Genomic DNA, 57671 nt, shown 5'->3' with positions numbered 1-57671 from the left:
GCTGCTACAAAAAGCCCGCTAAATCGATAAGCGGGCTTTTTGTCGGGTGTTGGCTGTCAGGCATAACTCCTGAGCGTCTGCGGAGGAATGAACGCTTCCAGCTCATCCTCGACCGCTTCGATAATCCGCTCTACATCGGCGGCGTTCATGACCGTTGCACAAGGAATGCCGGCAATGGCGATCATGGTTTCGCCGCTGGCTCGGTCGAACAGGCGAGCAACCATGCTGCCCGGTGCATCCATGGTCGCTTCGAAACCCATGGGATGAAAATGCCAGCGCATCAGCTGGCAGGCATTTGGAAAAGTGACCTTGCTGAATGAACCTTGATTCATGTGTTGCCCACCTTCTTCATCGAGCGCTTCCTTTAGCTCATGTTAGGAGGGAAGAGCCTTCAATGGCTCAACCGGTGACTGTCTTTAAAAGTAGCACCCGGATGTGAAAATCATGTGGATTTTTTCAGACCGTTCAGCGATTGGTTCAGTTTTTTTTGATGCAGGTCATCAGATACGGGCATCTCGGCCAAGGGCCAGCATTGCCGGGCATCCCATTGGTCATTGAAGCCCGGACAGAACTTCGGCAAGCTCGATTTTTTCTCGTCGAGTCCTCTATGCACGCCGATGATGATGGTCCGTCGCAAACCCAGGCCACGGGCGACACGGTCATGCGTTACCACCTGCGCTGGAAGCACCGCGATCTGGATGGTGTGATGGCGCTTTATCACCCGGACATTCAGTACAACGACTTTTTCCAGAACCGCGTGATGGGGCTGGACGCGTTGCGCGACTACGTGCGCGACAGCATGCCCCGTGATCCGGATGAGGCGCTGGAGCACTCGGACCGTATTCGACTGGATGGCAACACGGCGTTCATTCAATACCGCATCACCCTTCGCGGCGGTGAAGGGCTGGTGTCGTTTCGGACCAGCGAGGCGATCACCGTGCGTGACGGGCTGATCTGGCGGGTCAATGAATACGCCACCCTTGTACATGAACAAACATCCGGCAAAGCCGCCCGCAACCTGCGCCCGGCGGTCAGTCGGCTCGGGTTGTCACCGCGACAGCTGAGTTTCATGGCCGAAGACTTGCAGCAGTATTTCCAGGGGCAGCAGCCGTATCTGGATCCCGAACTCGACCTGCAACGGGTGGCGAAGGAGTGCGGTTACAGCCGCAATCAGATTTCCTACCTGTTGAACCAGGTGCTCGGCCAAAGCTTCTACCGTTACGTCAATCAGGCGCGGTTGCAGCATTTGCTCGCGGCACTGGACAGTGCCACTCCACCACTGCGTATCGATGAGCTGGCCTTTGCCGCAGGCTTCAATTCGCTGTCGGCGTTTTACAGCTGTTTCCGCCAGCACACCGGTCTGTCGCCCAAGGCTTACGCCAAACAAATTTCTTTGCGTGCACGCGCGCAAGACGGCCCCTGAGCCCACGCACTAGGATCGACGCCATCGAAGTATTGAGTGGCGGAGTCTTGCATGGCAGCGTGGCGAACGATCAGTTTGTGGATGGATCAACTCGACGAGCCGATGCTGGCGCGCCCGGCGCTGGAACAGGACCTGGACCTGGACGTCGACGTGGCCATCATTGGCGCCGGGTACACCGGGCTCTGGACGGCGTACTACCTCAAACGCCTGGCGCCGGGACTGAACATCGCCATCGTCGAAGCCCAAACCGCGGGGTTTGGTGCGTCGGGCCGTAACGGCGGCTGGTTGATGGGCAATCTGCTGGGTGAAGACCGTTTGCTCGCCGGACTACCGGCGGAACAACGTCGCGCCTCTTTCGATCTGTTGCACAGCATCCCTGATGAAGTAGAGATCGTCCTCGAACGAGAAGGCATTGACTGCGATTACCGCAAGGGCGGGGCGCTTTACTGTGCGGCGCGTTACCCGGAGCAGGAAGCCAGCCTGCGTGATTATCTGGACGCGCTCTACCGCCAAGGGCTGACCGAGGCCGACTACCGCTGGCTCAACACCGAGCAATTGGCGCAACAGATCAGAATTGCCAAACCTTATGGCGGTATCTATGCACCGCACGTGGCGACCATTCACCCGGCAAAGTTGGTGCGAGGTCTGGCACGGACGGTGGAGCGCATGGGGGTCAAAATTTATGAAAACAGCCCGGTCACCCAGTGGCAGTCGGGCAGTTTGCGTACCGCCCGCGCGCAGGTTCGCAGCCGCTGGATCGTGCCGGCGGTAGAAGGTTACGCAGTCACGTTGCCGCCGCTGGGTCGTTATCAATTGCCCGTGCAGAGTTTACTGGTGGCGACCGAACCGCTGTCCGCCGCGACCTGGGACGACATCGGTCTCAGCCATGGTCAGGCGTTCAGCGAAAGCAGCCGCCAGGTCACCTACGGCCAGCGCACGGCCGACAACCGTCTGGTGTTTGGCGCCCGTGGCGGCTATCAGTTTGCCGGCAAGTTGCGCCATGACTTCGAGCTGAGCGCCAGCGAAGTGCAGTTGCGACGCTACCTGTTCGGTGAACTCTTCCCACAGCTCAAGAACGTGCGAATCACCCACGCCTGGGGCGGCAACCTGGGGATGTCCCGGCGCTTCAAGCCGCACATGCTCTGCGATCAGGCCAGCGGCATCGCCTTGTCGGGCGGTTATGGCGGGGAAGGCGTGGGTGCCAGCAACCTCGGCGGGCGGACGCTGGCCGATCTGATTCTTCAGCGCGATACCGAACTGGTGCGCCAGCCGTGGGTGATTGCTCAGGGCGGTCTCGACGCGCTCAAGGCCTGGGAGCCGGAGCCCTGCCGCTGGCTGGGCTACAACGCAATCATCCGCAGCTTCGTTCACGAAGACCAGACCCTGGCCAATCCGTCCACCGCGCCCTGGCGTCGCAAACTGGCCGGCCGGGTCGCGGGGTTCATGGAAGGTTTCATGCGCTGAACGGCGATGCACTGATGTTGCCAGCCAACAGCCTCGGCATCTGGGACATCCAGGAAACCGTGCGCAAGACCTACGTTTTGATTTTTTGATCTCTGATTGCCTGCCAGTTCTCCAATAAAAAGAAAACAACCCATACAGGAATCGACCCATGATCCGAAAAACACTGACGCTTGCTCCACTTGCGCTCGTCGCGACCCTCAGTCAGGCCGCCGAGACCGTGAAAATCTATAACTGGTCGGACTACATCGCCCCGGACACCACAAAAAACTTCCAGAAAGAAACCGGTATCGCCTTCAGTTACGACGTCTTCGACAGCAACGAAACCCTGGATGGCAAGTTGATGACCGGCACATCCGGGTATGACGTGGTATTCCCGTCCAACCACTTCATGGCCCGACAGATTGAGGGCGGGGCCCTGAAAAAACTCGACAAGAGCCAGCTGCCGAACTGGAAAAACCTCAACCCGGTGTTGCTCAAAACGTTACAAGCCAACGACCCGGGCAACGAGCATGGCTTCCCGTATTTGTGGGGCAGCACCGGCATCGGCTACAACGTGGCCAAGGTCAAGGCGGTGCTGGGCGACAACGCGCCGGTGGATTCCTGGGACCTGATCTTCAAACCCGAGAACATGACAAAACTGCAAAAGTGCGGCGTTGCGATCCTCGACAACGGGCCCGAACTGTTGCCGGCGGCGTTGAATTACCTGGGGCTGCCGCATCACAGCAAGAACCCCGAAGACTATAAAAAGGCCGAAGCGCTGCTGATGAAAGTCCGGCCCTATGTCAGCTATTTCCACTCGTCCAAATACACCAGCGACCTGGCCAACGGCGATATCTGCGTGGCCGTCGGCTTCTCTGGCGACATTCTCCAGGCGGAAAACCGCGCCAAGGAAGCCGGGAATGGTGTGGACATCGGCTATTCGATTCCCAAGGAAGGCGCGGCCATCTGGTTCGACATGGTCGCCATGCCCGCCGACGCCCCGGACGAGAAAGCCGGTTACGCGTTCATGAACTACCTGCTGCGTCCCGACGTCATGGCCGGCATCAGCAACTACGTGCACTACGCCAACGGCAACGAACAGGCCGACCACCTGATCGATCCGGCGATCAAGAACGACACCAAGGTGTATCCGAGCCCGGAAATGATGGGCAAATTGTTTGCCCTTGAGGCGATGCCGTTGAACATTGACCGGGTGCGGACGCGGGTGTGGAACAAGATCAGGACCGGTAGCTGATCGGTCATCTTTTGTAGCCAATGGCGACGGTTGGGTTGACTGCAATGGGTTAGATTCCATGCCTCTTTCAGTCAGTAGGAGGCAATGGAATGCCTGTCTGTTCGAAAGCTGGTCATCTACGCATTGGGCGGTACTCGGAGCCTGGGCGCATCTACTTGTTAACAGCTGTGGTTCACGATCGGCAGCCAATTTTTACCGATTGGCGCTTAGGTAGGCTGGTTGCCCAACAATTACATCAGGCTCAGGAGGAGCATTGGGCAGAGTTTTTGACGTGGGTGGTGATGCCAGATCATATGCACTGTTTGGTAGAACTTCGGGATAAAACACTGGCCGAGCTGATGTGCCGAATCAAATCCCGAAGCAGTCTAGCCGTTAATCAGGCGCTAGGGCGAAGCGGACGTTTGTGGCAGAAGGGCTATCACGATAGAGCGGTTCGGAAAGAGGAGGACGTGAAAGGTCTTGCCCGATATGTCGTTGCCAATCCTGTTCGGGCGGGACTGGTGATACGTGTTCATGATTATCCGCTGTGGGATGCGTGTTGGCTGTGATTATTTACGACTGCTGCGCAGCCGAACGCAGGCTGCGCCAGCTGCTACAAAAGCCGTGGCGTGCGCGGACCCGTAGCAGCTGCCGAAGGCTGCGTTCGGCTGCGCAGCAGTCGTGTCCTTCATAGGGTTGGTACCTCTTTTGGAAACGAACAGGTGTCCGGGGGCAACTGGGGCACCCAGAAGTGACCAGGTCAACATCGCTTGCTTCCAGGATCGCCTTACGTAGCGATGGCAAAAGGCGCGTGCGGTATTACCCGACGCGCCAGTCTGTCATTTGCTGGCGTCCAGCACGACGCGGTAACGCGCCTTGCCACTGCGTAGATGATCAATGGCGTCGTTGATCCGGCTCATGGGAAAGTGTTCGACCTGCGGCAAGATCTGATGCCGGGCGCAGAACTCAAGCATGGTTGCTGTGTTACTGGGCGAGCCAACCGGCGAGGCGGACACACTCTTTTGTTGGGGCAGGAGGTTGAATACGTGCACTGGAATAGCGCCAGGCACGACGCCGACAAAGTGCAGGCGACCCTTGCCGCGCAGCGTGCCGAGCATGGCCGGCCAGTCGAGGTCGGCGTTGGCGGTGACCAAGAGAAAATCCAGGGTGCCGGCAATGGATTTCAGCGCGTTACTGTCGGTAGAGGCGAGCACGTTGTGTGCCCCCAGGCGCCTGGCTTCGTCCTGCTTGTTCAGCGACGAGGTAAAGGCCGTGACTTCGCAACCCCATGCGTTAAGGAAGCGTAGTGCCAGATGACCGAGGCCGCCGATTCCCACGACACCGACCCGGTCAGTGGGCTTGACGTCGAATTCCACGAGCGGGTTGAACACCGTCGAGCCTGCGCAGAACAGCGGTCCGGCCATGGCCGGGTCAAGTCCGTCCGGTATCGCAAGCGCCCAGGCCCAGTGCGAACGCAGGCGATCGGCGAAGCCGCCGTTGCTGCCGACGATGGTGGGTTGGACTGTGTTGCATAGCTGGTGGGAGCCTTCGATACACGAGGAGCAATGCATGCAACTGCCCTTGTACCAACCGATGCCCACCCGTTGCCCCACTTCGAGACCGCGTACCTGTGCGCCCACTCGCACGATACTGCCGACTACTTCGTGGCCTGGGATAAACGGGTAGTGGCTCAGGCCCCATTCGTTATCGATCATCGACTGGTCGGAGTGACAGACGCCGCAATACTCCACGGCGACTTCCACCTCCTCGGCGCCCAATGGACCGGGGTCGTAGCTATAGCGCTCCAGCGGCGCGCCTGCCGATGTTGCGGCCCAGCCGGTAAAAGTTGTGAGTTCGGTACTGTTGCTCATGGGATACCTCCAGATCAGGAGACAGGGACTTTGGCCGTTCGGATGCGGTGGCCTGGCAAGCCAGAGCGTAATCAGTCTAGCAGGCCGCAATCACGAGCATGGTCTGAGGGCGGTGCCGGGATTAACGGGTCGTCGGAGCCCTGTCGTTGTCCACTGCGGCAACTAACTGGACGTTTAATTTGATTGATATCAATACACTGGCACTGATACTAAGAAGTCCAAAAAAAGAGAGCCAATCAACAAAAAAACAACTTACCAATATTTAATATTTAAATATGAAATTGTCTGACAATCCGGCTGAAACCCTGTACTAAGAACAATCTTTCGACAGCACAAGCAATGTTTGCTGGAGTTCTGCGAAACAGTTCAATTTGACGTCAAAAAAAATGTAGACGTTTGATTTCGAATTGTGTCAGTTTTCATACGCCTTCATTGGGCGAGTGATAGGACGATCTCGCCAGAGATTGTCGTATCGGACAAAAACTGTTCCATTGCTAAACAAGGAAGTGTGTTTATGTCGAAAGTAAAAGACAACGCTATTGATCTTGCCGAACAGGCCTTTGCACCATTGGCTGCCGCCAGTTCTGCCTACAACCAGATCGATAGTTTCAGCCATCAGTATGATCGGGGTGGCAATCTCACGGTCAATGGCAAACCCTCCTTCTCCGTCGACCAGGCCGCTACCCAGCTGCTGCGTGACGGCGCTGCTTACCAGGACAAGGACGGCAGTGGCAAAATCGAACTTACCTACACGTTCCTGACCTCGGCCTCGTCGAGCACCATGAACAAGCACGGCATTACCGGGTTCAGCCAGTTCAATACGCAACAGAAAGCCCAGGCCGTGCTCGCCATGCAATCCTGGGCCGACGTGGCCAACGTCACCTTCACCGAGAAGTCCTCCGGTGGTGACGGTCACATGACCTTCGGCAACTACAGCGGTGGTCAGGATGGCGCAGCGGCATTCGCTTATCTGCCTGGCACGGGCGCCGGTTATGACGGTACTTCGTGGTACCTGACCAACAGCAGCTATACGCCGAACAAGACGCCGGACCTGAACAACTACGGCCGTCAGACCCTGACCCACGAAATCGGTCATACCCTGGGGCTGGCCCACCCTGGCGATTACAACGCCGGTGAAGGTGCACCGACCTACAATGACGCGAGTTACGGGCAAGACACCCGCGGTTATAGCGTCATGAGTTACTGGAGTGAAAGCAATACCGATCAGAACTTCAGCAAGGGCGGTGTGGAAGCGTATTCTTCCGGCCCGCTGATGGACGATATCGCGGCCATCCAGAAGCTCTACGGTGCCAACACCACCACCCGTACCGGTGACACCACCTACGGCTTCAACTCCAACGCCGGTCGCGACTTCTTGAGCGCATCTTCCTCGTCGGACAAAGTCGTGTTTTCGGTGTGGGATGCGGGCGGCAAGGACACCCTGGATTTCTCCGGCTTTAGCCAGAACCAGAAGATCAACCTCAATGAAGCCTCGTTCTCCGACGTTGGCGGCCTGGTGGGCAACGTGTCCATCGCCAAAGGCGTCACGATCGAGAACGCGATTGGCGGCTCGGGTAGCGACCTGTTGATCGGTAACAGTGTGTCCAACGAACTGAAGGGCGGTGCCGGCAACGACATCCTCTTCGGCGCGGGCGGTGCAGACAAACTGTGGGGCGGCTCGGGTTCGGACACCTTCGTGTTCGCGGCCAGCAGCGATTCCAGGCCAGGCGCGGTCGACCAGATCCTCGATTTTGTCAGCGGCCTGGACAAGATCGACCTGACCGGCATCACCAAAGGCGCGGGCCTGCATTTCGTGAACTCGTTCACCGGTGCGGCAGGCGATGCAGTGTTGACCACTTCGGGCGGCAACAGCCTGTTGTCGGTGGACTTCTCCGGGCACGGCGTGGCTGATTTCCTGGTCAGCACCGTTGGCCAGGCGGCGTTCTCGGACATCGTGGCCTGATTCAAGGCATAAAGGAGGGCGGCGCTTTACGCGTCGTTCTCTGCCCCGATCCAGAGCAAAACGCCCTATGACCCAGAACGCTTTTACCTGCAAAACAACCGCGTGGCTGTTAGCGACGCTAATGATGTTTCTTGGAGAAGTAGCCATGGCAAGCAGTCTGAAATTAGCCGACCCGTCGGAGCTCGCCGGCAAATGGCAAGCCATTTTGAATACCGCGCAAGACTCGCCCGAGTCCCAGGCGCTGCAGGACAAACCGTCGAATGTCTGCACGATAGAGCTTAAATCGGACCAGACCCTGGGTGAGGGGGCCGATTGCTTCAGTGCCTGGCTGAACAAATCGGCGATGGGCTGGTTCCCGGAGCCGGACGGCATTGCCGTGACCGGGGAAGAAGGCTCAAGAATTGTGTTTTTCAGCCGACAGCATGAGGGGCTTTATAAAAGCACCTTGAAGTCGGGGCTGATTATTACGCTTAAGCGCGCAGCGCAATAAGCGAAAAGCGTCGGACCGATAGCAGTGCTGAATATAAAGACCGTTATTGCAGTTATAAGCAGCAGATCAATAACCGGGACTCTTTAAAGTTTAAAAAGAGTTGTTATTAATCTGTCAGCGATAACCGGCAAGAGAATGTCTCGACCCGCGTGCGGACAGTTAATTGGAACCTTGCCAAGTGAGGCGAGGCTTAATACCTCAGGAAAAACCAATGAAGATGGCGAAGAGCCCGGCCACCGCACCGTTATTCAAGGCACTGGGCGACTATAAGAGCATCTTGATCAGCGTCGGCTGCTTTACCGCATTGATCAACGTTCTGATGTTGGTCCCGTCGATTTATATGCTCCAGGTTTATGACCGGGTGCTGTCGTCGCAAAACGAAACCACACTGGCGATGTTGTCGCTGATGGTGGTCGGGTTCTTCGCCTTCATCGGGTTGCTGGAGACTGTGCGCAGTTTCATCGTCATCCGTATCGGCAGCCAACTGGAACGCCGTTTCAACCTGCGGGTGTATCAGGCTGCTTTCGAGCGCAACCTGTTCAAGGGTGAGGGCAACGCCGGGCAATCCCTGGGCGACTTGACCCATATTCGCCAGTTTGTCACCGGTCCGGCGCTGTTTGCCTTCTTCGATGCGCCATGGTTTCCGGTCTATCTGTTTGTGATTTTCCTGTTTAACGTCTGGCTCGGCGTATTGGCCACCGCAGGGGCGGTGCTGCTGATCGGGCTGGCCTGCCTCAACGAGGCCATGACCAAAAAGCCTTTGGGCGAAGCGGCAGGGTTTTCCCAGAAATCCAGCCAACTGGCCACCAGTCATCTGCATAACGCCGAAACCATTCAAGCCATGGGCATGCTTGGTGCATTGCGCAAGCGCTGGTTCGGGGTGCACTCGCGTTTTCTCGGCCTGCAGAATCAGGCCAGCGATACCGGCGCGGTCATCAGTTCCTTGAGCAAAACCCTGCGCCTGTGCCTGCAATCCCTGGTCTTGGGGTTGGGCGCCTTGCTGGTGATCAAGGGCGACATGACCGCCGGGATGATGATCGCCGGCTCCATTTTGATGGGCCGGGTGCTGAGCCCCATCGATCAGTTGATTGCCGTGTGGAAACAGTGGAGCGGCGCCAAACTCGCGTACCGCCGCCTCGACGCCTTGCTGCAAGCCTTTCCTGCGAGTGACGAGGCCATGGCGCTGCCGGCACCGAAAGGCCAGATCACGTTTGAGCAAGTCAGCGCCGGCCCGCCGGGGCAGCGGGCAGCGACCTTGCACATGGTCAATTTCAACCTCGGCGCCGGCGAAGTGCTGGGCGTGCTCGGGGCTTCCGGCTCCGGTAAATCGACTCTGGCACGGGTGCTGGTCGGCGTCTGGCCGACGCTGGGAGGCACGGTGCGCCTCGACGGCGCGGACATTCATCGCTGGAACCGCGACGACCTCGGCCCTTACATCGGCTATCTGCCCCAGGACATCGAATTGTTCAGTGGCAGCATCGCCGAAAACATCGCCCGATTCCGTGAGGCAGACCCGCAAAAAGTCGTCGAAGCCGCGCAACAGGCTGGCGTCCATGAATTGATTCTGCGCATGCCCCAGGGCTACGACACCGTGCTCGGCGAAGACGGCAGCGGTTTATCCGGTGGCCAGAAGCAACGGGTGGCCCTGGCTCGTGCGTTGTACGGTCATCCGAGCCTGGTGGTACTGGATGAACCGAACTCCAACCTCGATACCGTCGGCGAAGCGGCACTGGCCGGCGCCATCGCACACATGAAGGCCCGGGGCACCAGCGTGATTCTGGTCACCCATCGTTCTTCGGCCCTGGCCCAGGCCGACAAGTTGCTGGTGCTCAACGAAGGTCGCTTGCAAGCCTTCGGCCCAAGCCAGGACGTGCTCAAGGCGCTTGCCGGCAACCCGTCGGCTACCCAGGAACAATCACGTGAAAAAGCCGCGCAGGCACCGGGCGGGCTCAGCATGAGCCGGCAGTATCAGCCCACGACCAGGAATTCGGGTGTATGAGCAGCACACGCATGAACAACGACAGCGAAGCGACGATGGAACACGATTACATTGCCGAACGCCCTGAGCGCGATGCCCGTTTCTTCGCCCGCATGGGTTGGATTCTGGCGATTGTCGGCGCCGGCAGTTTTTTCACTTGGGCGAGCCTCGCGCCACTCGATCAAGGCATCCCGGTGCAGGGCACCGTGGTGGTCTCGGGCAAGCGCAAGGCCGTGCAATCGATGAGCAATGGCGTGATCAGCCAGATTCTGGTGCGTGAAGGCCAAGTGGTGAAACAAGGCCAGCCGCTGTTCCGCCTCGACCAGACTCAGGTCGCGGCCGACGTGCAATCGCTGCAAGCGCAATACCGCATGGCGTGGGCCAGCCTGGCGCGCTGGCAGAGTGAACGGGACAACCTCAAGCAGGTGAATTTCCCCGCTGAACTGAGCAACGATCCCGATCCGCGCCTGGCGCTGGTGCTTGAAGGCCAACGGCAATTGTTCAGCAGCCGCCGCGAAGCGTTTTCCCGTGAGCAAGGCGCTTTGCGCGCGAACATCGAAGGCGCCAGCGCGCAACTGGCCGGCATGCGCCGCGCGCGCACTGACCTGACGGCCCAGGCCAGTTCCCTGCAACAACAGTTGAGCAATCTGCAGCCCTTGGCAGACAACGGTTACATCCCGCGCAACCGCTTGATGGAATACCAGCGTCAGCTGTCGCAAGTGCAGCAACAACTGGCAGAGAACACCGGCGAAAGCGGTCGGGTGGAGCAGGGCATCCTCGAGTCCCGACTGAAGCTGCAACAGCACAGTGAGGAATACCAGAAGGAAGTCCGCAGCCAACTGGCCGACGCGCAGCTCAAAAGCGTGACCCTGGAAGAGCAGCTGACTTCCGCCGGCTTCGACCTGCAACACAGCGAAATCGTCGCCACCGCCGATGGCATTGCGGTCAACCTTGGGGTTCATACCGAAGGCGCGGTAGTACGCCAGGGCGAAAACCTGCTGGAGATTGTCCCGCAAGGCACCAGCCTGGAAGTGGAAGGGCATTTGCCGATCAACTTGATCGACAAGGTCGGCACGCACTTGCCGGTGGACATTCTGTTCACCGCGTTCAACCAGAGCCGCACCCCGCGAGTGCCGGGCGAAGTCAGCCTGATCTCCGCCGACCAAATGGTCGATGAGAAAACCGGTGCGCCGTATTACGTGCTGCGCAGCAGCGTCAGCGATCAGGCGATGGAAAAACTCAACGGCCTGGTGATCAAGCCTGGCATGCCGGCAGAAATGTTCGTGCGCACCGGTGAGCGTTCACTCCTCAACTATCTGTTCAAACCGCTGCTCGACCGGGCAGGCTCCGCGTTGACCGAGGAATAAGGATGTTCGGTTGTATGAATAAGCTTTCCCTGCTCGCAGCGACCCTGGCGTTGCTGACGTGCAACAGCGCAATGGCCATGGGGCCGTTCGACATCTACGAGCAAGCGTTACGCAATGATCCGGTGTTCCTCGGTGCCATCAAGGAGCGCGATGCCGGCCTCGAAAACCGCGACATCGGCCGCGCCGGGCTGTTGCCGAGGCTGGGTTACAACTACAACAAGGGGCGTAACTCCTCCAAGGCCACCAATCTGAATGCCCGCGGTAACAGCCAGAGTGAAGATCGCAACTACAGCAGTTACGGCTCGACCCTGACCCTGCAACAGCCGTTGCTCGATTACGAGGCTTACGCTGCGTATCGCAAAGGCGTGGCGCAATCGCTGTTCGCCGATGAAAACTTCCGTGGCAAGAGCCAGGAACTGCTGGTTCGCGTGCTGGAGAATTACACCAAGGCGCTGTTCGCCCAGGACCAGATCGACATCGCGCGCGCGAAGAAAAAAGCCTTCGAGGAGCAGTTCCAGCAGAACGAGCAGATGTTCCGCCAAGGGGAAGGCACGCGCACCGACATCCTCGAAGCCGAGTCACGTTACGAGCTGGCGACCGCCGAGGAAATCGAGGCGCGGGACGAACAGGATGCGGCTCTGCGGGAACTGGGCGCCCTGGTGGGTGTAGCCGCCATCGACATTGGCGACCTGACGCCGTTGGATCAGAACTTCCAGACCTTCACCCTGCAACCGGCCAACTACGACACCTGGCACGAGATGGCGGTGGCCAATAACCCGAACCTGGCTTCCCAGCGCCAGGCGGTGGAAGTGGCGCGCTATGAAGTCGAACGCAACCGCGCCGGGCACCTGCCGAAAGTCAGCGCCTACGCCTCGATGCGCCAGAACGAATCGGAAAGCGGCAACACCTACAACCAGCGCTACGACACCAACACCATCGGTATTGAAGTCAATGTGCCGCTGTACGCCGGTGGCGGCGTCTCGGCCTCGACCCGGCAGGCCAGCCGCAACATGGAACAGGCTGAGTACGAGCTGGACGGCAAGACCCGGGAAACCTTGATCCAGCTGCGCCGCCAGTTCAGCGCCTGCCTGTCGGGGGTCAACAAGCTGCGCGCTTATCAGAAGGCCCTGACCTCGGCCGAAGCGCTGGTGGTCTCGACCAAACAAAGCATTCTGGGTGGTGAACGGGTCAACCTCGACGCATTGAATGCCGAACAACAACTATTTACCACCCGCCGGGATCTGGCGCAGGCACGCTACGACTATCTGATGGCCTGGACCAAGTTGCATTACTACGCCGGCACCTTGAACGAACAGGACTTGGCCAAGGTGGATGAGGCGTTCGGCCAGGGCGCGAGGGCACAGTAGCCGTTAGAAAACAGTGTGGCGAGGGAGCTTGCTCCCGCTGGGCTGCGAAGCAGACCCAATGGCGGTTGCTGCGCAACCGAACGGGAGCAAGCTCCCTCGCCACAGAATCACAGCAACACCTCGCCCCTGGGACCGGGGCCTAGAACTCAAAAAACGCCAAGAAAGCGAGATTTCATGCACATGGACGTACAGATCAAGCCGATGTCGGTCGGCACGCTGCTGCTCTTGATTTCATCAGCGCCGGGTTCGGCCCTGGCGCAGTACCTGGAAACCGGCACCCTCGGTGACCCGGCCAGTTGGCGTTCGGCGGAGTTCCAGCGCGATTGGGGCCTGGGGCGGATGCAGGCCGATCAAGCCTATGCCGCCGACATCACCGGCAAAGGCGTGAAAATCGGCGCGCTGGATTCCGGTTTCGATTCCAGCCATCCCGAATTCGCCGCCGACCGTTATCACGCCGTGACGGCCAGCGGCAGCTATGTCGATGGCTCGGCGTTCAACGTCGACGGCACGCTTAACGCCAACAACGACTCCCACGGCACCCACGTCATCGGCACCATGGGCGCTTCCCGGGATGGCAGCGGCATGCACGGCGTGGCGTACAACGCACAAATCTACGTCGGCAACACCAACAAGAACGACAGTTTCCTGTTCGGTCCCAACCCCGACCCGCGCTACTTCACAGCTGGACCTGAGCGGCAGCCTCGGTTGGCAGCACAACCTGAGCAACACCGATTCCGAAGAACACCTGGTGTTTGCCAGCGGTGGCGCACCGTTCGCGGTGCAGAGCTCGCCGCTGGTTCGTGATGCGGCGCTGGTGGGCGCCCATGCCAGCCTGGTCTTGAGTCGGGATATTCGGTTGAACCTCGATTACACCGGCCAACTGGCCAGCCGCGAGAAGAGCCATGGAGTAGGGCTGAGTCTCAATTGGCAGTTTTAGTAGCAGGACAAGACACGCCTTTGAAGGCCCAAGGATCTTTGCAACACAACTAAGGACGGTAGCTTGATGGATAACAAGTACAACAAACTTGCCTTGCTCTGTGCACTGGCAACCCTGGGCACCGCACACGCGGCACCCTACGTGGAAAACGGCAGGGTCGGTGACCCGAACAGTTGGCGCAGCGCGGAGTTCAACGCCGACTGGGGGCTGGGGGCGATCAACGCTCAGGAGGCCTATGCGGCCGGTTACACCGGCAAAGGGGTGAAACTGGGGATCTTCGACCAGCCGGTCTACGCCTTGCACCCGGAGTTTTCCGGGGCCAACAAGGTAATAACCCTGGTCACCAGCGGCATCCGCGAGTACACCGACCCATACATTCCGGTCAAAGCCGGGGACGCCTTTCTCTATGACGGTTCGCCTTCAGTAGGTTCCAACGGCAAACTCGGCGCCCACGGCACCCACGTTGGCGGGATCGCCGCGGGCAGTCGCGATGGCGGACCGATGCACGGCGTCGCCTTTGGCGCGCAAATCATCAGCGCTGACAACGGCGACCCAGGCCCGGAAGACGGCATCATCCGTGGCAACGACGGCGCGGTGTACAAGGCCGGTTGGGACGCCCTGATCGCCAGCGGCGCGCGGATCATCAACAACAGCTGGGGCATCGGCATCACCGACCGCTTCGATCTCGGCGGCCGGGACCCGGCGTACCCGCACTTCACCGTGCAGGACGCGCAACTGCAATTCAACGAAATCCAGACCTTGCTCGGGACCAAACCCGGCGGTGCCTACGACGGCGCCATTGCGGCGGCCCGCAGCGGCATCGTCACGATCTTCGCCGCCGGCAACGATTACAACCTCAACAACCCGGACGCCATCGCCGGCCTCGGTTACTTCGTCCCCCAGATCGCGCCGAACTGGATGACCGTCGCCGCGTTGCAGAAGAACCCGGACATCAACAGCCCCGACCTCTACACCATCAGCACCTTCTCGTCGCGCTGCGGCTACACCGCGAGTTTCTGCGTGTCGGCACCGGGCAGCCGCATCTATAGCTCGATCATCAGTGGCACCAATGCCGATAACCTGACCACCGGCTACGCCAACTACAACGGCACCTCGATGGCGGCGCCGCACGTTGCCGGCTCGGTGGCAGTGTTGATGGAACGCTTCCCGTACATGACCGGCGCGCAAGTTGCCAGCGTGCTGCGCACCACCGCCACCGACCTCGGCGCACCCGGCGTCGACGCACTGTACGGCTGGGGCATGATCAACCTGCGCAAAGGCATCGATGGCCCGGCGATGTTCGTCACCGAGCAGGACATTCCCGAGGAGTTCCGCATCAACGGCGCCTACGGCTCCAGCCAGTTTGTCGCGGACTTGCCGGGTATCGGCGCGATCATCGATGCTGGCAAACCCACCGAGCGTGTGTGCAATGACGTGCATTGCGGGCTCGACTATTGGCGTAACGACATTTCCGGCCATGGCGGCCTGACCAAGCAGGGCATCGGCACGCTGGTGCTGACCGGCGCCAACACCTACACCGGCCCGACCCTGGTCAATCAGGGCCGATTGGCGATCAACGGTTCGCTGCTGTCGGCCGTCACCGTCAACAACAGCGGCATCCTTGGCGGTAACGGCAGCATCGCGGCACTGACCGCGAAAAGCGGCGGTACTGTAGCCCCCGGCAATTCCATCGGCACCTTGCAGGTGGCGGGCGACGTGACCTTCGAACCTGGTTCGACCTACGCCGTAGAACTGTCGCCCACCAGCAGCGACCGGATCATCGCCGGCGGCAAGGCGATCATTGACGGCGCAACGGTCAGCCTGTCGCTGGAAAACAGCCCGACGCTGCTGACCACCGGCGAGGCGAAAACCCTGCTCGGCAATCAGTACAACATCCTGCAAGCGGCCGGCGGAATCGAAGGGCGCTTCGGAGCAGTGCTGCCGGATTACCTGTTTATCGGTGGCACCCTCGACTACGCGGCCAACGGCATTCAACTGGCCGTCGAGCGTAATGCGACGTCCTTCACCAGCGTTGGCCAAACCCCGAACCAACGCGCCGTGGCCGCTGCCGCCGAGCAACTGGGCGCAGGCAATCCGCTGTACGAAACCCTGCTGCTGTCGCCGACCGCCGCTGTCGCGCAACAGGCGTTCCAGCAGCTGTCTGGCGAGATTCATCCGGCGATCGGCACGCTGCTGATCAACGACAGCCACTACCTGCGCGATGCCGTCGGCGAACGTTTGCGCGAGCATGATCTGTTCGACGCCGGCGCACCGACCGATGACCGCAGCAATGCCTGGCTCAAAGTGCTCGGCGCCTGGGGCAAGAGCGATGGCGGGCATGACAACGCCAGTTCTAACAGCTCCATTGGCGGGTTGCTGGCCGGTGTCGATGGCTTGATCACTGAAGATACGCGCTTGGGTTTCGTCACTGGTTACAGCGACAGCTCATTGAGCATGGGCGATGGCACGCACTCTTCAGCTTCCGTCGACAGCTATCACTTGGGCGCCTACCTGGGCCATGAGATCGACGCGCTGCGCCTGAGTGTCGGCGGCGCTTACAGCTGGCATCGCATCGACGTCAAACGCGACCTGCAATTCGGTGACGTCAGCGGCAAGCAGAAATCCAAACGCGATGCGACCACCGCGCAACTGTTCACCGAAGCAGCCTATCGCCTGGACCTGCAACCGCTGGCACTGGAGCCGTTCGCCAACCTGGCCTACGTGCATTTGAACAGCGACAGCTTCAGCGAAAAAGGTGATGCCGCCGCACTCAAGGGCGGTGAAAACAACCGCGATGCGGTGCTCTCGACCCTCGGCCTGCGGGCGAGCAAAGCCATTGCGCTGTCCGACCAGCATCAGTTGGAACTGTCCGGCACGCTCGGCTGGCAGCACAACCTGAGCAGCACCCGTTCCGAAGACCACCTGGCCTTCGTCAACGGCAACACCGCGTTCAGCGTGCAAAGCGTGTCGATGGACCGCGATGCCGCGGTGGTCGGCGCCCGTGCCGGACTGGCGCTGGGCCGCGATACCCGTTTGAACCTGGATTACAACGGGCTGCTCGGCTCCCGGGAAAAAGACCACGGTGTGGGCCTGACCCTGGACTGGCAGTTCTGATTTGACGCAAAGGAAGCCACAACATGGGACTGTTTGATTACAAAAATGCCGGCAGTGCGGCCGGCAAGGCGTTGTACTCCGACGCGATCGCGCTGACGCTCTACGCGTACACGCCCACCGGCCAGCCACTGCCAGCGACCGCTTGGGCGCCGATTGGCGCTGCAGCCCTGGGCTATCAGGGCAAGGTGGGGCCTCAAGGCACCTTCTATGGCGAGAAGGACGGTTTCACCAGCGCCGAAGCCGAAATCCTCGGTAAATACGACGGGGCAGGGCAGCTGATCGGCCTCGGCATTGCTTTCCGTGGCACCGGCGGCCTGGGCTACAGCGACACCTTCGGCGACATGAAAAACAACCTGCTGGCCGCGGTCGGACCGGCGGATTACGCGAGCAACTACGCGAAAAACGCCTTCGATACCTTGCTCAAAAGCGTCGCCGCGTTTGCCATCGCCCACGGCCTGAGCGCCAAGGACGTGCTGGTCAGCGGGCACAGTCTCGGTGGGCTGGGGGTCAACAGCCTGGCGGAGTTGAGCGGCAACAACTGGGGTGGTTTCTTCAAGGACGCCAACTACATCGCCTTTGCCTCGCCGACCCAAAGCGCCACCGGCAACAACGTGCTGAACATCGGTTACGAGAACGACCCGGTGTTTCGCGTGCTCGACGGCACCACTTTCAGCAGTGGCTCGCTGGGCAAGCACGACGGTCATCAGGATTCGGCGACCAACAACATCGTCAACTTCAATGACCAGTACGCGTCCACCGCGCAGAACCTGGTGCCGTTCAGCATCCTCAACCCGCTGAACTGGTCGGCCCACGGCTCGTTGGGCTATGCCGACGGTTTGAACCGGGTGATCGACTCGCGCTTCTACGACCTCACCGACAAGGATTCGACACTGATCGTGTCCAACCTGTCGGAGTCGTCCCGAGGCACTACCTGGGTCGAGGACCTGGGCCGCAGCGGCGAGCCCCACACCGGCAGCACGTTCATCATCGGCACCGACAGTAATGACTGGCTCAAGGGCGGCGCCGGCAATGACTTCATCGAAGGTCGAGACGGTAACGACAGGTTCCGCGATGACGGCGGCTACAACCTGCTGCTGGGCGGCAAGGGTAGCAACACCTTCGAGTTGCAGAAGCCGTTGCAGAACTTCAGCTTTGCCAATGACGGCGACGGCACCCTGTATGTGCGCGACGCCTACGGCGGCATCAGCATGACCCGCGACATCGGCGCGCTGGTGAGCAAGGAGTCGGGTTCGTGGTGGGGCAGCAAGGAGGTGACCTACAACGTCACCGCCAATGGCTTGCTCAATGGTACAGAACTGACCCACTACAACCATTCGCTCAACGGCGATGCCTTCAGCAACACGCTGGTGGCCAGCGTCGACGGTGACTGGCTGTTCGGCAATGCCGGCGACGACCTGCTGCGCAGCGATAAAAGCCATGTGACGTTCGTCGGCGGCACGGGCAATGACGTGATGCATGCCTCGGGAGGCGGCAACACCTTTTTGTTCAGCGGCGCCTTCGGTTTCGACGCGATCAATGGCTACCAGGGCAGCGACAAACTGGTGTTTATGGGCGTCCAGGGCGCGGGGCAGGGCTATGACTACACCCAGCACGCTTCACAGGCCGGCAACGACACGGTGCTGAAGATTGGCGATTACGCCGTGACGCTGGTGGGGGTGGGACTGGATAACCTGTCGGCTTCGGGAATTACGTTTGCGTAAAGGCGGCATGCACTAGAGGCTCCGGGGCGCCTCGTGATCGAGGCGTCCTGGCTGTGAGCTATCTCTGACAATTCCAACAAAGAGAGAGGCAATAGCAATGGGTGTGTATGACTACAAGAACTTCGGCGCAGCAGACTCCAAGGCGTTGTTCAGCGACGCCATGGCGATCATGCTGTATTCCTATCACAACCTCGACAACGGTTTCGCCACCGGTTACCAGCAAAACGGTTTCGGCCTGGGCTTGCCGGCCACCCTCGTGACCGCGCTGATCGGCGGCACCGACTCCCAGGGCGTGATTCCCGGCATTCCCTGGAACCCCGATTCGGAAAAGGCCGCGCTCGACGCCGTGCAAAAGGCCGGCTGGACCCCGATCACGGCCACGCAACTGGGCTATGACGGCAAGACCGACGCTCGCGGAACCTTCTTCGGCGAGAAGGCCGGTTACACCAGTGCGCAAGTGGAGATCCTCGGCAAGTACGACGCCCAGGGTCATCTCACGGAAATCGGCATTGCCTTTCGTGGCACCAGCGGCCCAAGGGAAATCCAGATCGGCGATTCCATCGGTGATGTGATCAACGATCTGCTGGCGGCGCTCGGCCCCAAGGATTACGCGAAAAACTACGCGGGCGAAGCCTTCGGCAATTTGCTCGGCAAAGTCGCGGCGTTTGCCCAGGCCAATGGCCTTGCGGGCAAGGACGTGCTGGTCAGCGGCCACAGCCTCGGCGGGTTGGCGGTCAACAGCCTGGCGGACTTGAGCAGCGAAAAATGGTCCGGGTTCTATCAGGATTCCAACTACATCGCCTACGCCTCACCGACCCAAAGCAGCAGCGACAAAGTGCTGAACATCGGTTATGAAAATGACCCGGTGTTCCGCGCCCTCGACGGCTCGTCGTTCAACCTGGCTTCGGTGGGCGTGCACGATGCTCCCAAGGATTCAGCGACCGATAACATCGTCAGCTTCAACGACCATTACGCCTCGACGGCGTGGAATGTGTTGCCGTATTCCATCACCAACATCGCCACCTGGATTTCACACTTGCCCACCGGTTACGGCGACGGCATGACCCGGGTGCTGGAGTCCAAGTTCTACGACCTGACCAGCAAGGACTCGACGATCATCGTCGCCAACCTCTCGGACCCGGCGCGAGCCAACACCTGGGTCCAGGACTTGAACCGCAACGCCGAAACCCACAAAGGCAGCACCTTCATCATCGGCAGCGACGGCAATGACCTGATCCAGGGCGGCAAGGGCAACGACTACATCGAAGGCCGCGACGGTAACGACACCTTCCGCGACAGTGGTGGCTACAACATCCTGTTGGGCGGCAAGGGCAGCAACGTGCTGGACCTGCAGCAGTCGCTGAAGAATTTCGTCTTCGCCAATGACGGTGTCGGCAACCTGTACGTGCGCGACGCCAATGGCGGCATCAGCATCACCCGCGACATCGGTAGCATCGTCACCAAGGAGCCGGGGTTGCTCTGGGGCCTGTTCAAGGATGACGTGACCCACAGCGTCACCGCCAATGGCCTCACCGTCGGCAGCAACCTGACCCAGTACGCCTCGAGCGTGAAGGGCACCACCGGCACCGACACCCTCAAGGCCCATGCAACGGGCGACTGGTTGTTTGGCCTGGACGGCAATGACCACTTGATCGGCAGCGCCGGCAACGATGTGTTTGTCGGCGGGGCGGGTAATGACCTGATCGAGTCGGGCGGCGGGATTGATACTTTCCTGTTCAGCGGCGCGTTTGGCCAGGACCGGGTGGTGGGCTACCAGGCCAACGACAAACTGGTGTTCCTCGGGGTTCAGGGTGTTGCGCCAAACGACGACTTCCGCGCCCATGCCACGGCGGTGGGGCAGGATACGCTGCTGACGTTTGGCAGTGATTCGGTGACCCTGGTGGGTGTCGGGCTGGACAGTTTGTCCAGTAGCGCGATTGTGATCGCCTGAGGGTAATGGGGTGCCGGTAAGGGCCTCTTCGCAAGCAAGCTTCGCTCCAGGGAATGCATTCCAATGCAGGAGCGAGGCTTGCCCGCAAAGAACGATAACGCGGTTGTCTCCGTGACTCACCAACCGCTCCCGGACTCGAATACCTGCATCAACAGGAACTGGCACTAAAGCATCAGCCCTCTCATGCGTTACGCTATAACGCTATAGCTGCATGCCGCCATTGAGTACAGGAGATTTAGTAACGTGAGTAACAGCAAGAGGTACACCTTCGGTCTGGCGCTGGCCTTGTTATCGGCCGCCGCCGCCGCAGAACTGCCTCAGAGCTCGATTCTGACCCGTTACGGGGTCACCTCCGATCAACTGCCGAAACCGCCAGCAACCGAAACCGCCAAGCCCATCGAAGAAAAAAGCCGCTTCCAGCTCCAGCCGGAACAGCCCTGGGTGACGTTGCGCCTGGGCGACGGCAAACAACCAGAGAAGACTGGCAATATCAGCATCGACCGTTCGATGCAGCAGGAACTGGAACGCTGCCAGCGCATGCAGGAACAACTGATCCGGCGTGGCGGGCAATACATTTCCTGCGATAACAGTATTCCGGGCACCCACTAAACCTATTAATGCCGGACAATTAAGCCGTAATGCGATCTGTAGCAGCTGTCGAGCTTGCGAGGCTGCGTTCGGCTGCGAAGCAGTCGTGAATCCGGCTAACGCGGTCTGCCTGATGCACCGCAATGTCTGGTTTTACGACTGCTCTGCAGCCGAACGCAGCCTCGCAAGCTCGACAGCTGCTACGGCGAACGCACAAAGAGTGCGTTGCGGCTGAACTGACCGGCATTAGCCCCTGAGCGCCCGTTACTGCATCGGCGTTCAATAACCCTGCGCGCGATCGATCTCGCCGAGCATCGGCTCACCCCGTTGATGCCGGCGGATGTTCTCCAGCAACACCCCGAACGCGCTTTCCGGCTGGGTCATCGCCGCGATGTGTGGCGTCAGCAGAATCTGCGGGTGGTGCCAGAACGGATGATCTACCGGTGCCGGTTCCTGTTGCAGCACATCAAGGACTGCGCCGCTCAAGTGCCCGCTGTCCAGCGCTTCCAGCAGATCCTCTTCGATCAAATGCCCACCACGGCCCATGTTGATCAGCGCCCCGCCCTTGGGCAGTTGCTCAAACAGGTTGCGATCAAGAATGCCCTGGGTCTGTTCGGTCAGCGGCAACACACACAACAGAATGTCGCACTGGCTGAGGAACGCCGACAGTTGCGCGTTGCCGGCATAGCAATCGACCCCCGGAATGTGATGGGCACTGCGCGCCCAGCCAGACAAGGCAAAGCCCAGCGGTTGCAAGGTCGCCAGAATCTGCTGCGCCTGGGCACCGAGCCCCATGACCCCGACCCGACGTTTGGCCGCCGGTTGCAGCAAGTGCGCCTGCCAGCAGCGGGCCATTTGTTGCTGGCGGTAGCGCAGCATGTCGCGGTGCAGGCTGAGTACGGCAAAAGTCGCGTATTCGCACATGCCACGGGTGATGCCCGGATCCAGCAGACGCACCACCGGCAAGCTCGCCGGCAAGCGACCGAGGTCGAGTTGATCGACGCCGGCGGACAAGGCAAACAGCACTTGCAGATTCGGCAGCACAACGTCGAGATCGTCAGGTGCCTGCCATGCGGCCAGGTATTGAATGTCCTTCGGGTCGCCGATGTCCGGCCAGGCGCGCCATTCGATATCCGGGGCGTGTTCGGCAAACAGCGCTTGCCACTGTTTGCCGCGCACAGGGTCAGCTTTATACAGCAGGGCCATGGGCATTTCCTGAAAGGTGAAGGGGCTGCCCATCATCGCGCAATACCAGCGCAGGATCTGTCGAAAGCAGCGGCTTTAACGGGTTGTGTGATCTTGTATCGACCCGGCATCGGCAGATTCGGCGGGCTGAAGGAATCTGCCGTTTGGCGGGGTGAAAACAGTCGATCCGAATTTCTCAGGGGGCAAGTTCGGCGTAGTTCGTTTCGCGCAAGCCTTAACCTGAACACCATCGCAACCACTTCCCGGTTGCCGGACTCACGATGGGAAATGCCATGAATAGCAAAGTCGACGAAACCCCTCATTTGCTCCGTCAGCGCGATCAATTCGTGCCACGTGGCCTGGTTACCGCGCATCCGTTGGTGATCGATCGGGCCCTGGGTTCAGAATTGTGGGACGTGGACGGCAAGCGCTACCTGGACTTTGTCGGCGGTATCGGTGTGCTTAACATCGGTCACAATCACCCGAAGGTGGTCGCGGCGGTGCAGGCGCAGTTGCAAAAAATCTCCCACGCCTGTTTTCAGGTGGTGGCCTATAAGCCTTATCTCGACCTGGCCCAGCGCCTGTGCGAAATGATCGGCGGCCAGGACGCTTATAAAGCAGCGTTCTTCACCTCCGGCGCCGAAGCGGTGGAAAACGCGGTGAAGATTGCCCGCGCCCACACCAACCGCTCGGCGGTGATCGCCTTTCGTGGTGGGTTCCATGGCCGGACCTTGCTCGGCACCACGCTGACCGGCATGAGCCAGCCGTATAAACAGAACTTCGGGCCGTTCGCGCCGGAGGTTTTCCATACTCCGTATCCGAATGCCTATCGCGGCGTCACCAGCGACATGGCGCTCAAGGCACTGGACGAGTTGTTGGCGACCCAAGTGGCGCCTGAGCGGGTCGCGGCGATCATCATCGAACCGGTGCAGGGCGATGGCGGTTTCCTTGCGGCACCGGCGGAGTTTCTTCAGGCCCTGCGCGCGCTGACTGAAAAGCACGGCATCGTGCTGATCCTCGATGAGATCCAGACCGGTTTCGGGCGTACCGGCAAGTGGTTCGGTTTCCAGCACGCCGGGATTCAGCCGGATCTGGTCACCGTGGCCAAGAGCCTGGCCGGCGGTTTGCCGCTGTCCGGTGTGGTCGGCAAAGCCGAGATCATGGACGCGCCATTGCCAGGCGGCCTCGGCGGTACTTACGGCGGCAACGCGCTGTCGTGCGCGGCGGCGCTGGCGGTGATCGAAGCCTACGAGCAAGAGCAGTTGCTGGCCCGTGGCGAAGCGTTGGGCGAGCGTCTGCGTCAGGGACTGTTGAGCTTGCAGGCCCGTTACCCGCGGATCGGCGACGTGCGCGGCAGCGGCTTCATGCTGGCGATCGAACTGATCAAGGATGACGAGGCACGGACCCCGGACGCCGACCTCAACCAACGACTGATCGACGAAGCCCGGGCCGGTGGCCTGTTGGTAATCAAGTGCGGCGTGCAACGCAACGTGTTGCGTTTCCTCGCGCCACTGGTGACCAGCGAAGCACAGATCGATGAAGCGTTGCAGATTCTCGACGCGGCACTGGCACGAGTCTTGAACTGAGCTCACGCCAGCTCACGGGCGCTGCCACACGGCATCGCCCGTGAGCATTTATGGAGCATGGATTGATGGAATGCATCATCGGAGGCTTTACACACCATGGGGCTGACTGATTATCGAGCGTTGCTGATCGATTGCGATGAGGTGCTGGTGGATCGCGATTCCGGAGTCTGGGCGGCGTTGCAGCCGCTGCTCGACAGCCGTGGCGGTCACCCGGACAAGGCACAGGTGCTGGCCGAATTCAGCGAGGTGGTGCGGGCGCTGTACCCGCGTTTCGGCGAGTTGGGCTTCAGTGGTTTGCTGTGTTTCGCACACCGTCAATTGGCCGAGCGCTGGGCGTTGAAAGCCAGTTGGGAGGAGGGCATGAGCTTCGCCCGGTCCGTCGTCGGCTGGTCGTTGTTCGAGGATGCACCCGGCGCCATGCTGTACTTGCGCAAGTTCTATCGCCTGCTGGTGCATGGCGACCGTGACGCCGAAGATCGCGGCCTGTTGTGCGAACGCCTGGGGATCCTGCCCGACGATTTTATTTCCCTGGCAAGCGACCCATTGCAGGACCATGACTGGCTGGCGGCCAATGACCTTGATGCCAACACCATCCTCCAGGTAACTCGGCCTGGCGCCCGGCAACCGGGGGCGGGGGCGGTCTGCCTGATCTGTCGCGGCCGGGCCAGACAACCGTCGCCGTGCGCGGCGGATTACTGCATCAACAGCATGGCGGATCTGGTGGCTCAGCATCAGCTGTCTTTACGGCGCTGATTTTGCTAGAAGATTGTCTTACAAACGGCAGTCAAGAGGTACGCAATGGAAGGTTTAGTAAAACTGGACCGAATCGACATCAGCATCCTGGTTGAGCTGCAAAAGGACGGGCGCATGACCAACGTCAGCCTGGCCGATGCCGTGGGCCTGTCGGCCAGCCCCTGCCTGCAACGGGTCAAGCGGCTGGAGTCGGCCGGGTATATTTCCAGCTACAAGGCTCACCTGAACCTGGCCAAGATCACCGACTCGGTCACGGTGTTCACCGAGATAACCTTGAGCGACCACAAGCGCGAAGACTTCGCCAAGTTCGAGTCCAATATCCGTCTGGTCGACGAAGTGCTCGAATGCCACCTGATCAGCGGTGGCTACGATTACCTGGTGCGCTTCATGACACGCAGCATCCAGCATTATCAGGAAGTGGTCGAAAGCCTGCTGGACAAGAACATCGGCATCTCCAAGTATTTCAGCTACATCGTCATCAAGTCACCCGTACTGAAGGACGGCGTGCCGCTGCGCAAATTGTTGCGGCACTGAAGCTGACTCCACATCCCCCCCATTCCCTTGCAGCCTGCCGCGCCTTCGAAAGAGGCGCGCGACGGGCTCTGTGTAGCAGCTGCCGAGCAGCGCGAGGTGGCGTTCGGCTGCGTAGCAGTCGTAAACCCTGAATGCACGGTGTACCTGACGGATCGCAGTGACTGATTTTGCGGCTGCTTCGCCGCCGAACGCCGCCTCGCGCTGCTCGACAGCTGCTACGGAGAATTCGGTTTGGGCATGCACCTCAATCGGACATCGGGGCCGCACAACCGCTTCAACACGCTTCATGCTGGCGCAGGCCGTATAAACCGCTGTTTACGCGGCGAAAACAGTCTTCGTTTGCGTTACGGGCGATGAATTCGGAACAAAGCGCAAAATCGCCTGCGTTGTAATGCGTTCAGAGAGAGGGGCAGGTCGTTGCACGGCTTCAGTTCAACACTGTCGCTCTATCGAAAGGAAGGTCAGGTACCCTTGCCGCGGGCGCCGTCGCAGCTGCCGGCATCGGAAGTTGCCAGGCTGAAGAAACAGGGCTGAGCCAGCGGTAGTCCACTGACCAAGACATGAGTGACTGATATGACCCTATCTACAAGCGTGGCAGGGCAGGCGGGAAGTGTTTCCCCTGCGCTGGCCACCAGCGTTGCCAAAACCAACACCCGGATGTTGGCTATCGATGCCTTGCGCGGCTTCGTCATGCTGTTGATGCTCATCGACCATGTGCGCGAAACCTTTCTGCTGCACCGTCAGGTCACCGACCCGATCGATGCGCTGAACGTGACCCCGGACCTGTTTTTCACCCGCCTGCTGAGCACCCTTTGCGCCCCGGTGTTCATCTTCCTCACCGGGTTGTCGGCCTGGCTCTACAGCCAGAAACACACGGCCAGTGAAACCTCGGTGTTTCTGCTCAAGCGCGGGCTGTTCCTGGTGTTTCTGGAGCTCACATTCGTATGCTTTGCCTGGAACGCCGAGTTCCCGCCCAAGACGCTTTGGCTGCAAGTGATCTGGTGCATTGGCATTTGCATGATCGTGCTTGCCGGGTTGCTGCACTTCAAGCGCGGTTGGCTGATCGTGCTCGGGGTGGCCATTGTCGCCGGGCACAACCTGCTCGATGGCGTGACCGTGGGGCCGGAGTCGCCGGTCTTCGTGCCGTGGTCGATCCTGCATCAGCGCGTATTCATCGACATCACCGAGTTCACCCGGGCTCGCACCACGTATCCGGTGTTGCCGTGGATCGGCGTGATTCTGCTGGGCTGGGCCATCGGGCCATGGTTCGGCAAGGACATGGAACCGGCCGAGCGGATTTCCCGCTTGCTCAAGGTTGGCGTCGGCCTGCTGCTGGCGTTCGTATTCATTCGATACCTGAACGTTTACGGCGAGAAACCCTGGGTGCAGACCGGTGATTCGCTGCGCACCTTCATGAGTTTCATGAGCGCGAAGAAGTATCCGCCGTCACTGATGTTCCTGATGCCGACCCTCGGCCTGGGGCTGATTCTTCTGGCGGTGTTCGAGAAGGCCCAGGATCGCTGGTCCACCGCGACCCTGGCGGTCTACGGCGGCGCGCCGATGTTCTTCTACTTGCTGCACCTGTATGTGCTGAAGGCCATGTACCTGGTGGCCGTTGCCATCTGGGGCGCCAATCAGGGCACCTATTACGGCTTCGACAACCTGCCGATGGTCTGGCTGTGGAGCGTGATTCTCGGGGTGCTGCTGTTCTTCCCGACGCGCTGGTTCGCCAACCTCAAGCAGCAGCGTCGCGACATCGCGATTCTCAAATACCTCTGATTCAAAGATCTTGCTGAACTCAGCACAAATACCTGTGGGAGCGGCGGTGCGGCGCTCCCACAGTTCCCTATTTGACGGCATACACCTTGCGCACATACCGCGCACTGCTCCAGGCGCACGGTGCGCCTTGCGGCACGAACACGGTGTCACCGGGGTTGACCGTTACGCTGGTTCCATCCGACGCCTGCAAAGTCACGCTGCCTTCGAGCAGGTGCATCAGCTCGTTGAGTTTGTGCGCTCGGCCATGGCGGGTGTACGGCGTCGAATCCCACACGCCGACGCGCAGATCAGTGGTGTCATCTTCGAAGGCATTGCGCGAGCGGCACTGCGGCGTAGGCCCGATCAGTATCTGCGGTTCCGGTGCCGCCGAAGGGGACAGCATCGCCAGCGGGTCGAGCGCTGTCAGCCCCGGTTTCTGTTCGGCGCTGGGGCTGGTGACGGCGCAGAAGGCCCAGCACGTATCGGGTTGTGCCTGAAACCTGAGCGCTGTGCCGCGACCGATCACCGCGCTGGCACCGATGCCCAGTTCCAGCACCTGTTCCCCGGATTGCAGCACGACGTGCCCCGCATGGACCACGATCACTTCGGTGTGCGGAAAGTGCTCGATATCGACGGTTTTGCTGGTGTGAACAAGGCCCGCCGAGACGCCGTCGGACCCAATGTAGGCGATCTGACGACCGTCCATGAACGGATCGATGGAACTCAAGGGCGCTGCCTTGAAAGACGTAGAAACGCGGCTGCCGTCGGCGCGGGCCAACAGCACAATGGTGGGTTGAGACATGCGGGTGACGCTCCCTGCAAATGGGGGGTAGAAAGTGATGGAAGGCGCTCGCTTCATCGCGCGCCGGAATCAGCCGATGGCTTGGGTGACAAGGGCAAATTGGCGTACGCCGTTGGCCGCTTGCGGCGGTGTACCCCGTGCCATTTGCGCCACGGTGTCGACCTGTTTGAGACCGGCCAGCTCCAGCCACTCGCTCAAACCACTGTCCGCTGGAATGTCGATTCGCACGAAAGCGTCCGGCACTTGGGCCAGCAACACGGCGATCAGGTGTTTGGCCTGTTCAAGATTTTCGGCGATGACCGGGCCGAGGCAACGACCGCGACCAAACGGGCGCAGCAGGGCGAAGGCACGCAACTGACCGTCGCGCTCGATGCCTACCGAATGCTCGGCCACCGCAAACAGCTCCGTGAGCACCGCTTGCCGGTCCAGACCACTGCCGGCGTTGGCCAGTGCCAGTTGAGGAGCCCGATCCGTCGCCTGTAACGGGCGGCATTCCTCACCGTCCGCCAGTGGTTCAAGCGCGGGCACCTGGGCCAGGCCTTGATGCTGCTGAATCCGTCCGAACTCGACAAACCCCTGGCTGGCATAAAGCGGCGCACCGGCGAGGGTCGCATTGAGCATCGGCGTGCGCGACTGGCAGGCCTCCAGTGCGTGCTCCATCAATCGACGGCCGATGCCCTTGCCCTGATAGTCGTCACTGACAATCACCAGGCCGATGGTGGCGAAGTCGCCTTGCCGGCAGGCGAATGCGGTACCGATTAAACGCGGGCCATCGAGCACCACGAAACCTTCGCTGACCCGCTGTAGCATCGCCCAGTCTTCCAGGCGATGAGGCCACTTCAACTCAACAGACAAGGCGTGGGCCGAAGGCAGGTCGGCGGCGGTCATCGGCCGATAAACATAAGTGGAAGGGTGCGAGGCGGACATGGCGAGTCTCCGTTTACAGTGTGCGCAATCAACCGGTTTTCCGGCGCGAGGATGCCTGTATCCCATCTGTGTGAAGGCCTGACAAGGGGGGCGGAAGGATTCGGCAGATTCCTCACATCAAAGGCCTGCAGACCACACTTACTACTTAATTGCCCCATAAGGTCGGCAGCAAATGCTTGGGCTTTTTTTCTACGATGGAGGCCTGAGTAAACGCCTCGCCGTCCCTTTTTGGAGTGCTCCATGGATAGCTTCGATCCTCGCCTTATCGCTGTGCGCAGCGCTCATTTTATTGCCGGAAAATACCGTGACGCTCAACCGGGGCTCGAGGTGGTTCGCCCTTCAGACGGCCAGGCCTATGCCCAGTTGCCGATCGCCGATGCCGACCTAGTGGATGAGGCGGTCAACGATGCCTGGCAGGCGTTTAACCGCAGCGATTGGGCCAGCCGTCCGCCCCGGGAACGGGCACGGGTCATGCGTCGCTGGGCCGATCTGATCGAAGCCGATGTCGCCGTGCTGGCGCCGCTGGAAGCGGTGGGCTCGACCCGTCCGCATAAAGATGTGATCGCCTGGGACATTCCTTATGTCGCCGAGGGCATTCGTTTCTTTGCCGAACTGGCGGACAAGCACGGCGGCCAAGTCGCGGCGACCCAGACCGATCGCCTGGGCATGCAGATCGCTGAACCGTACGGCGTGATCGCCGCCATCGCGCCGTGGAATTTCCCCTTGAGCATGGCTTCGTGGAAAGTCGCGCCGGCGCTGGCTGCCGGCAATGCCGTGGTGCTCAAACCGTCGGAGCTGACGCCGTTTTCCAGCCTGCGCTTTGCCGAACTGGCGGTGCAGGCGGGCATTCCTGCCGGGATTTTCAACGTGGTTCAGGGCGATGGCCGCGTCACTGGCGACGCCTTGTGCCGTCATCCACGGGTGGGCAAGGTAACCTTTACCGGCTCCACGGCGACCGGCTCGAGCATCATGTCCACTTGCGCATTGGTGGGGCCGAAACCGGTAACCCTGGAGCTGGGCGGCAAGAGCCCGCAACTGGTGTTCGCTGACGTGCCGGATATCGCGAAAACCGCACGCACCGTGGCGCTGGCCATCACCGGCAATGCCGGGCAGGTGTGCGTGTCTGGTTCGCGGTTGTTGATCGAGCGCTCGATCATGGAACCGTTCGTTGCGCACTTGCAGGCGTATTTCGAGGAGTTGCGCCCGGGGCCGACCTGGTCGTCCGAGAGCACGCTGTCGCCGATTATTTCCCGGTTGCAGGCCAGTCGCATCGACGGCATCGTCCAGCGTTCGCGCCAGGCCGGGGCCGAAGTGCTGACTGGCGGTGGTTTGTTTGAAGGGCTGGGCGGTGCCTATTACCAGCCGACCTTGCTGGCTGGCCTGGACAATCAGAACCCGGCGATCTGTGAAGAAATCTTCGGCCCGGTGCTGACGGTGCAGGCGTTCGATGACGAACAGCAGGCACTGAGCCTGGCCGCGCACGCCACCTACGGCCTGGCGGCGGGCGTGCACACCGCCGACATCAACCGCGCCCTGCGCCTGGTCCGACGGCTGGAGGCGGGCACGGTGTGGGTCAACCGCTATGGACGCAGCAACGACTACATCCTGCCGACCGGTGGCTACAAACGCTCCGGCATCGGCAAGGACCTGGGTCGCGAAGCCTTCGAAGCCAATCTGCGCTTCAAGAGTGTGCTGATCGATATCGTCCAATAACACGGCCCCCGTAGCAGCTGCCGAGCAGCGCGAGGCGGCGTTCGGCGGCGAAGCCGTCGTAAACCCGATTTGCAAGGTTTTCATGACACACCGCAATAGCTGATTTCACGACGGCTTCGCCGCCGAACGCCGCCTCGCAGGCTCGGCAGCTGCTACACCGGGTAGTCATCAAGAGAAGGTTCAAACCGCACCCAAACGGGCGCTTCCTCAGGGAAGCGCCCGTTTTCGTTCAGCCCGGCGCAGGTTCTGCCGTGAATGGGGGCGTTCGTCAGCCTCGCATAGCCATGAAGGTCCATAAGAGCGCATAAATACGGGGGTTGCCCAAGGCTGGAGCGAGCCGCAAAGTCTGCTGAGGGGGCAGGCTAAAACGGTGGTTTGTATCAAGCAGAGGTCGCTTTTAACGCCATCTGCTGATTTCACGGTGTTGTAATGACGGTGTGCTGCAGCGTTGCATCGCCGCTCCCGAAACGCAGCGAATACCTGTCGCGCCATGACCTCAACGAACTTCAGGACCGCACTCAATGAGCTTTCTACGCCCCAAATTCATTACGTTCGACTGCTACGGTACGCTGACCAATTTCCACATGGGCACGATGACTCGCGAACTGTTCGCCGACCGCGTGGCGCCCGAGCAGATGGATCAGTTCGTCAAGGACTTCTCGGCCTATCGCCTGGACCAGGTCATGGGTGACTGGATGCCGTATGACGAAATCCTCAAGACCTCCCTGGCGCGGGTCTGCAAGCGTTGGGGTGTCGAATACCGTGGCGAAGGCCAGCTGTATTACGACGCCGTGCCGACCTGGGGTCCGCACCCGGACGTGCCGGCCGGTCTGTCGAAAATCGCCGACAAGATCCCCCTGGTGATTTTCTCCAACGCCAGCAACAGCCAGATCATGTCCAACGTCGACAAGCTCGGCGCACCGTTTCACAAAGTCTTCACCGCCGAACAGGCCCAGGCCTACAAGCCGCGCCTGGCCGCGTTCGAGTACATGCTCGACAACCTCAACTGCGGCCCGGAAGACATCTTGCATGTGTCTTCCAGTTTCCGTTACGACCTGATGCCGGCCCACGACATGAAGATCAAGAACAAGGCCTTCGTCGCCCGCGGTCACGAGGTTCCGGGCAATGCGTTCTACGGCTACCAGCAGATCACCGACATCGGTGGACTGGCGGCGCTGGTCGGTCTCTAAGTTGAACGGTAACGGCGCTCTTCACGGAATAAGGGGTTAGACATGGGCAGTGAATCCTACTGGCTCGACACCGCACCGGCTTTCACCGGTGCTCAGCTCGGCGCATTGCCCGGGCAGGTCGACGTGGCCATCGTCGGTGGCGGTTTCACCGGCCTGGCGGCGGCTCGCGCGCTGGCCTTGAAGGGCGCCAGTGTGGTGGTGCTGGAAGCGGGGAGAGTGATCGGCGAAGCCTCCGGGCGCAACGGCGGCCAATGCAACACCGGCGTTGCCCAGGACTATGCCGGGCTGAGTGCCAGCCTCGGTGCCGACAAGGCGCGGGCCTATTACCAGGCCTATGAAAGCGCGGTGCAGAGCGTTGTGTCCCTGGTGGAGCAGGAGCAGATCGCTTGCGACCTCAAGCGCAACGGCAAGCTCAAACTGGCGGCCAAACCGCTGCACTACGAAGGCCTGGCGCGCACCTGCGAATTGATTCGCAAGGAGGTCGATGCCGAGGTCGAGTTGCTGAACGCCGAACAGACCCGCGCCGAAGTGAATTCGGCCCAGTTCCATGGCGGCTTGCTGCAGCGCAACGGTGTGCAGATGCATGTCGGGCGTTTCGGCGTCGGTCTGGCTGAGGCTGCGGCGCGTCACGGCGCGCTGATCTATCAAGGTACGTCGGTGACGGACTGGAAGGCCCAGGCCGGCGGTTATCGGGTCAACACCGCCAAGGGTTCTTTGCACGCCGGGCAAGTATTGCTGGCGACCGGCGCTTGTCAGCACGGTGGCCTGGGCTGGTATCGGCGGCGGATCGTGCCGGTCGGCAGTTTCGTGATCGCCACTGAGGTGCTGCCGCAGTTCCTCATCGATCAGTTGCTGCCCGGTCGGCGTGCCTATGTCACCAGTCGCATGATCGGTAACTACTTTCGCCTGACCCCGGACAACCGCTTGCTGTTCGGCGGACGTGCGCGGTTTGCGATGTCCGACAGCGTGTCCGACGCCAAGAGCGGCAAGGTGCTGCAAGCGGCGATGGTGCAGATGTTCCCGCAGTTGGCCAAGGTGAAAATCGACTACTGCTGGGGCGGGCTGGTGGACATGACCTCCGACCGTTTGCCTCGCGCCGGTCAGCACGGCGGGGTTTATCACTCCATGGGCTACAGCGGCCATGGGGTGCAGATGTCGGTGCACATGGGCCAGGTGATGGCCGAGGTGATGGCCGGCAAAGTCGAGGCCAATCCCTGGCGCGAACTCGACTGGCCGGCGATTCCCGGGCATTTCGGCAAGCCGTGGTTCTTGCCGTTCGTGGGCGCTTACTACCGCCTCCAGGACTATTTGCATTGAGTTGATGTTGTGGCGTCACCGTCGTTTGCGTTTCCAGGACGTTCCGGTCAACCGGAGCACTCGAATCTTCTGATTTTCGACAGGTACAACTGATATGACTGACAACAAGATCGACTCGAAACTGATTTCCGGCCAGGACAGCCTGCGGGTATTCGAAGGCCTCAATCGTGGCATGTCACGCCGCCACGCCTTGCAGATGCTCGGCGTGGCGGGTGTTGCCGCAGCGGGCGCCGGTAGCCTGTTCGGCGCTGCCGGCAAACTGTTCGCCGAAGAAGCGGCAACCCCGGGCAAAGGCAAGCCGGGCGGGCGGATTCGCGTCGCCGGCATGTCCAGTTCCACCGCCGACACCCTGGACCCGGCCAAGGGCGCGCTGTCTACCGACTACGTGCGTCACTTCATGTTCTACAACGGCCTGACCCGTTTCGACAGCCACCTGGTGCCGCAACTGGAACTGGCCGAGCGCATCGACAACACCGATGCGACGCTGTGGATCATCACCCTGCGCAAGGACGTGACCTTCCACAACGGCAAGACCCTGAGCGCCGCCGACGTGGTGTTCTCGCTGTCGCGCCACAAAGACCCGCTGACCGGTTCCAAGGTCATGCCGCTGATGGCGCAGTTCGAAGAGATCAAGGCCACCGGCACCCACGAAGTGCAGATCCGCCTGAGCGCGCCGAACGCCGAGCTGCCGTCGATCCTCGCCGTGTCGCACTTGTTGATCGTTCCCGAAGGCACCACCGACTTCAACCAGGGCATCGGCACCGGGCCGTTCACGGTCAAGGAATTCAAACCGGGCGTACGCTCGATTGCCGCGCGCAACACCGGCTACTGGAAACCGGGCCTGCCGTACCTGGACGAGATCGAATTCATCGCGATTGCCGACGAACCGTCACGGGTCAACGCGCTGCTGTCGGGCGACGTGCACATGATCAACGAGGTCAACCCACGCTCGACCACACGGATCAAGGCCAGCGCCAAACACCGGGTCGTCGATGCGCCGTCGGGCAACTACACCGACCTGATCATCCGTCAGGACCAGATGCCGGGTAAAAGCGCCGAATTCACTCAGGCAATGAAGTATTTGCTGGACCGTGAGCAAGTGAAGTCCGCGGTGTTCCGTGGCTTTGCCGTCGTCGGTAACGACCATCCGATTTCCCCTGGCTCGCGCTACTACAACGCCGACCTGCCGCAGCGGGCCTACGACCCGGAAAAAGCCAAATTCCTGCTGAAGAAGGCCGGCATGGAAAGCATCAGCATGCCGCTGGTGGCATCGCCTGCCGCGACCGGTTCGGTGGACATCGCCGTGCTGTTGCAGCAATCGGCGAAACAGGCCGGGCTCAAGCTCGACGTCAACCGCCTGCCCAGCGACGGCTACTGGTCCAACCACTGGATGAAGCACCCGCTGAGCTTCGGCAACATCAACCCACGGCCGAACGCCGACGTGATGTTCTCGCAGTTCTTCCAGTCCAGCGCGCCATGGAACGAGTCGGGCTGGAAGAACGATCAGTTCGACCAACTGCTGATGCTCGCCCGCGGTGAAACCGACGACGCCAAGCGCAGCAAGATGTACGCCGATATGCAGGCACTGGTGCATGAACACAGTGGCATCGGCGTGCCGGTGTTCATCAGCAACATCGACGGCGTCGACCAGCGCATCAAGGGCTACGGCAGCAACCCCCTCGGCGGTTTCATGGGCTACATGTTCGCCGAACAGGTCTGGCTCGATGCCTGATCGGCCGCACACGGGCGTCAGCGGGGCTATTGCATGAGGGTAGGGCGATGAATAGCAACACACTGTGGTTGATCGGCCGGCGCCTGGGCGCGGCGATCGTGACTTTGTTGATCGTGTCTATGGTCGTGTTTGCGATCACGGCGGTATTGCCGGGGGACGCGGCGCAACAGGCACTCGGGCAATTCGCCACGCCGGAACAGGTGGCGGCCTTGCGCCTGAAACTGGGGCTGGATCAACCCGGTGTGGTGCGTTACCTGCATTGGTTGATGAACCTGCTGAGCGGCGACATGGGGCAATCGGTGTCCAATGCCTTGCCGGTCAGCGAGCTGATGGCCGGGCGGGTGCCCAACACACTGATGCTGGCGGCCGTCACGGCGCTGGTGTCGGTGCCGGTGGCGCTGATCATCGGCATCGGCTCGGCCATGGGCCGGGGCGGGCGCATGGACAGTTTCCTCAGCTTCATCACCCTGGCCCTGGTCGCCGTGCCGGAGTTTCTGGTGGCGACCCTGGCGGTGCTGATCTTTGCGGTGAACCTGGGCTGGCTGTCGGCGCTGTCCTATGCCAGCGACATCACCTCACCTTGGCAATTCATGCGCACCTACGCCTTGCCGGTGATGACCTTGTGCTGCGTGATTGTCGCGCAAATGGCGCGCATGACCCGGGCGGCGGTAATCGATCAACTCGACAGCGCCTATGTGGAAATGGCCCGGCTCAAGGGCGTAAGCCCGGTGCGGATTGTCCTGCGCCATGCCTTGCCCAATGCCATCGGGCCGATTGCCAATGCCATCGCCCTGAGCCTGTCGTACCTGCTGGGCGGGGTGGTGATCGTCGAGACGATCTTCAACTACCCCGGCATCGCCAGCCTGATGGTCGATGCCGTGACCAACCGCGACATGGCGCTGGTTCAGGCCTGCACCATGTTGTTTTGTACGGCGTACCTGGGGTTGGTGCTGATTGCCGACCTGTGCGCGATTCTTTCCAATCCGAGGCTGAGAAACCAATGAACGATCTCATGGCGAAATCGGCGCCTGCCGGACCGGAGCTGGCATTGGGCAAGGTCGCCCATGGGCCGTCGTGGCTCGGCCTGGTCGGGGCGGCGATGTGTGTGATCTGGCTGCTGGTGGCTATCTTCGGTCCGTGGCTGGCGCCGCACCCGGTGGGTGAAGTGGTCTCCGATAATGTGTTCGACAGCCTCAGCGCGGCTTACCCGTTGGGCACCGATTACCTGGGCCGCGACATGCTCAGCCGCATTCTCGTCGGCGCGCGGTTCACCGTGGGCCTGGCGCTGATTTCAGCGGTATTGGCCAGCACGCTGGGGACCGGATGTGCGCTGCTGTCGGTGGTGTCGCCGAAATGGCTGGACGAAGTGATCAGCCGTTTGATGGATGCCTTTATATCCATCCCGAGCAAGATGCTGGCGTTGATCATGGTCTCGGCGTTCGGTTCTTCGGTGCTGTTGCTGATTTGCACCGCTGTGCTGAGCTTCACCCCAGGCGCGTTCCGCATCGCCCGCAGCATGGCGGTGAACATCGAAGCGCTGGAATACGTGCAAGTCGCCCGCACCCGTGGCGAGCGCCGGTTGTACATCGCCTGTGTGGAAATCCTGCCGAACATGCTCAACCCGGTGCTGACCGATCTGGGGCTGCGCTTCGGCTTCATCGTGCTGCTGCTCAGTGGCATGAGCTTCCTTGGCCTCGGTGTGCAACCGCCGGATGCCGACCTCGGTTCGCTGGTGCGCGAGAACATCGGCGGCCTCAATCAGGGCGCGCCAGCCATCGTGATTCCGGCGCTGGCCATCGGCACCCTGACCATCGGCGTGAATCTGTTCATCGACCGATTGTCGTCACGGCGTAGTCGACGTACGGGAGGTCATTGAAATGAGTGATTTGATTCGAGTCGAAGACCTGCGCGTGGTCGCTTGCGGCGAGCGTGGCGAAGTGGAGATCGTCAAAGGCGTGAGCTTCTCCCTGGCCAAAGGTGAAGTGCTGGCGTTGATCGGTGAGTCCGGCTCCGGCAAGACCACCATAGCGCTGGCGTTGCTCGGCTATGCCCGACGCGGTTGTCGATTGGCGTCCGGCGTGGTGCAAGTCGGCGAACACGACATGCTGGCGTTGAGCGAAAGCGAACTGCAAGGCCTGCGCGGCAATCGGGTGTCGTACATTGCCCAGAGCGCCGCCGCTGCGTTCAACCCGGCGAAAAAACTGATCGATCAAGTGGTGGAGGGCGCATTGATTCACGGCCTGGGTAGCCGGGCCGTGCTGGAAGCCAAAGCCATCGAACTGTTCCGCGATCTGGCCTTGCCGGATCCCGATCACATTGGCCAGCGTTACCCGCACCAAGTATCCGGCGGGCAGTTGCAACGGGTAATGGCGGCCATGGCGCTGATCAGCGATCCGCTGCTGGTGGTGCTCGACGAGCCGACCACCGCCCTCGATGTGACGACGCAGATCGACGTGCTGCGCGCCTTTAAGCGCGTGGTCCGCGAGCGTGGCGCGACGGCGGTTTATGTGTCTCATGATTTGGCGGTCGTAGCGCAAATGGCCGATCAGATTGTGGTGCTCAATGGCGGGCAGATTTTCGAGCAGAGCGCCACCGCGCCGTTGCTCAAGGCTCCGGCCCATGAATACACCCGCAGCCTGCTGCTGGCGGCCCGCCCGGACACGACGATCCGCCCACCTTGCGGCATCGCCGAGGAAACACCGCTGCTGACCATCCAAGGGCTGACCGCCGGTTACGGCAACAAGAACCTGCAAGGCATGCCGTCGATTCGCGTGCTGGAAGATATCGACCTGACCGTGCGCCGGGGCCAGGCCATTGGCGTGATCGGTGAGTCGGGTTCCGGCAAGTCGACCCTGGCGCGGGTGGTGGCCGGGTTGCTGACGCCGGCCTTGGGCGGCCTGACCTTCGATGGCCAGCCACTGGGCGGTAGCCTGTCCGAGCGCACCGATGAGCAGTTCCGACGGATTCAGATGGTGTTCCAGAATGCCGACACTGCGCTCAACCCGATGCACAGCGTCAGTACTATTCTGAGCCGTCCGCTGAAAATGTACTTCGGCCTCAAGGGCGCCGCGCTGCGCGAGCGCATCGGCGAACTGCTGGACCTGGTGCGCTTGCCCCGCGCCATGGCCGAACGCCGTCCGAATGAACTCTCCGGCGGGCAAAAACAGCGGGTCAACCTGGCCCGGGCCCTGGCGGCCAAACCGGACCTGATCCTCTGCGACGAGGTGACCTCGGCGCTGGACACCGTGGTCGGCGCGGCGATTCTCGAACTGCTGCGCGACCTGCGTCAGCAACTGGGCGTGTCATATCTGTTCATCAGCCATGACATTTCCACGGTACGCGCGCTGTGCGACGACATTGTGGTGATGTACAGCGGCCACAAGGTTCAGGCCGGCAGCCGGCAGGCGTTTGCCCAGGCACCGTTCCATCCCTACACCGACCTGTTGATCCATTCGGTGCCGGAACTGCGTCAGGGCTGGCTGGAAAACTGCGGCACCACCTGCGGCACGCTGCCGCCGATTGGCGCCAAGGCCAATGTGCCAGAGCTGTGCACCTTTCTCAGTCGCTGCCCGGTGCGGGTCGACGGTCTGTGCAATCGCACCGCGCCGAACCGGCGGATCATCGACGGCGGTAGCGAAATTCTTTGTCATCACGACAGTGCCGAGTTGCTGAAAACACAGCAGGGTTTATCCACCATGAGCCTGGGAGCTTATGCATGAAAGGGCGTTTTGTGAGGCTGGCCGAGCAGGGCCGGCCGACCGTCAAGCTGACGGTGGACGGTTCGCCCATTGAGGCGTTGCAGGGCGACACATTAATGGTCGCGTTGCTGACCCAGGGCTCGGCGCTGCGCCAATCGGAATTCGACTCGGGCCGCCGCGCCGGTTTCTGCCTGATGGGCGCCTGCCAGGATTGCTGGGTCTGGACCCGCAGCGGCGAGCGCCTGCGCGCCTGTTCCAATGAAGTCCGCGAAGGTCTGGACATCGTCACCACACAACCGGAGGCAATATGGCCACTGCACGGCTGAGCGCTCAACGAGTGGTTATTGTCGGCGCCGGGCCGGCCGGCATCCGCTGTGCCGAAACGCTGCTGGCGGCTGGTTTGAAACCGATCCTGATCGATGAGAATCGCCGGGATGGCGGGCAGATCTACCGTCGCCAGCCCGAAGGTTTTACCCGGGACTACGCCACCCTGTATGGCACCGAAGCGGCCAAGGCCAAGAATCTGCACCAGAGTTTCGACCGATTGCGCGGGCAAATCGACTACCGCCCCGACACGCTGGTGTGGAACCTGACGCCAGGGCAATTGTGCTGCGTCAGCCAGGGCAAGCACTCGACGGTGGATTACGATGCGCTGATCCTCTGCACCGGTGCCACCGACCGCTTGATGCCGATCGAAGGCTGGCAGTTGGCAGGCACCTACAGCCTTGGCGGGGCGCAAATCGCGCTCAAGTCCCAGGCGGTTTCCATCGGCCACCGCGTGGTGTTCATGGGCAGCGGGCCGTTGCTGTATCTGGTCGCCAGCCAATACGTCAAAGCAGGCGCGAATGTGGCGGCGGTGCTCGACACTTCGCCCCTCAGCAAGCGTATCGCGGCAGTGCCGAAGCTGATGGCGCGTCCGGGATTGCTGTTCACCGGGATGAAGTTACTGGCGCAGTTGTACCGGGCGAAAATCCCGGTGCATCTGGGGATTTCGCCGCTTCAGGTGCAAGGCGACGCGGCCAGTGGCGTCAGCGGTGTGCGGGTGCGTACCGCGCGCGGTGAGACGTTAACGGTGGATTGTGATGCTGTGGCGTTGGGTTATCACTTGCGCCCGGAAACCCAACTGGCCGATCTGGCCGGTTGTCGCATGCGCTTCGATGAGGCGTCCAGCCAGTGGTGGCTGGCCGTCGATGAAGAGGGCCGCACCTCGGTCAACGGTGTGTATGCCGCCGGGGACGGTTCGAAGATTCGCGGCGCCGATGCCGCCGAGCACGCCGGGCGCCTGGCGGCGATGGCGTTGCTGGAGGATCTGCAGCAACCGGTGAACGCCGGCTTGCGTGACGAACAACGCCACGCGCTGGCGGTGATGGATGAGTTTCGCCTCGGTCTGGCCCAGGCGTTTCCCTGGCCGGCGGATCAAGCCAAAGCCTTGCCGGACTCAGCCATCGTCTGTCGCTGCGAGATGATCAGCGCCGGCGAGTTACGCCGCACCGTCAGTGAGAAGGGGGCCTGTGAAGTCAATCGGGCCAAGGCCTTCAGCCGGGTCGGCATGGGCCGCTGCCAGGGGCGTTATTGCTCCCAGGCCGGGGCCGAAGTGATCGCGGCGGCGGCAGGCGTCAGTGTGCAACAGGTCGGTCGGCAGCGTGGACAGGCACCGGTCAAACCCCTTTCGATGCTCACCGAGGAGGTGTCGCCATGACGCTACACAAAGCCGATGTAGTGATTGTTGGCGGCGGCCTGATGGGCTCGGCGGCGGCGTTTTTCCTGCGCCAGCGCGGGCAGTCGGTGATTCTGCTGGAGCGCGACCAGATTGGTCAGTACGCCAGCGGCGTCAATTTCGGCAACGTCCGGCGGCAGGGGCGCTTCCTCGGTCAACTGGAATTGGCCAACCGTTCCTGGGCGCTGTGGAAACGCTTGCCAGAGCTGATCGACGACGACCTCGAGTTCATCGCCAGCGGGCACATGCGCGTGTGTTACCGCGAGGATGAAATTCCCGAACTGGAAGCCTATGCGGCAGCGCCCGAGGCGGCGCAGCTGGATTTGAAGATCTATCGTGGCGCCGAGCTGCACCAGCGCTTTCCGTTCCTCGGGCCGGACGTGAAGGGCGGTTCCTATGCGCCCCACGATGGCCACGCCAACCCGCGTCTGGCCGCGCCGGCGTTTGCCCGGGCTGCCCGCCGCCTCGGGGCGCGGATCGAGGAACAGACTGAAGTCGCCGAGGTGCAGAAAATTGCCGGCGAGTTCACGGTGACCACCACCGACGGTCGCCAGTTCGGCGCCGAGCGCTTGCTGATCACCGCCGGCGCCTGGGGCCAGAAACTCTCGGCGCAGTTCGGCGAACCGGTGCCGCTGGATACCAACGGCCCACAAATGGCCGTGACCGAACCGGTGCCGTACGCCTTGCCAACGGTGATCGGCGTGTACACCAAGATCCCCGAAGAAGTGATCTACTTCCGCCAGATCCCGCGCGGCAACATCATCATCGGTGGCGGCTACCGCAGCAAACCGGACATGCTCAACCGCCGCGCCTATGTCGAGCCGCGCAGCATTCTCAATCAGATGGACCAGATGCGTCGCCTGCTGCCAGGCGTCGGCAACCTGAACATCATCCGCGTGTGGAGCGGCATTGAAGGCTACTTGCCCGATTCCCTGCCGGTGATGGGCCCCAGCGGCAACGTTGACGGTTTGTATTACGCGTTCGGCTTCTGCGGTCATGGCTTCCAGCTCGGCCCAGGCGTCGGCGACGTCATGGCTGAATTGATCAGCACCGGCAGCACCAGCACTTCGATTGAGCCGTTCTCGATCCGCCGGTTCACCCCTTCAGCCGAGCAACGGACAACTGAACAAAGGAGCAGGGCCTCATGAAACCCCGTGTACTGGATATTCTCAAACGCCTGATGGCCTTCGACACCGTGTCTTCGGAGTCGAACATGGCCCTGATCGAGTACGTACGCGACTTGCTGCTGACCAAGGGCATCGAGTCACTGATCGTCAAGGACGAAACGGGTAAAAAGGCCAACCTGTTCGCCAGCACCGGCCCTAAAGAGTTACCGGGCATTCTGTTGTCCGGCCACACCGACGTAGTACCGGCGGCGGGGCAGGCCTGGACCTTGCCGGCGTTTGAGGCGACGGTGCAGGACGGGCGGATCTACGGGCGCGGCAGTTGCGACATGAAGGGGTTTATCGCGTTGGCCATCGACGCCATGCTCGATGCCGCCGACCATTCGTTGAGCCGACCGCTGCAAATCGCCTTGTCCCATGACGAAGAAACCGGCTGCGTCGGTGTACGACGTTTACTCGACGTGCTGCACCTGGCGCCAGTGCGGCCGTTTTTGTGCCTGATCGGTGAGCCGACCAACATGCAGTTCGTGCTGGGGCACAAGGGCAAGGGGTCTTACCGCACTTATTGCCGTGGCCTGGAAGCGCATTCCTCGTTGGCGCCGCGTTCGGTCAATGCGATTCACGTGGCCTGCGATTTCATCGCGGCTCTGCGTCAGAGCCAGCAGCAACTGCAAGAGCAGGGCGCACAGGATGCCGATTACGACGTGCCTTACAGCACCGTGCACGTCGGGCAGATTGTCGGCGGCAAGGCGCTGAACATCGTGCCGAACCTGTGCACCCTGGATTTCGAGGTACGTAACTTGCCGGCGGACGATCTGGATCAGTTCCTGGAGCAGATGCGCGAGCGTGCAGAAGTGATCGTGCGCGAGGCGAAAAAGCTGTCCAGCGTGGCAGACATCGAGATCGAAACCCTCAACGTCTATCCGGGCCTCGATACCCACCCGAGCGTTGAAGCGGTGCGCTTCCTGAAAAACTTCGCCGCGCCGGACACCGGCACCGCCAAAGTCTCGTTCGGCACCGAGGGCGGGTTGTTCAAGCAGCGTCTGGACGTACCGGTGGTGGTCTGCGGCCCGGGCTCGATCGAACAGGCGCACAAGCCGGACGAGTTCATCGAGATCAGCCAGATGCAGGCTGGGGAGCGGTTTCTGGAGGGATTGCTGGGCTCCCTGAAACTTTGAGATCGTCAAGATCTTTTGATTTCTGCTTGCCGGTAGAGCCTGCCGTCCCACCGCGAATTTCAGCATCCAACACTGCCCATCAAACGCTTTCAGCATCCTTATCCGTGGCACCTCCCTAGACTGGAAATGTCTCGGATCAGGACTCGACCATGCTCAAGAATCGTTTGAAAGACCCCAGCCTTCTGGCAGAACTCGCTTATGTGGACGGGCAGTGGACCGGCGCCGATAACGCCGCGACCCTGGACGTCATCGACCCGGCCACCGGCCAGTTGCTTGCCCGGGTGCCGGCCATGCAGGGCGCAGAAACCCGACGCGCCATCGAAGCCGCCGAGCGGGCCTGGCCCGCGTGGCGCACACGCCCGGCAGCAGAACGGGCGGCGCTGCTGGAGCGCTGGTATCAGGCGATGATCGACAACCTCGACGACCTCGCCTTGATCATGACCTGCGAGCAGGGCAAACCGCTGAACGAAGCCAAGGGTGAAATCCGCTACGGTGCCGGGTTCGTCAAATGGTTCGCCGAAGAGGCCCGCCGGGTCTATGGCGAAACCATACCGGCCCCCAGCGGCGACCGCCGCCTGCTGACCCTCAAGCAACCGGTCGGCGTGTGTGCCGCGATCACCCCGTGGAATTTCCCCAACGCGATGATCACCCGCAAGTGCGCGCCGGCCCTGGCCGCCGGGTGCCCGATCATCGTCAAACCCTCGGACTTGACCCCGCTGTCGGCCCTGGCCCTGGCGGTACTCGCCGAACGCGTCGGCATTCCGGCCGGGGTGTTCAACGTGCTGACCGGCATGCCCGCCGGCATCGGCGAAGAACTGACCGGCAATCCGACGGTGCGCAAGATCTCCTTCACCGGCTCCACTGCGGTCGGTCGGCTGCTGATGCGTCAGAGCGCTGAGCACATCAAGCGCTTGAGCCTGGAACTGGGCGGCAACGCGCCGTTCATTGTGTTCGACGACGCCGACCTGGAGCAGGCGGTAACCGGGATCATGCTCAGCAAATTCCGCAACGCCGGGCAGACCTGCGTCTGCGCCAACCGCATTCTGGTGCAGGATGGCATCTACGAACGTTTCGCCCAGCGACTGGTGGAGGAGGTGGGCAAACTCAAGGTCGGCAATGGCCTGGACGCCGACGTGACCATCGGCCCGCTGATCAACCCGGCGGCGGTGAGCAAGGTCGCCCGGCACATCGACGATGCCCTGAGCCAGGGCGCGCGTTTGCTCTACGGCGGCATTCCTGAAGGCGACAACCAGTTCGTTCAGCCGACCGTCCTTGGCGACACCCACGCCGGCATGCTGCTGGCCAACGAAGAAACCTTCGGCCCGGTGGCGCCGTTGATGCGGTTTACCTCTGAGGCCGAAGCGCTGGCCTTGGCCAATGCCACGCCTTACGGCCTGGGCGCCTACTATTTCACTCAGGATTTGCGCCGTTCCTGGCGGTTCGGCGAGGCGCTGGAGTTCGGCATGGTCGGCCTCAACACCGGGCTCATTTCCATGGAAGTCGCGCCGTTCGGCGGCATCAAGCAGTCTGGGCTGGGCCGTGAAGGCAGCAAGTACGGGCTGGATGAATACCTTGAAGTCAAAGCTTTCCACATCGGCGGGCTGTAATTAACGGACACGGGGGCACGATTGATGAGCAAGACATTCAGAATCGCCGCGATTGCCGGCGATGGCATCGGCAAGGAAGTCCTGCCGGAAGGGTTGCGGGTACTGGAGCAAGCCGCGAAGAAGTGGCAGTTGGAGCTGAGCATCGAAGTGCTCGACTGGGCTCACTGCGATTACTACCTGGAACACGGGAAAATGATGCCCGACGATTGGTTCGACCAGCTCAAGGGGTTCGATGCGATCTACTTTGGCGCCGTCGGCTGGCCGGACAAGGTGCCGGACCACATTTCTTTGTGGGGCTCACTGCTGAAGTTTCGTCGCGACTTCGACCAATACGTGAACATTCGCCCGGTACGTCTGTTTCCCGGCGTGCCGTGCCCGCTGGCCGGGCGCAAACCGGGGGACATCGATTTCGTGGTGATTCGCGAGAACACCGAAGGCGAGTATTCCTCGGTCGGCGGCAAGATGTTCGAAGGCACCGAGCATGAGTTCGTGCTGCAAGAGTCGGTGTTCACCCGACGCGGCGTGGACCGGATTCTCAAGTTCGCCTTCGACCTGGCCCAGACCCGACCGCGCAAACGCCTGACGGCGGCAACCAAGTCCAACGGGATTTCCATCAGCATGCCGTACTGGGACGAACGCACGGCATTGATGGCCGCGCAGTACCCGGACATCACTTGGGACAAACAGCACATCGACATCCTGTGCGCGCGTTTTGTACTGCAACCGGACCGGTTCGATGTAGTGGTGGCGTCGAACCTGTTCGGCGACATTCTGTCCGACCTCGGCCCGGCCTGCGCAGGCACCATCGGCATTGCGCCGTCGGCCAACCTCGATCCCGAGCGGCGTTTTCCATCGCTGTTCGAACCGGTGCACGGCTCGGCCCCGGACATCTACGGGCGCAACATCGCCAACCCGATCGCGATGATCTGGTCCGGTGCGTTGATGCTGGATTTTCTGGGCAATGGCGATGAGCGTTATCGCGCCGCACACGATGGGATTCTGCAGGCGATCGAACGGGTGATTGCAGAAGGGCCAATCACCCCGGACCTGGGCGGGCAGGGCTCGACTCAGGAGGTCGGCAAGGCGATCGCGCAAGCGCTTTAAAGCCAACACCCTGTAGGAGCGAGGCTTGCCCGCGAAGAATGCACCGCGGTTTATCAGGTATTACGCGTCATCGTTCTTCGCGGGCAAGCCTCGCTCCTACAGGGGCGGCCCGCTCAGGGGATCAGTCTTCCTTGCGAATCGTGGCCACGTCATCGGCGCGGACTTTCACTTTCGCCCCGGAAATATCTTCGAATTCGAAGAAGCCATCCTTGCCCTTGGTGTTCGGCATGTCCTTGGTCAAATACTGGGTGCCGTTCTGCAGGGTCACGACCGTTGGCGTCGAGCAACCGGTCAGGGCCAGAAAGGCCGCTGCCGCCAGAGGCAAACCCAGAGTCTTGATATTCATACACACCTCCATCACTCAATAAAAACAGTGCGAACGCCTCGTTCGAGATCAATCCTCACTGTGCTTCTAACGCGGTTGGTGCGATGGAATGGCAGAAAGTTCGATGGTCACCCGAAAATTGTCCGATTGCGTCGCCACTTATCCTTTTCCGTTTGCACCGGGTGGGGCATAGCTGGTATCTGTACGCATAACCAGTATTCGCTTGCCATGGCCCGATTGCCCGTGATTGTAAATCCGCTCGATGATCCGTTCTATTACTTGAACAACTTCATGCAAGTGCTTGATTGGCTTGAGCATCGTTATGCCGATGTACTCAGCCTCGAAGAGCAGGACTTCATCCACGACTTCAATCGACTGCCCCGCGAGTCCCAGGCTTTGCTGGTCAGATTGGTGATGCGCAAGGGCGTGCATTTCAGGGCCGGCAAACTGAGTTACGTCGAAATCGGCGACATCGCCAGCGCCGCCGCGCCGCTCCTGGCCCTGGGCTGGATCGACGAGCAGTTGCCGCTGCCTGTCGAGGAGGTGTTCGAGGTGCTGCTCAAGGCCGAGATTCTCCAGTGTTTTGGCGATGCCATCGATCAACCGAAAGGCAAAAAGAGCGATTGGCTGCCGGCCCTGAGCGAGCAGTTTCCTGAAGAGCAAAGTTTTGCCCAGTGGTGCCCGGCACTGGATGACCGGCTGTTCAGCCTGACCGTCATGGGCCTGTGCGATCGGTTGCGCCTGATGTTCTTCGGCAATCTTTACCAGGACTGGTCGGAATTCGTGCTGGCTGACCTGGGCATCTACACCTACGAAAAAGTCGAGTTTTGCGCCGAGTCCCGAGGCTTGCGCAGCCGCGAAGACGTCGACGCCTGCCTGTTCCTGCACAGCTGTCAGCAGCATTTCGAGGCCGGTGAAGAGGTGGCGACGGTTGTCGAGCAGATCAATGGGCTGGAACTCGCCAATCCCTGGCTGCAAAGACGTCGGGCCAAGCTGCTGTTCCAGATCGCTCAGCACTGCGAACGCATGGCGGATTTTTCCACCGCCCTGGGCCTCTACCGCGATTGCGCCTACCCCGGCGCACGCCTGCGGCTGATTCGCGTGCTGGAGCGCTGTGGTGAATTTCAACTGGCCATGGATTTGGCGAGCCACGCCGAGCAAACCCCGGAAAGCGCCACCGAACATCAGCATTTATTGCGCGTGCTGCCCAGGCTGCGGCGCAAACTGGGCGGGCCGCCGATCAAGCGGCCAGCCCCGCGGCCCATGCAGCGCCTGGACCTGCAATTGCCCAGGCATGACCCGGCATTGTCGGTGGAGTATTACGTTCAGGCGCATCTGGCGGACGAGTCGGCACCGGTGCATTACGTCGAGAACAGCCTGATCAACTCGCTGTTCGGGTTGCTGTGCTGGCCGGCGATCTTCGCCCCGTTGCCGGGGGCGTTTTTTCACCCATTCCAGCGCGGCCCGGTGGACCTGCACAACGAAGACTTTCATGCGCGGCGCGCGGATCTGTTCCAGGCCTGCCTCGCCGAACTCGATGACGGGCGTTACGCCCAGACCATCCGCGAGCGTTACACCGCCAAGTGGGGCGTGCAGTCGCCGTTCGTATTCTGGGGCGCGATGAGCGAGGAACTGCTGGAGCAGGCGCTCGACTGTCTGCCCGCCGAACACCTCAAGCACTGGTTCAATCGACTGCTGCTCGACATCAAGGCCAACCGCGCCGGCATGCCGGACTTGATCCAGTTCTGGCCGCAACACAAAACCTACCGAATGATCGAAGTCAAAGGCCCCGGCGATCGCCTGCAAGACAACCAATTGCGCTGGCTGGAGTTCTGTCACGAGCACCAGATGCCCATCGCCGTTTGCTACGTGCAATGGGTGGAGCAGGGCGCTTGAGCTACAGCATCGCGGTGCGGGCGTTGTGTGAATTCACCGCCAAGGTCGGCGACCTCGACCTGCGTTTCACCCCGTCGCCAACCGCGCTGGAAGGCATTGTCGGCCATCGCACCGTGGCGTCACGACGCAGCGAGGGTTACCAGAACGAGGTCGCACTTGAGGGCCAGTATCGAACCTTGAGCGTGAAAGGCCGGGCGGATGGCTACGATCCGGGGCAAAACTGCCTCGAAGAAGTCAAAACCTACCGGGGCGACCTGAGCAAGCAACCGGCCAACCACCGGCAGTTGCACTGGGCGCAGGCGAAAGTCTATGGCTGGTTGATGTGCCAGAAACTGGATTTGGCGCAGATCGACCTGGCGCTGGTGTACTTCGACATCGTCAGCGAGAAGGAAACCTGTCTGGTCGAGACCTTCAGCGCCGCCGACTTGCAGCTGTTCTTCGAGCACCACTGCGGGTTGTTCCTGCATTGGGCCGAGCAGGAAATGGCCCATCGCGAAGGGCGCAATCTGGCGGCTCGACAGCTGAGCTTTCCCCATGCCGATTTTCGCCCTGGCCAGCGGCATCTGGCCGAATCGGTGTTCAAGGCGGTCAGCACCGGCCGCTGTCTGATGGCCCAGGCGCCGACCGGTATCGGCAAGACCATTGGCACGCTGTTCCCGATGCTCAAGGCCCTGGCGCCGCAGCAACTTGACAAGGTGTTTTTCCTCACGGCGAAAACCCCGGGGCGCAAATTGGCGCTGGACGCGGCTCAGGTCATCCTCGACAGCGCCGATGCACAGCCGTTGCGAGTCCTCGAGATGATCGCCCGGGACAAGGCTTGCGAGCACCCGGACAAGGCCTGTCATGGCGAATCCTGCCCGTTGGCCCAGGGTTTTTATGATCGTCTGCCGGACGCGCGTCAGGCCGCCAGTCAATTGAGCCTGTTGAACCAGAGTGCCTTGCGCGAGGTTGCCCTGCAGCACGAGGTTTGTCCTTATTACTTGAGCCAGGAAATGGGCCGCTGGGCGGACGTGGTGGTCGCTGACTACAACTACTATTTCGACTTCAGCGCGTTGCTGTTCGGGTTGGCCCAGGCCAATAACTGGAACGTCGCGGTGCTGGTGGACGAAGCCCACAACCTGGTGGAGCGCGGCCGTCAAATGTACAGCGCCAGCCTCGACCAGGCGACTTTGAACGGCGTACGAAAAACCGCGCCCGAGTCGTTGAAGAGATCCTTGCAGCGAGTCAATCGTGAATGGAATGCCTTGCACGATCAGCAACTCGGCCCCTATCAGGCCTACGACAAAGCCCCGGAAAAACTGCTTCAGGCCTTGTCCTTGTGCTGCGCAAGCATCGGCGACTACCTGAATGATCATCCTCAGGGCCTGGACAGCGGGTTGCAGAATTTTTACTTCGACATGCTGCAATTCGGCCGCGTGGCTGAACTGTTCGACGAGCATTTCCTGTTCGACATCAGCAAGCGTGACCTCGAGCGCAAGCGCAATCTGTCGCAGCTGTGCCTGCGCAATGTGGTACCCGCCGGTTTCATCCGCCCGCGCCTGACTGCTGCGCGCAGCACGGTGCTGTTTTCCGCGACCCTGAGCCCTCGGCATTACTACGCCGACTTGCTGGGCACTCCGGCGAATACGGTATGGATCGATGTGGAATCGCCATTTCACGCCGATCAGCTGCAAGTGCACATCGTCAGCCAGATATCCACGCGGTTCGTCCACCGTCAGGCCTCCCTTGCGCCCATCGTCGAGCTGATCGCCAAACAGTTCAGCCAGCGTCCGGGCAACTACCTGGCGTTTTTCAGCAGCTTCGACTATTTGCAGCAAGTGGCGCAGTTGCTGGCCGAGCGGTATCCGCAGATCACGCTGTGGTCGCAGTCCCGGGGCATGGGGGAAGCGCAGCGTCAGGACTTTCTCGACCAGTTCACCGCCGACGGGCAGGGCATCGGGTTTGCGGTGCTGGGTGGCGCGTTCGGTGAAGGCATCGATTTGCCCGGCGCCCGCTTGATTGGCGCCTTCATCGCCACCCTGGGGCTGGCGCAACTCAATCCGGTAAACGAACAGCTGAAACAGCGCATGGCGGCGATTTTCGGTGCCGGTTATGACTACACCTACCTGTTTCCAGGTGTGCAGAAAGTGGTGCAGGCGGCAGGAAGGGTGATCCGTACACGGGAGGATCAAGGGGTGGTGATGCTGATCGACGACCGGTTTGGCGAGAGTAAGGTCAAGCAATTACTGCCGCGTTGGTGGTCCGTTGAGCTGACGCATTTTCCTTCTGGCTTGTAGGGGATTTTACCTTGTAAAACAGTGACATATCTTGAAAGACACGCTCATTTGAACAAACAACGAAACACCGCTTTATTCAAAGGGCAGGCAATCACTTTCAAGCGAATCTTTGATAAGGAAATCAAGGTATGTCAGTAGCACCGAATTATGCTTACACGCCAGAACAAGTCACCGCAGCGTTCACTGAAATCACCACCACATTATTCAGCGGCATCACCGCCGAAACACTCCCCAAGATGCTGATTGTCGCGGGGGTACAGGGCTCGGGTAAAACCTATCTTCTGGAAAAAAGCCTTTTGCCCACCAACTGCTATGCCAATTATGTCCGGCTGTACTTGCCCGAATACCGAAAAAAACACCCTCAATACGCAGAAATGATCAAACTCGGTGTCCTGCACGCTTATGAACATACGGAGGCTTTTGTCCGGGATGTGAGCACGAAGATCTTCACCGAGGCGTTTAAAAACAAATACAACATCATCATGGAATGTGCATTCGACAGCATCGATTTCGCGGCTTTCCCACCGACGGCGACGGCTGCCGGCTACCAGTTCGAAACTCACATCGTCGCCTGCAATCAGGAGTTCGCTCATGTATCGAGCATCAAAAGAGCACTGAAAAGCCTGGAAGATCAGGAAATGGAAAGATTTCTCCCGGCATCAAAGCTGGAGGCCAGCATGAGATATGCACAAGCGATCATCCCGGCCTTCGAGACAGCCGCAAAGGCGATCAGCGGCTCGCAAATCATCTTGTACGAACGTGGGTTTGGTGGTTTGAAAGACCGTGTCTTGCGCGCTCAGAGCACCTACACCAAGGCCGCCAACGGAACGATCGATTCGACGACACTCAACACGCATTTTTCGCACGGCGTCTATTCCGGCATCATCGACAAGCATGTCTTCGCGATGACCGACCGGGACGAAATGGTCAAAGAGTGTCATGTGGCGTTGCATAAGTCCCGGACTCATGCCCGCTATGTCCCGAACTTCGTCTACAACGAGCTGTACGCCTATATCGTCAAATACGTGCACCGGTAATTCGTCCCGTCACTGCGACACACCAACGTATTGGTTATTTTTGGACCTTCCACCCGTTTGGTTTGTCGCATACTCCAGAAGAACAACAATAAGGGCAGGGTTCCATGAGCGATGACCGGACCAAGAATGCCATTGAAGAGATGCGCTTTCGGCTGCTGATAGATGCGGTGGTCGATTACGCGATCTACATGATTGACCCCGATGGCATCATTACCAGCTGGAACGCTGGCGCCAAGCGATTCAAAGGGTATGAAGAAGCGGAGATCCTCGGCCAGCACTTCTCGCGTTTTTATACCCCGGAAGATCGCAAGGCCGGCTTGCCTCAGCGCGCCCTTGATACCGCCATTAACGAAGGGCGTTTCGAAGGCGAAGGCTGGCGGGTTCGCAAGGACGGCACGCATTTCTGGTCCCACGTCGTGATCGATCCCATTTTCGATCCGTCGGGCAAGTTGCTGGGTTTTGCCAAGATCACCCGGGATTTGACCGATCGCAAGATGGCCGAGGAAATCCTCAAGCAAAGCGAGCAGCAGTTCCGGCTGCTGGTTCAAAGCGTTACGGACTATGCCATCTACATGCTCGCCCCCGATGGACGCCTGACCAACTGGAATCCGGGGGCGCAGCGCATCAAGGGTTACCGGCCAGAAGAAGTCATCGGTCAACATTTTTCGATTTTCTACACGCCTGAAGACCGTGAAGCCGGCGAACCGCAGCGGACGCTGGACATTGCGACTCGCGAGGGCCGATTCGAAAACAAGGCCTGGCGCGTTCGCAAGGACGGTACGCGCTTTTTCGCGCATGTCGTGGTCGATCCGATCTGGGGCGACACCGGTACATTGCTGGGATTTGCCAAGATCACCCGGGACATCACCGAGGTGACACAAGCCCAGCAGGCGCTTGAACAAACCCGCGAAGCGTTGTTTCAGGCGCAGAAAATGCAGGCCATCGGCCAACTCACCGGGGGCATTGCCCACGATTTCAATAATCTGCTGACCGTTATCCTCGGCAATCTGGAAATCGTGCGCAAACGCGCAGCGGACGATCCGAGAATTACCCGCCTGCTCGACAACGCGACCCAGGGTGCCTTGCGTGGCGTTTCCCTGACCCAGCGCATGCTGGCGTTTGCCCGGCGCCAGGAGCTCAAGACCGAACCGGTCGAGATACCGACGCTGGTGCAGGGAATTACCGGGTTGCTGCGCAGCTCCCTAGGGCCTTCGGTGAGCATAGAAACCCGCTTTGCGCCCGAACTCGAACCTGTGATGGCCGACGTCAATCAGCTCGAACTGGCGGTACTGAATCTAGCGACCAACGCCCGCGATGCAATGCCCGACGGTGGAAAACTGCTCATCAGTGCCCGGATGGAGGAGGTCTCCGATCAGACGAAGTTATCCCTTGCGGCCGGTCGTTACGTCTGCCTGAGTGTCACGGACACGGGGGAGGGCATGGATGACGCTACCCTGTCGTTGGCAATGGATCCGTTCTTCACCACTAAAGGCGTCGGCAAAGGCACAGGACTGGGACTGTCGATGGTTCATGGGTTTACCGAACAACTGGGCGGGCGCTTCATCCTGAAAAGCCAGCAGAATGCCGGCACCACTGCCGAACTCTGGTTACCCGTCGCAGTCGCAGGCTCGACCACCGAACCCGCTACCGAGCAGACCGCTGCGTCGCGGGTGCCCAGTTTGTGTGTGTTGGTCGTTGACGATGACAGCCTGGTGTTGACCAGTACCAGTTTGTTGCTTGAGGACCTTGGCCATCGGGTGATCAGTGCCGCGTCCGGTGCCCAGGCACTGGAGCTGTTCGACAACGGACATGACATTGACCTGGTGATTACGGACATGGTCATGCCCAGAATGAGTGGCGCGCAACTGGGGCAGGCGATCCGGACCTTGAAGCCACACCTGCCGATCATCCTCGCCACCGGTTACGCCGAGCGACTGGAAGGCTTCGCGGCCAGACTGCCGCGCCTGTCCAAGCCTTTTACCCAACTCAACCTGGTGGAAGTCATTGCTCTGGTCATGAAGTGACACCACCGCATTTATTGGATAAGCCAAAGGCCCGCATTCACCGGGCCTCTGCTGGTTACTCAACCACTATCAAGCGGCGAGGTTGGTTGCGCCAAGTTCTTTTTTGTACCGAGCCTTCAGGCTTTCCATCTCTGCGCCCAACTCCTCAAGCGTCGTTTTGCTCAGCAGCTTTTTGGCCTGAGGAAACATTTCCTTTTCCTCTTCTTCAATGTGGTGTTCCAGCAACTCCTTGACCACTTTCACTCGGCCGGCGAATTGCGGAGTAGAGGGATCGGTGGTTTTCAGGTCGGGAAGCACCAGCGAATCGACAGTGCGATGTTCTTCCTTGGCTTCGTAATACATCACATCCTGCTCCTTGCCCCCGGCTTTTTTATACGCCGGGTACAAGACTTCTTCTTCCAGGCGGGTATGGATCGAGATCTCCATTTCCAGTTTGGCCAGTAGCTCGGTGCGTTTTTTCACGCCACGCTCGGTGGATTCGCTCAATTGGCTCAGGATGCCTTTTACGCGTTCATGGTCGGCTTTCAACAGGTCAATGGCGTTCATGGTCGAAACCTCTTGTTTAGTCATGGGTCAAGCGCAAACGGTCTTCCTCCCGTCAGTCGCTCCCATGGTCGGAGCATTTCCCGTGCCTGCTTCTGGATTAAAAAAAAGCCATTTGAAAACAATCGGTTGCGCTGAAGCGGCAGCGCTCATCATCGTGCAGCCTGCATGAATCTGCGTAATTGCTCAGTGCAGGTTGACCGAAGGATTGATTTCGCCGAACGCCAGTAAAACCTATGGCCGATTACGCCGCTCATAACGGGCAAGCATCGGTTGGGTGCTAATGCCATGGACCAGAATGCTGAGCGCCACCACCGACAATGTCAGGTCGGTGCACAACGTCGCCGACGACGGACCGAGGTCATGGTTCAAGGCATGGAACAGATAGTAAAAGCTACCAATGCCGCGAATCCCGAACCAGCCGATCAACAGGCGTTGTCGGCCATCCAGCAAACGCCCCCACGGCATAAGCCATACGCTTAAAGGGCGAATGGCACAAAACAGCACCAACGCAACCACCAGTGCTCGCCAATCCCAGTGGCCGACCAGCACCACGCCCAGCAGGGTCACCAGAAACACTTCCATGGCGCGCTCCACCAGGCCGCCGAAAGCCAGCATGTCGCCCATCATGATGCCGGCCGCCACTTGAGTATCCTGCAGATTCGACACGTCGCCATGGACGGCGGCTTCAGGCTCGACGTTCTGGTGACCAACCACCGGCTGCACCAGATGCTCGGCGGGCATCTGGGTGTCGCCGGTGGATTTGACTTCGGCTTGCCGCAAACCGAGGCCAGCGGCAAATACCGACAGAAAGCCATAGCCATGGATCTGTTCGGCGGCGACGTAAGCCAGGGCGATCAAAGCCAGGGTCAGGTAATCGTTGGGGGAAAGGGTGCTGTCGGCATTGCGGATGCGCATCGACAAGGTCAGACGCCCGATGCCGTGGCCCATCCAGTAACCGATGAGTAAGCCCGCCGGTACGGCCCACAACACGCGTTTCAAGGCCCATTCACCGAGCCAGGCATCGCTGGCACCGTTCTGCTGCACAAACAACAAACCAAGGATCACGAAAGGGAAGGCGATGCCGTCGTTAAGGCCGGCCTCACCGGAGAGCCCGAAACGTACTGCGTCGTCATCCCTGGCGTCGTTGACTTGTACCAGCGAGGCCAGCACCGGATCGGTGGGTGCCAGAATCGCTCCGATCAGCAGCGACGGCCCCCAGGCCAGATCAAATCCATAGTGGAGCAACAGGCAGATGCCAATGATGGTCAAGACCATCACCGGTCCCGCCAGGCCGAACGCCACCCGCCATTGGCGATCCTTGAGCGGCAGGCGCAATTTGAGTCCGCAGACAAACAGCGAAAAGAGCACCGCGACTTCCGTCAGGTGCTCCATCCAGACCGCAGCGTCCTTGATGTCCAGTTTCAGCAAGCCCAGGCCCGCCGGGCCGATCGCCACGCCCAGCGCAAGGCACACCGCCGAGGTGGTCACCGGCATCCAGCGCAGATAGGAAGAGGTCAGCGCCAGGGTCAGCAGCACCGCCCCCAACACCGCCATCCAAACGATGAAACTCATGCCTGGTTCCCGGATACGTGCGGCCGACCGCCGAGGGATGGCTGGCCCAAGGCACTTAACCTTGGGCTCCTAAGGTATCGAGGTGCGTCAATCGTCAGGGTTCATTTTTTTTGCCGGGACAGCATCATGCGAGCAGTGCGGGAGCGAGCAAGCCCCACATTGGATCTTCGTTGCTATCAGGCCTTGCGGCTACGCAATCCATGCTCCATCCGCGCAATTCCTTCTTCCAGCAACGCCCGTGGGCAGCCGAAGTTCAGGCGCACGAATTGCCGGGCGTGATCGCCGAAATCCAGCCCGGCGCTCAGCCCGACTTTGGCCTGTTCGAGGAAGAATTGCTGCGGGTTGTCCAGCCCCAGTGCCGTGCAATCGAGCCACGCCAGATAAGTGCCCTGGGGCACGTTCATGGTCACGCCCGGCAACCGCGTGCGAACGGCCTCCACCAGATAGTCCCGATTGCTTTGCAGGTAGACCATGAGTTCGGTCAGCCATGGGCGGCCTTCGCTGTAGGCGACGCGGGTGGCTTCCAGGCCCAGCGGGTTGACGCTGTCGACCATGCCGCAGCGGGCATGGTTGACGCGATGGAGCAGCGCTGCGTCTTGAATGATCATGAACGCAGTCTTCAGGCCAGCGATGTTGTAGGCCTTGCTCGCCGACATCAAGGTGATGGTGCGCTTGGCGATCTGCGGGCTGAGCGAGGCGGTCGGAATATGCACGCGCCCATCGAAGCACAGCTCGGAATGGATCTCGTCGGAGATGATCCACGCATCCTGTTCCAGGCAGATGTCGGCAACCGCTTGCAGTTCTTCCCGAGGGAAGACCTTGCCCAGCGGGTTATGCGGGTTGCTCAGCAGCAACGCGCCACCGCCTTGCAGAGCCTGGCGCAAGGCATCGAGTGGCGTGGCGTACGTGCCATCGGCCAGCACGTTGAAGTCCAGTTCGACCTTGTTCAGCTGCCAGTGGCCCGGCGCATGGCGCAGTGGTGGGTAGTTGGGCGTCTGCACGACCACGTTCTGTTGCGGTTGAACCAGTGCATGCAGGGCCATGTTGAAGCCTGATTCGATACCCGGCAGGAACACCAGTTCCTGGGGCTGCACACGCCAGGCGTACTTGCTCCACAGGTCGGCGACGATGGCGTCACGCAAGTCATCCTGAGCCACGCTGTAACCGAGCATCGGGTGTTCCAGGCGTTTTTGCAGGGCCTGAATGATCGCCGGCGGCGCGGCGAAGTCCATGTCGGCGACCCACATCGGCAACACGTCGGCCGGGTAACGGCTCCACTTGGTACTGCCGGTGCCATGGCGGTCGAACACCTGATCAAAATCGAAAGTCATGCTCAGTCTCATAAAAGGCAGAGGGGGTAATCCGGCGGCCATGATAAGCGCCAACCTTCACCGCTGGCGAGTTGTGCAACAGAGCATGACCGGCAAGCCGCCGACGGTCGGTTTTCAGACCGCGCAGCACAACATTGTCTAAAGTTCTAATTGGCGGTAGTTCCGTTGCCGTCACCGTGATCGTCCAGAAAAACCCGGCCAACGCACCGGGCTTCCACCTGATCAGGAGTGCACGATGGACCTCAACCGTCGTCAGTTCTTCAAGGTCGCTGGTCTCGGCCTTGCAGGATCCACCCTCGGCGCGCTGGGCATGGCTCCGACGCCAGCCTTCGCCGAACAAGTGCGTCATTTCAAGCTCGCCCATACCCATGAAACCCGCAACACCTGCCCGTACTGCTCGGTCGGCTGCGGCTTGATCATGTACAGCCAGGGCGACAATGCGAAGAATGTCGCCCAGAGCATCATTCACATCGAAGGCGATGCCGACCACCCGGTCAATCGCGGCACCCTTTGCCCCAAAGGCGCAGGCCTGCTCGACTTCATTCACAGCCCCAGCCGTCTGCAATACCCGCAAGTGCGCAAGCCCGGCACCAAGGAGTGGACGCGGATCTCCTGGGATGACGCGCTGGACCGCATCGCCGACCTGATGAAGGCCGACCGTGACGCCAACTTCATCGAGAAGAACGCCCAAGGGCAAACGGTGAATCGCTGGCTGACCACCGGTTTCCTCGCGGCCTCGGCCTCGTCCAACGAAGCGGGTTACATCACCCACAAGGTCATTCGCAGTCTGGGCATGCTGGGGTTCGATAACCAGGCACGTGTCTGACATGGCCCGACGGTGGCAAGTCTTGCCCCGACGTATGGCCGTGGTGCCATGACCAACCACTGGACCGATATCGCCAACGCGAATCTGGTTCTGGTGATGGGCGGCAACGCAGCAGAAGCACACCCTTGCGGTTTCAAATGGGTGACCGAAGCCAAAGCCCACAACAAGGCGCGGCTGATTGTGGTCGACCCGCGCTTCACCCGTACGGCCTCGGTAGCGGACTATTACGCACCGATCCGCACCGGCACCGACATTGCCTTCATGGGCGGGCTGATCAATTACCTGTTGACCGAAGACAAGATCCAGCACGAATACGTGCGGGCCTATACGGACGTGTCGTTCATCGTCAAGGCCGGCTACGGTTTCGAGGACGGCTTGTTCAGCGGTTACGACGCGAGCAAGCGCAGCTACACCGACAAGTCCGGCTGGGGGTATGAGATCGGCGAGGACGGCTTTGCCAAAGTCG

The 57671-nt window shown here is 60.7% G+C and carries 45 protein-coding genes and 2 pseudogenes (1 of these 47 running past the window's edge); 38 read left to right on the top strand and 9 right to left on the bottom strand.

Annotated elements, in window-relative coordinates; translation table 11 throughout:
* Positions 1-56 precede the first annotated feature (56 nt).
* Positions 57-332: a DUF1652 domain-containing protein gene (locus F475_RS05770; RefSeq protein ID WP_018926009.1), complete on the bottom strand. Its 276-nt coding sequence runs from the start codon at positions 330-332 to the stop codon at positions 57-59.
* Positions 333-607: 275 nt separating this feature from the next.
* On the opposite strand from F475_RS05770, the gene F475_RS05765 reads away from it, so the two are divergent.
* From F475_RS05765 to F475_RS05745, 5 genes and pseudogenes are all read left to right on the top strand, one after another.
* Entirely contained in the window at positions 608-1423 is an 816-nt protein-coding gene (locus F475_RS05765) for an AraC family transcriptional regulator (RefSeq protein WP_086944249.1), read from the top strand.
* Positions 1424-1474: 51 nt separating this feature from the next.
* The gene (locus tag F475_RS05760) at positions 1475-2887 is read left to right on the top strand and encodes an FAD-binding oxidoreductase (protein ID WP_111453385.1); all 1413 of its coding nucleotides are present in this window, start codon (positions 1475-1477) and stop codon (positions 2885-2887) included.
* Positions 2888-2889: 2 nt separating this feature from the next.
* A pseudogene (locus tag F475_RS05755) lies at positions 2890-2976 on the top strand (cupin domain-containing protein); the annotation flags it as partial.
* A 59-nt stretch (positions 2977-3035) separates the two neighbouring features.
* Positions 3036-4121, top strand: coding sequence for a polyamine ABC transporter substrate-binding protein (locus tag F475_RS05750; RefSeq protein ID WP_111453384.1), 1086 nt, complete (start codon positions 3036-3038; stop codon positions 4119-4121).
* An 89-nt stretch (positions 4122-4210) separates the two neighbouring features.
* A complete protein-coding gene (locus tag F475_RS05745) occupies positions 4211-4669 on the top strand; it encodes a transposase (RefSeq protein ID WP_105341744.1) in 459 nt (152 codons plus the stop codon).
* Positions 4670-4939: 270 nt separating this feature from the next.
* Here F475_RS05745 and F475_RS05740 read toward each other — a convergent pair whose 3' ends face one another.
* On the bottom strand, positions 4940-5971 hold the full coding sequence (locus tag F475_RS05740; RefSeq protein ID WP_111453383.1) for an NAD(P)-dependent alcohol dehydrogenase: 1032 nt from the start codon (positions 5969-5971) through the stop codon (positions 4940-4942).
* A 514-nt stretch (positions 5972-6485) separates the two neighbouring features.
* Between F475_RS05740 and F475_RS05735 the strand changes: the two genes are divergently transcribed.
* From F475_RS05735 to F475_RS05685, 11 genes and pseudogenes are all read left to right on the top strand, one after another.
* The gene (locus tag F475_RS05735; protein ID WP_111453382.1) at positions 6486-7934 is read left to right on the top strand and encodes a serralysin family metalloprotease; all 1449 of its coding nucleotides are present in this window, start codon (positions 6486-6488) and stop codon (positions 7932-7934) included.
* A 67-nt stretch (positions 7935-8001) separates the two neighbouring features.
* Positions 8002-8424 (top strand): AprI/Inh family metalloprotease inhibitor, encoded by a 423-nt coding sequence (locus F475_RS05730; RefSeq protein WP_111453381.1) that lies wholly within the window; start codon positions 8002-8004, stop codon positions 8422-8424.
* A 211-nt stretch (positions 8425-8635) separates the two neighbouring features.
* Positions 8636-10423 (top strand): type I secretion system permease/ATPase, encoded by a 1788-nt coding sequence (locus tag F475_RS05725; RefSeq protein WP_064618015.1) that lies wholly within the window; start codon positions 8636-8638, stop codon positions 10421-10423.
* The gene (locus tag F475_RS05720) at positions 10420-11769 is read left to right on the top strand and encodes an HlyD family type I secretion periplasmic adaptor subunit (protein ID WP_111453380.1); all 1350 of its coding nucleotides are present in this window, start codon (positions 10420-10422) and stop codon (positions 11767-11769) included. Before F475_RS05725 ends, F475_RS05720 begins: the two co-directional genes overlap by 4 nt.
* 2 nt (positions 11770-11771) lie before the next feature.
* A complete protein-coding gene (locus tag F475_RS05715; protein ID WP_064618012.1) occupies positions 11772-13136 on the top strand; it encodes a TolC family outer membrane protein in 1365 nt (454 codons plus the stop codon).
* Between the two features lie 180 nt (positions 13137-13316).
* Positions 13317-13820 (top strand): annotated as a pseudogene (locus F475_RS05710) (S8 family serine peptidase); the annotation flags it as partial.
* Complete coding sequence (locus F475_RS30405) at positions 13708-14073, top strand: autotransporter domain-containing protein (RefSeq protein WP_146602932.1); 366 nt, start codon at positions 13708-13710, stop codon at positions 14071-14073. The pseudogene F475_RS05710 and the gene F475_RS30405, both read left to right, overlap by 113 nt.
* 66 nt (positions 14074-14139) lie before the next feature.
* Positions 14140-17187 (top strand): autotransporter serine protease, encoded by a 3048-nt coding sequence (locus F475_RS05700; RefSeq protein ID WP_111453378.1) that lies wholly within the window; start codon positions 14140-14142, stop codon positions 17185-17187.
* 23 nt (positions 17188-17210) lie between these two features.
* Positions 17211-18908 carry a polyurethanase gene (locus tag F475_RS05695; protein ID WP_111453377.1) on the top strand — a complete coding sequence of 566 codons (1698 nt, stop codon included), beginning with the start codon at positions 17211-17213 and terminating at the stop codon, positions 18906-18908.
* 97 nt (positions 18909-19005) lie between these two features.
* Positions 19006-20859, top strand: a complete 1854-nt coding sequence (locus F475_RS05690) for a polyurethanase (protein WP_111453376.1) — start codon at positions 19006-19008, stop codon at positions 20857-20859.
* A 243-nt stretch (positions 20860-21102) separates the two neighbouring features.
* The gene (locus F475_RS05685) at positions 21103-21468 is read left to right on the top strand and encodes a hypothetical protein (RefSeq protein ID WP_086944260.1); all 366 of its coding nucleotides are present in this window, start codon (positions 21103-21105) and stop codon (positions 21466-21468) included.
* Positions 21469-21726: 258 nt separating this feature from the next.
* Here F475_RS05685 and F475_RS05675 read toward each other — a convergent pair whose 3' ends face one another.
* Positions 21727-22653 carry a glyoxylate/hydroxypyruvate reductase A gene (locus tag F475_RS05675; protein WP_111453406.1) on the bottom strand — a complete coding sequence of 309 codons (927 nt, stop codon included), beginning with the start codon at positions 22651-22653 and terminating at the stop codon, positions 21727-21729.
* 272 nt (positions 22654-22925) lie between these two features.
* On the opposite strand from F475_RS05675, the gene gabT reads away from it, so the two are divergent.
* The 4 genes from gabT to F475_RS05650 all read left to right on the top strand — a co-directional run bounded on the left by gabT (position 22926) and on the right by F475_RS05650 (position 27284).
* Complete coding sequence (gene gabT, locus F475_RS05670; protein ID WP_111453375.1) at positions 22926-24218, top strand: 4-aminobutyrate--2-oxoglutarate transaminase; 1293 nt, start codon at positions 22926-22928, stop codon at positions 24216-24218.
* A 96-nt stretch (positions 24219-24314) separates the two neighbouring features.
* Complete coding sequence (locus F475_RS05665; RefSeq protein ID WP_111453374.1) at positions 24315-24971, top strand: 2-haloalkanoic acid dehalogenase; 657 nt, start codon at positions 24315-24317, stop codon at positions 24969-24971.
* A gap of 45 nt (positions 24972-25016) precedes the next feature.
* On the top strand, positions 25017-25505 hold the full coding sequence (locus F475_RS05660) for an Lrp/AsnC family transcriptional regulator (RefSeq protein WP_003174918.1): 489 nt from the start codon (positions 25017-25019) through the stop codon (positions 25503-25505).
* A gap of 573 nt (positions 25506-26078) precedes the next feature.
* On the top strand, positions 26079-27284 hold the full coding sequence (locus F475_RS05650; protein ID WP_111453373.1) for a DUF1624 domain-containing protein: 1206 nt from the start codon (positions 26079-26081) through the stop codon (positions 27282-27284).
* Between the two features lie 67 nt (positions 27285-27351).
* Here F475_RS05650 and F475_RS05645 read toward each other — a convergent pair whose 3' ends face one another.
* Both F475_RS05645 and F475_RS05640 read right to left on the bottom strand, forming a co-directional pair.
* Positions 27352-28065, bottom strand: coding sequence for a cupin domain-containing protein (locus tag F475_RS05645; RefSeq protein ID WP_111453372.1), 714 nt, complete (start codon positions 28063-28065; stop codon positions 27352-27354).
* A 69-nt stretch (positions 28066-28134) separates the two neighbouring features.
* Positions 28135-28992, bottom strand: a complete 858-nt coding sequence (locus F475_RS05640; RefSeq protein WP_111453371.1) for a GNAT family N-acetyltransferase — start codon at positions 28990-28992, stop codon at positions 28135-28137.
* A gap of 240 nt (positions 28993-29232) precedes the next feature.
* Here F475_RS05640 and F475_RS05635 point away from each other — a divergent pair, with 240 nt between their 5' ends.
* The 13 genes from F475_RS05635 to F475_RS05575 all read left to right on the top strand — a co-directional run bounded on the left by F475_RS05635 (position 29233) and on the right by F475_RS05575 (position 45372).
* Positions 29233-30705 (top strand): aldehyde dehydrogenase, encoded by a 1473-nt coding sequence (locus tag F475_RS05635; RefSeq protein ID WP_111453370.1) that lies wholly within the window; start codon positions 29233-29235, stop codon positions 30703-30705.
* A 521-nt stretch (positions 30706-31226) separates the two neighbouring features.
* Positions 31227-31895: a haloacid dehalogenase type II gene (locus F475_RS05630; protein ID WP_018925987.1), complete on the top strand. Its 669-nt coding sequence runs from the start codon at positions 31227-31229 to the stop codon at positions 31893-31895.
* Between the two features lie 42 nt (positions 31896-31937).
* Positions 31938-33212 (top strand): FAD-binding oxidoreductase, encoded by a 1275-nt coding sequence (locus tag F475_RS05625; protein WP_064617988.1) that lies wholly within the window; start codon positions 31938-31940, stop codon positions 33210-33212.
* A gap of 94 nt (positions 33213-33306) precedes the next feature.
* Entirely contained in the window at positions 33307-34944 is a 1638-nt protein-coding gene (locus F475_RS05620) for an ABC transporter substrate-binding protein (protein ID WP_111453369.1), read from the top strand.
* Positions 34945-34991: 47 nt separating this feature from the next.
* Entirely contained in the window at positions 34992-35948 is a 957-nt protein-coding gene (locus F475_RS05615) for an ABC transporter permease (protein WP_019578992.1), read from the top strand.
* Positions 35945-36820 carry an ABC transporter permease gene (locus tag F475_RS05610; protein WP_018925983.1) on the top strand — a complete coding sequence of 292 codons (876 nt, stop codon included), beginning with the start codon at positions 35945-35947 and terminating at the stop codon, positions 36818-36820. Before F475_RS05615 ends, F475_RS05610 begins: the two co-directional genes overlap by 4 nt.
* Before the next feature lies 1 nt (position 36821).
* Positions 36822-38663 carry an ABC transporter ATP-binding protein gene (locus F475_RS05605; protein ID WP_064617983.1) on the top strand — a complete coding sequence of 614 codons (1842 nt, stop codon included), beginning with the start codon at positions 36822-36824 and terminating at the stop codon, positions 38661-38663.
* Positions 38660-38968 (top strand): (2Fe-2S)-binding protein, encoded by a 309-nt coding sequence (locus F475_RS05600; protein WP_018925981.1) that lies wholly within the window; start codon positions 38660-38662, stop codon positions 38966-38968. Before F475_RS05605 ends, F475_RS05600 begins: the two co-directional genes overlap by 4 nt.
* Positions 38950-40341, top strand: coding sequence for an NAD(P)/FAD-dependent oxidoreductase (locus F475_RS05595; protein ID WP_064617981.1), 1392 nt, complete (start codon positions 38950-38952; stop codon positions 40339-40341). Before F475_RS05600 ends, F475_RS05595 begins: the two co-directional genes overlap by 19 nt.
* A complete protein-coding gene (locus F475_RS05590) occupies positions 40338-41507 on the top strand; it encodes an FAD-binding oxidoreductase (protein WP_018925979.1) in 1170 nt (389 codons plus the stop codon). The genes F475_RS05595 and F475_RS05590 overlap by 4 nt, the downstream gene beginning before the upstream one ends.
* Positions 41504-42661: an acetylornithine deacetylase gene (argE, locus tag F475_RS05585; protein WP_019578987.1), complete on the top strand. Its 1158-nt coding sequence runs from the start codon at positions 41504-41506 to the stop codon at positions 42659-42661. The genes F475_RS05590 and argE overlap by 4 nt, the downstream gene beginning before the upstream one ends.
* Positions 42662-42810: 149 nt before the next feature.
* Positions 42811-44268 (top strand): NAD-dependent succinate-semialdehyde dehydrogenase, encoded by a 1458-nt coding sequence (locus F475_RS05580; protein WP_111453368.1) that lies wholly within the window; start codon positions 42811-42813, stop codon positions 44266-44268.
* Between the two features lie 24 nt (positions 44269-44292).
* A complete protein-coding gene (locus F475_RS05575) occupies positions 44293-45372 on the top strand; it encodes a tartrate dehydrogenase (protein ID WP_018925976.1) in 1080 nt (359 codons plus the stop codon).
* Between the two features lie 121 nt (positions 45373-45493).
* On the opposite strand, the gene F475_RS05570 is transcribed toward F475_RS05575, so the two are convergent.
* The gene (locus F475_RS05570) at positions 45494-45718 is read right to left on the bottom strand and encodes a YgdI/YgdR family lipoprotein (protein WP_018925975.1); all 225 of its coding nucleotides are present in this window, start codon (positions 45716-45718) and stop codon (positions 45494-45496) included.
* Between the two features lie 207 nt (positions 45719-45925).
* Between F475_RS05570 and F475_RS05565 the strand changes: the two genes are divergently transcribed.
* The 4 genes from F475_RS05565 to F475_RS05550 all read left to right on the top strand — a co-directional run bounded on the left by F475_RS05565 (position 45926) and on the right by F475_RS05550 (position 52930).
* Positions 45926-47593 (top strand): VRR-NUC domain-containing protein, encoded by a 1668-nt coding sequence (locus tag F475_RS05565; protein ID WP_111453367.1) that lies wholly within the window; start codon positions 45926-45928, stop codon positions 47591-47593.
* Positions 47590-49869 carry an ATP-dependent DNA helicase gene (locus F475_RS05560; RefSeq protein WP_111453366.1) on the top strand — a complete coding sequence of 760 codons (2280 nt, stop codon included), beginning with the start codon at positions 47590-47592 and terminating at the stop codon, positions 49867-49869. The genes F475_RS05565 and F475_RS05560 overlap by 4 nt, the downstream gene beginning before the upstream one ends.
* Before the next feature lie 128 nt (positions 49870-49997).
* Positions 49998-50906, top strand: coding sequence for a zeta toxin family protein (locus tag F475_RS05555; protein ID WP_111453365.1), 909 nt, complete (start codon positions 49998-50000; stop codon positions 50904-50906).
* Between the two features lie 104 nt (positions 50907-51010).
* A complete protein-coding gene (locus F475_RS05550) occupies positions 51011-52930 on the top strand; it encodes a PAS domain-containing sensor histidine kinase (protein ID WP_111453364.1) in 1920 nt (639 codons plus the stop codon).
* A gap of 69 nt (positions 52931-52999) precedes the next feature.
* On the opposite strand, the gene F475_RS05545 is transcribed toward F475_RS05550, so the two are convergent.
* From F475_RS05545 to F475_RS05535, 3 genes are all read right to left on the bottom strand, one after another.
* On the bottom strand, positions 53000-53476 hold the full coding sequence (locus F475_RS05545; RefSeq protein WP_111453363.1) for a hemerythrin domain-containing protein: 477 nt from the start codon (positions 53474-53476) through the stop codon (positions 53000-53002).
* Between the two features lie 231 nt (positions 53477-53707).
* On the bottom strand, positions 53708-55048 hold the full coding sequence (locus tag F475_RS05540) for a sodium:proton antiporter (protein WP_086944273.1): 1341 nt from the start codon (positions 55046-55048) through the stop codon (positions 53708-53710).
* A 176-nt stretch (positions 55049-55224) separates the two neighbouring features.
* Complete coding sequence (locus F475_RS05535; RefSeq protein WP_111453362.1) at positions 55225-56379, bottom strand: MalY/PatB family protein; 1155 nt, start codon at positions 56377-56379, stop codon at positions 55225-55227.
* A gap of 235 nt (positions 56380-56614) precedes the next feature.
* Here F475_RS05535 and fdnG point away from each other — a divergent pair, with 235 nt between their 5' ends.
* Positions 56615-57671 carry the start of a formate dehydrogenase-N subunit alpha gene (fdnG, locus tag F475_RS05525; protein WP_146602931.1) on the top strand. 2009 nt of this gene lie beyond the right edge of the window, so the window shows 1057 of its 3066 coding nt (coding positions 1-1057); its start codon is at positions 56615-56617; the stop codon falls past the right edge of the window.

The organism is Pseudomonas sp. URMO17WK12:I6 (assembly GCF_003253625.1).
Classification (GTDB): domain Bacteria; phylum Pseudomonadota; class Gammaproteobacteria; order Pseudomonadales; family Pseudomonadaceae; genus Aquipseudomonas.
Note: the sequence above shows the minus strand (reverse complement) of the source record. Positions and strands in the feature narration are given on the sequence as shown.

Excerpts from the sequence above, each read along its gene's own strand:
- F475_RS05535 (WP_111453362.1), bottom strand. The coding sequence starts at position 56,379 with ATGACTTTCGATTTTGATCAGGTGTTCGACCGCCATGGCACCGGCAGT.
- F475_RS05640 (WP_111453371.1), bottom strand. The coding sequence starts at position 28,992 with ATGTCCGCCTCGCACCCTTCCACTTATGTTTATCGGCCGATGACCGCC.
- F475_RS05545 (WP_111453363.1), bottom strand. The coding sequence starts at position 53,476 with ATGAACGCCATTGACCTGTTGAAAGCCGACCATGAACGCGTAAAAGGC.
- F475_RS05540 (WP_086944273.1), bottom strand. The coding sequence starts at position 55,048 with ATGAGTTTCATCGTTTGGATGGCGGTGTTGGGGGCGGTGCTGCTGACC.
- F475_RS05725 (WP_064618015.1), top strand. The coding sequence starts at position 8,636 with ATGAAGATGGCGAAGAGCCCGGCCACCGCACCGTTATTCAAGGCACTG.
- F475_RS05695 (WP_111453377.1), top strand. The coding sequence starts at position 17,211 with ATGGGACTGTTTGATTACAAAAATGCCGGCAGTGCGGCCGGCAAGGCG.
- F475_RS05620 (WP_111453369.1), top strand. The coding sequence starts at position 33,307 with ATGACTGACAACAAGATCGACTCGAAACTGATTTCCGGCCAGGACAGC.
- F475_RS05735 (WP_111453382.1), top strand. The coding sequence starts at position 6,486 with ATGTCGAAAGTAAAAGACAACGCTATTGATCTTGCCGAACAGGCCTTT.
- F475_RS05765 (WP_086944249.1), top strand. The coding sequence starts at position 608 with ATGCACGCCGATGATGATGGTCCGTCGCAAACCCAGGCCACGGGCGAC.
- F475_RS05630 (WP_018925987.1), top strand. The coding sequence starts at position 31,227 with ATGAGCTTTCTACGCCCCAAATTCATTACGTTCGACTGCTACGGTACG.
- F475_RS05575 (WP_018925976.1), top strand. The coding sequence starts at position 44,293 with ATGAGCAAGACATTCAGAATCGCCGCGATTGCCGGCGATGGCATCGGC.
- F475_RS05600 (WP_018925981.1), top strand. The coding sequence starts at position 38,660 with ATGAAAGGGCGTTTTGTGAGGCTGGCCGAGCAGGGCCGGCCGACCGTC.
- F475_RS05740 (WP_111453383.1), bottom strand. The coding sequence starts at position 5,971 with ATGAGCAACAGTACCGAACTCACAACTTTTACCGGCTGGGCCGCAACA.
- F475_RS05770 (WP_018926009.1), bottom strand. The coding sequence starts at position 332 with ATGAATCAAGGTTCATTCAGCAAGGTCACTTTTCCAAATGCCTGCCAG.
- gabT (WP_111453375.1), top strand. The coding sequence starts at position 22,926 with ATGAATAGCAAAGTCGACGAAACCCCTCATTTGCTCCGTCAGCGCGAT.
- F475_RS05720 (WP_111453380.1), top strand. The coding sequence starts at position 10,420 with ATGAGCAGCACACGCATGAACAACGACAGCGAAGCGACGATGGAACAC.
- F475_RS05665 (WP_111453374.1), top strand. The coding sequence starts at position 24,315 with ATGGGGCTGACTGATTATCGAGCGTTGCTGATCGATTGCGATGAGGTG.
- F475_RS05675 (WP_111453406.1), bottom strand. The coding sequence starts at position 22,653 with ATGGCCCTGCTGTATAAAGCTGACCCTGTGCGCGGCAAACAGTGGCAA.
- argE (WP_019578987.1), top strand. The coding sequence starts at position 41,504 with ATGAAACCCCGTGTACTGGATATTCTCAAACGCCTGATGGCCTTCGAC.
- F475_RS05565 (WP_111453367.1), top strand. The coding sequence starts at position 45,926 with ATGGCCCGATTGCCCGTGATTGTAAATCCGCTCGATGATCCGTTCTAT.
- F475_RS05660 (WP_003174918.1), top strand. The coding sequence starts at position 25,017 with ATGGAAGGTTTAGTAAAACTGGACCGAATCGACATCAGCATCCTGGTT.
- F475_RS05745 (WP_105341744.1), top strand. The coding sequence starts at position 4,211 with ATGCCTGTCTGTTCGAAAGCTGGTCATCTACGCATTGGGCGGTACTCG.
- F475_RS05645 (WP_111453372.1), bottom strand. The coding sequence starts at position 28,065 with ATGTCTCAACCCACCATTGTGCTGTTGGCCCGCGCCGACGGCAGCCGC.
- F475_RS05610 (WP_018925983.1), top strand. The coding sequence starts at position 35,945 with ATGAACGATCTCATGGCGAAATCGGCGCCTGCCGGACCGGAGCTGGCA.
- F475_RS05615 (WP_019578992.1), top strand. The coding sequence starts at position 34,992 with ATGAATAGCAACACACTGTGGTTGATCGGCCGGCGCCTGGGCGCGGCG.
- F475_RS05690 (WP_111453376.1), top strand. The coding sequence starts at position 19,006 with ATGGGTGTGTATGACTACAAGAACTTCGGCGCAGCAGACTCCAAGGCG.
- F475_RS05760 (WP_111453385.1), top strand. The coding sequence starts at position 1,475 with ATGGCAGCGTGGCGAACGATCAGTTTGTGGATGGATCAACTCGACGAG.
- F475_RS05595 (WP_064617981.1), top strand. The coding sequence starts at position 38,950 with ATGGCCACTGCACGGCTGAGCGCTCAACGAGTGGTTATTGTCGGCGCC.
- F475_RS05570 (WP_018925975.1), bottom strand. The coding sequence starts at position 45,718 with ATGAATATCAAGACTCTGGGTTTGCCTCTGGCGGCAGCGGCCTTTCTG.
- F475_RS05590 (WP_018925979.1), top strand. The coding sequence starts at position 40,338 with ATGACGCTACACAAAGCCGATGTAGTGATTGTTGGCGGCGGCCTGATG.
- F475_RS05715 (WP_064618012.1), top strand. The coding sequence starts at position 11,772 with ATGTTCGGTTGTATGAATAAGCTTTCCCTGCTCGCAGCGACCCTGGCG.
- F475_RS05550 (WP_111453364.1), top strand. The coding sequence starts at position 51,011 with ATGAGCGATGACCGGACCAAGAATGCCATTGAAGAGATGCGCTTTCGG.
- F475_RS30405 (WP_146602932.1), top strand. The coding sequence starts at position 13,708 with ATGGCAGCGGCATGCACGGCGTGGCGTACAACGCACAAATCTACGTCG.
- F475_RS05650 (WP_111453373.1), top strand. The coding sequence starts at position 26,079 with ATGACCCTATCTACAAGCGTGGCAGGGCAGGCGGGAAGTGTTTCCCCT.
- F475_RS05635 (WP_111453370.1), top strand. The coding sequence starts at position 29,233 with ATGGATAGCTTCGATCCTCGCCTTATCGCTGTGCGCAGCGCTCATTTT.
- F475_RS05555 (WP_111453365.1), top strand. The coding sequence starts at position 49,998 with ATGTCAGTAGCACCGAATTATGCTTACACGCCAGAACAAGTCACCGCA.
- F475_RS05605 (WP_064617983.1), top strand. The coding sequence starts at position 36,822 with ATGAGTGATTTGATTCGAGTCGAAGACCTGCGCGTGGTCGCTTGCGGC.
- F475_RS05700 (WP_111453378.1), top strand. The coding sequence starts at position 14,140 with ATGGATAACAAGTACAACAAACTTGCCTTGCTCTGTGCACTGGCAACC.
- F475_RS05580 (WP_111453368.1), top strand. The coding sequence starts at position 42,811 with ATGCTCAAGAATCGTTTGAAAGACCCCAGCCTTCTGGCAGAACTCGCT.
- F475_RS05730 (WP_111453381.1), top strand. The coding sequence starts at position 8,002 with ATGACCCAGAACGCTTTTACCTGCAAAACAACCGCGTGGCTGTTAGCG.
- F475_RS05750 (WP_111453384.1), top strand. The coding sequence starts at position 3,036 with ATGATCCGAAAAACACTGACGCTTGCTCCACTTGCGCTCGTCGCGACC.
- F475_RS05625 (WP_064617988.1), top strand. The coding sequence starts at position 31,938 with ATGGGCAGTGAATCCTACTGGCTCGACACCGCACCGGCTTTCACCGGT.